This is a genomic window from Nocardia otitidiscaviarum (assembly GCF_007362295.1).
Taxonomy (GTDB): Bacteria; Actinomycetota; Actinomycetes; order Mycobacteriales; family Mycobacteriaceae; genus Nocardia; species Nocardia otitidiscaviarum.
Genome location: NZ_CP041695.1, coordinates 4,978,178 through 5,034,867, shown reverse-complemented (window position 1 = coordinate 5,034,867; position 56,690 = coordinate 4,978,178). Strand labels below are relative to the sequence as shown.

The 56,690-nt window shown below is 69.8% G+C and carries 53 protein-coding genes (2 of these 53 running past the window's edge); 27 read left to right on the top strand and 26 right to left on the bottom strand.

Going from position 1 to position 56,690, the window contains the following annotated elements:
* The 6 genes from FOH10_RS22570 to FOH10_RS22545 form a co-directional block, all read left to right on the top strand.
* A protein-coding gene (locus tag FOH10_RS22570; protein ID WP_235204407.1) for an ATP-binding protein crosses the window boundary here: on the top strand, positions 1-1,077 show its 3' portion. It extends 117 nt beyond the left edge of the window; only the last 1,077 of its 1,194 coding nucleotides appear in the window; the start codon falls outside the window, past its left edge; its stop codon occupies positions 1,075-1,077.
* A gap of 35 nt (positions 1,078-1,112) precedes the next feature.
* Positions 1,113-1,541 carry a roadblock/LC7 domain-containing protein gene (locus FOH10_RS22565; RefSeq protein WP_029927209.1) on the top strand — a complete coding sequence of 143 codons (429 nt, stop codon included), beginning with the start codon at positions 1,113-1,115 and terminating at the stop codon, positions 1,539-1,541.
* A complete protein-coding gene (locus tag FOH10_RS22560; protein WP_029927211.1) occupies positions 1,538-1,885 on the top strand; it encodes a DUF742 domain-containing protein in 348 nt (115 codons plus the stop codon). Before FOH10_RS22565 ends, FOH10_RS22560 begins: the two co-directional genes overlap by 4 nt.
* The gene (locus FOH10_RS22555; protein ID WP_029927213.1) at positions 1,860-2,465 is read left to right on the top strand and encodes a GTP-binding protein; all 606 of its coding nucleotides are present in this window, start codon (positions 1,860-1,862) and stop codon (positions 2,463-2,465) included. The genes FOH10_RS22560 and FOH10_RS22555 overlap by 26 nt, the downstream gene beginning before the upstream one ends.
* 77 nt (positions 2,466-2,542) lie before the next feature.
* Positions 2,543-3,712 (top strand): cytochrome P450, encoded by a 1,170-nt coding sequence (locus FOH10_RS22550; RefSeq protein ID WP_228809542.1) that lies wholly within the window; start codon positions 2,543-2,545, stop codon positions 3,710-3,712.
* Positions 3,713-3,721: 9 nt separating this feature from the next.
* A complete protein-coding gene (locus FOH10_RS22545) occupies positions 3,722-4,945 on the top strand; it encodes a cytochrome P450 family protein (protein WP_143982219.1) in 1,224 nt (407 codons plus the stop codon).
* A 26-nt stretch (positions 4,946-4,971) separates the two neighbouring features.
* Here FOH10_RS22545 and FOH10_RS22540 read toward each other — a convergent pair whose 3' ends face one another.
* The 4 genes from FOH10_RS22540 to FOH10_RS22525 all read right to left on the bottom strand — a co-directional run bounded on the left by FOH10_RS22540 (position 4,972) and on the right by FOH10_RS22525 (position 8,705).
* Entirely contained in the window at positions 4,972-5,298 is a 327-nt protein-coding gene (locus FOH10_RS22540) for a GNAT family N-acetyltransferase (protein ID WP_143982218.1), read from the bottom strand.
* Between the two features lie 41 nt (positions 5,299-5,339).
* Positions 5,340-5,885, bottom strand: a complete 546-nt coding sequence (locus FOH10_RS22535) for a YceI family protein (protein ID WP_039811300.1) — start codon at positions 5,883-5,885, stop codon at positions 5,340-5,342.
* 74 nt (positions 5,886-5,959) lie between these two features.
* Complete coding sequence (locus FOH10_RS22530; RefSeq protein ID WP_143982217.1) at positions 5,960-7,045, bottom strand: LLM class flavin-dependent oxidoreductase; 1,086 nt, start codon at positions 7,043-7,045, stop codon at positions 5,960-5,962.
* A gap of 142 nt (positions 7,046-7,187) precedes the next feature.
* Entirely contained in the window at positions 7,188-8,705 is a 1,518-nt protein-coding gene (locus tag FOH10_RS22525; protein WP_143982216.1) for an MFS transporter, read from the bottom strand.
* Positions 8,706-8,816: 111 nt separating this feature from the next.
* Between FOH10_RS22525 and FOH10_RS22520 the strand changes: the two genes are divergently transcribed.
* The 5 genes from FOH10_RS22520 (at position 8,817) to FOH10_RS22500 (ending at position 13,514) form a co-directional block, all read left to right on the top strand.
* Positions 8,817-10,085, top strand: coding sequence for a glutamate-5-semialdehyde dehydrogenase (locus tag FOH10_RS22520; protein WP_143982215.1), 1,269 nt, complete (start codon positions 8,817-8,819; stop codon positions 10,083-10,085).
* A 70-nt stretch (positions 10,086-10,155) separates the two neighbouring features.
* The gene (locus FOH10_RS22515; RefSeq protein WP_029927231.1) at positions 10,156-11,040 is read left to right on the top strand and encodes an AAA family ATPase; all 885 of its coding nucleotides are present in this window, start codon (positions 10,156-10,158) and stop codon (positions 11,038-11,040) included.
* A gap of 4 nt (positions 11,041-11,044) precedes the next feature.
* The gene (locus FOH10_RS22510; protein WP_143982214.1) at positions 11,045-12,559 is read left to right on the top strand and encodes a vWA domain-containing protein; all 1,515 of its coding nucleotides are present in this window, start codon (positions 11,045-11,047) and stop codon (positions 12,557-12,559) included.
* A gap of 65 nt (positions 12,560-12,624) precedes the next feature.
* Positions 12,625-13,008 (top strand): SseB family protein, encoded by a 384-nt coding sequence (locus tag FOH10_RS22505; protein WP_143982213.1) that lies wholly within the window; start codon positions 12,625-12,627, stop codon positions 13,006-13,008.
* A gap of 74 nt (positions 13,009-13,082) precedes the next feature.
* A complete protein-coding gene (locus FOH10_RS22500) occupies positions 13,083-13,514 on the top strand; it encodes an acyl-CoA thioesterase (RefSeq protein ID WP_143982212.1) in 432 nt (143 codons plus the stop codon).
* A gap of 22 nt (positions 13,515-13,536) precedes the next feature.
* Here FOH10_RS22500 and holA read toward each other — a convergent pair whose 3' ends face one another.
* The 9 genes from holA to rpsT all read right to left on the bottom strand — a co-directional run bounded on the left by holA (position 13,537) and on the right by rpsT (position 21,605).
* Positions 13,537-14,511 carry a DNA polymerase III subunit delta gene (gene holA, locus FOH10_RS22495; RefSeq protein WP_039811291.1) on the bottom strand — a complete coding sequence of 325 codons (975 nt, stop codon included), beginning with the start codon at positions 14,509-14,511 and terminating at the stop codon, positions 13,537-13,539.
* Between the two features lie 104 nt (positions 14,512-14,615).
* On the bottom strand, positions 14,616-16,106 hold the full coding sequence (locus tag FOH10_RS22490) for a ComEC/Rec2 family competence protein (RefSeq protein ID WP_244961331.1): 1,491 nt from the start codon (positions 16,104-16,106) through the stop codon (positions 14,616-14,618).
* 440 nt (positions 16,107-16,546) lie between these two features.
* Positions 16,547-17,665, bottom strand: a complete 1,119-nt coding sequence (locus FOH10_RS36085; protein ID WP_280525732.1) for a ComEA family DNA-binding protein — start codon at positions 17,663-17,665, stop codon at positions 16,547-16,549.
* 96 nt (positions 17,666-17,761) lie between these two features.
* Complete coding sequence (locus FOH10_RS22480; RefSeq protein ID WP_143982210.1) at positions 17,762-18,604, bottom strand: DegV family protein; 843 nt, start codon at positions 18,602-18,604, stop codon at positions 17,762-17,764.
* Positions 18,601-19,473 carry a diglucosylglycerate octanoyltransferase gene (gene octT / locus FOH10_RS22475; protein WP_143982209.1) on the bottom strand — a complete coding sequence of 291 codons (873 nt, stop codon included), beginning with the start codon at positions 19,471-19,473 and terminating at the stop codon, positions 18,601-18,603. The genes FOH10_RS22480 and octT overlap by 4 nt, the downstream gene beginning before the upstream one ends.
* On the bottom strand, positions 19,463-20,089 hold the full coding sequence (locus tag FOH10_RS22470; RefSeq protein ID WP_039811415.1) for a histidine phosphatase family protein: 627 nt from the start codon (positions 20,087-20,089) through the stop codon (positions 19,463-19,465). The genes octT and FOH10_RS22470 overlap by 11 nt, the downstream gene beginning before the upstream one ends.
* Before the next feature lie 29 nt (positions 20,090-20,118).
* A complete protein-coding gene (gene rsfS, locus FOH10_RS22465; RefSeq protein ID WP_143982208.1) occupies positions 20,119-20,538 on the bottom strand; it encodes a ribosome silencing factor in 420 nt (139 codons plus the stop codon).
* Positions 20,535-21,140 (bottom strand): nicotinate-nucleotide adenylyltransferase, encoded by a 606-nt coding sequence (gene nadD / locus FOH10_RS22460; protein WP_029927252.1) that lies wholly within the window; start codon positions 21,138-21,140, stop codon positions 20,535-20,537. Before nadD ends, rsfS begins: the two co-directional genes overlap by 4 nt.
* Before the next feature lie 201 nt (positions 21,141-21,341).
* Positions 21,342-21,605, bottom strand: coding sequence for a 30S ribosomal protein S20 (rpsT, locus tag FOH10_RS22455; RefSeq protein WP_029927256.1), 264 nt, complete (start codon positions 21,603-21,605; stop codon positions 21,342-21,344).
* A gap of 232 nt (positions 21,606-21,837) precedes the next feature.
* Between rpsT and FOH10_RS22450 the strand changes: the two genes are divergently transcribed.
* From FOH10_RS22450 to FOH10_RS22435, 4 genes are all read left to right on the top strand, one after another.
* Positions 21,838-23,541 carry a circularly permuted type 2 ATP-grasp protein gene (locus tag FOH10_RS22450; protein ID WP_081592303.1) on the top strand — a complete coding sequence of 568 codons (1,704 nt, stop codon included), beginning with the start codon at positions 21,838-21,840 and terminating at the stop codon, positions 23,539-23,541.
* A gap of 13 nt (positions 23,542-23,554) precedes the next feature.
* Complete coding sequence (locus FOH10_RS22445; RefSeq protein WP_143982207.1) at positions 23,555-24,523, top strand: alpha-E domain-containing protein; 969 nt, start codon at positions 23,555-23,557, stop codon at positions 24,521-24,523.
* 8 nt (positions 24,524-24,531) lie between these two features.
* Positions 24,532-25,362 carry a transglutaminase family protein gene (locus FOH10_RS22440; protein ID WP_039811282.1) on the top strand — a complete coding sequence of 277 codons (831 nt, stop codon included), beginning with the start codon at positions 24,532-24,534 and terminating at the stop codon, positions 25,360-25,362.
* Between the two features lie 80 nt (positions 25,363-25,442).
* Entirely contained in the window at positions 25,443-26,222 is a 780-nt protein-coding gene (locus tag FOH10_RS22435) for an aquaporin (protein WP_143982206.1), read from the top strand.
* A gap of 16 nt (positions 26,223-26,238) precedes the next feature.
* On the opposite strand, the gene FOH10_RS22430 is transcribed toward FOH10_RS22435, so the two are convergent.
* The 5 genes from FOH10_RS22430 to FOH10_RS22410 form a co-directional block, all read right to left on the bottom strand.
* A complete protein-coding gene (locus tag FOH10_RS22430) occupies positions 26,239-27,519 on the bottom strand; it encodes a DUF7373 family lipoprotein (protein ID WP_143982205.1) in 1,281 nt (426 codons plus the stop codon).
* Positions 27,520-27,531: 12 nt separating this feature from the next.
* On the bottom strand, positions 27,532-28,977 hold the full coding sequence (locus FOH10_RS22425; protein WP_143982204.1) for a serine/threonine-protein kinase: 1,446 nt from the start codon (positions 28,975-28,977) through the stop codon (positions 27,532-27,534).
* 8 nt (positions 28,978-28,985) lie between these two features.
* Positions 28,986-30,224: a DUF7373 family lipoprotein gene (locus FOH10_RS22420; RefSeq protein ID WP_143982203.1), complete on the bottom strand. Its 1,239-nt coding sequence runs from the start codon at positions 30,222-30,224 to the stop codon at positions 28,986-28,988.
* A complete protein-coding gene (locus tag FOH10_RS22415) occupies positions 30,211-31,656 on the bottom strand; it encodes a serine/threonine-protein kinase (RefSeq protein ID WP_244961330.1) in 1,446 nt (481 codons plus the stop codon). The genes FOH10_RS22420 and FOH10_RS22415 overlap by 14 nt, the downstream gene beginning before the upstream one ends.
* 105 nt (positions 31,657-31,761) lie before the next feature.
* Positions 31,762-32,343 carry a type II toxin-antitoxin system PemK/MazF family toxin gene (locus FOH10_RS22410; protein ID WP_143982202.1) on the bottom strand — a complete coding sequence of 194 codons (582 nt, stop codon included), beginning with the start codon at positions 32,341-32,343 and terminating at the stop codon, positions 31,762-31,764.
* Positions 32,344-32,387: 44 nt separating this feature from the next.
* Here FOH10_RS22410 and lepA point away from each other — a divergent pair, with 44 nt between their 5' ends.
* From lepA to FOH10_RS22395, 3 genes are all read left to right on the top strand, one after another.
* On the top strand, positions 32,388-34,325 hold the full coding sequence (gene lepA / locus FOH10_RS22405; protein WP_411157830.1) for a translation elongation factor 4: 1,938 nt from the start codon (positions 32,388-32,390) through the stop codon (positions 34,323-34,325).
* 331 nt (positions 34,326-34,656) lie between these two features.
* Entirely contained in the window at positions 34,657-37,005 is a 2,349-nt protein-coding gene (locus FOH10_RS22400; RefSeq protein WP_143982200.1) for a hypothetical protein, read from the top strand.
* Positions 37,006-37,028: 23 nt separating this feature from the next.
* The gene (locus FOH10_RS22395; RefSeq protein ID WP_324193740.1) at positions 37,029-38,801 is read left to right on the top strand and encodes a P-loop NTPase family protein; all 1,773 of its coding nucleotides are present in this window, start codon (positions 37,029-37,031) and stop codon (positions 38,799-38,801) included.
* Between the two features lie 130 nt (positions 38,802-38,931).
* On the opposite strand, the gene FOH10_RS22390 is transcribed toward FOH10_RS22395, so the two are convergent.
* Complete coding sequence (locus tag FOH10_RS22390; protein ID WP_143982199.1) at positions 38,932-40,998, bottom strand: glycoside hydrolase family 15 protein; 2,067 nt, start codon at positions 40,996-40,998, stop codon at positions 38,932-38,934.
* A gap of 65 nt (positions 40,999-41,063) precedes the next feature.
* On the opposite strand from FOH10_RS22390, the gene FOH10_RS22385 reads away from it, so the two are divergent.
* Both FOH10_RS22385 and FOH10_RS22380 read left to right on the top strand, forming a co-directional pair.
* The gene (locus FOH10_RS22385; protein WP_029927274.1) at positions 41,064-41,303 is read left to right on the top strand and encodes a hypothetical protein; all 240 of its coding nucleotides are present in this window, start codon (positions 41,064-41,066) and stop codon (positions 41,301-41,303) included.
* 146 nt (positions 41,304-41,449) lie between these two features.
* Positions 41,450-41,698, top strand: a complete 249-nt coding sequence (locus FOH10_RS22380) for a hypothetical protein (protein ID WP_143982198.1) — start codon at positions 41,450-41,452, stop codon at positions 41,696-41,698.
* Positions 41,699-41,749: 51 nt separating this feature from the next.
* On the opposite strand, the gene FOH10_RS22375 is transcribed toward FOH10_RS22380, so the two are convergent.
* The 3 genes from FOH10_RS22375 to FOH10_RS22365 form a co-directional block, all read right to left on the bottom strand.
* Positions 41,750-42,181: a hypothetical protein gene (locus FOH10_RS22375; RefSeq protein ID WP_143982197.1), complete on the bottom strand. Its 432-nt coding sequence runs from the start codon at positions 42,179-42,181 to the stop codon at positions 41,750-41,752.
* 148 nt (positions 42,182-42,329) lie between these two features.
* Entirely contained in the window at positions 42,330-44,495 is a 2,166-nt protein-coding gene (locus FOH10_RS36080; protein ID WP_280525731.1) for a serine/threonine protein kinase, read from the bottom strand.
* Between the two features lie 85 nt (positions 44,496-44,580).
* Positions 44,581-45,636, bottom strand: coding sequence for a M48 family metallopeptidase (locus FOH10_RS22365; protein ID WP_039816475.1), 1,056 nt, complete (start codon positions 45,634-45,636; stop codon positions 44,581-44,583).
* Positions 45,637-45,680: 44 nt separating this feature from the next.
* On the opposite strand from FOH10_RS22365, the gene FOH10_RS36315 reads away from it, so the two are divergent.
* From FOH10_RS36315 to FOH10_RS22345, 5 genes are all read left to right on the top strand, one after another.
* Positions 45,681-45,794: an Ms4533A family Cys-rich leader peptide gene (locus FOH10_RS36315; protein WP_368857813.1), complete on the top strand. Its 114-nt coding sequence runs from the start codon at positions 45,681-45,683 to the stop codon at positions 45,792-45,794.
* Positions 45,795-45,971: 177 nt separating this feature from the next.
* Positions 45,972-47,006 carry a sulfate ABC transporter substrate-binding protein gene (locus FOH10_RS22360; protein WP_143982196.1) on the top strand — a complete coding sequence of 345 codons (1,035 nt, stop codon included), beginning with the start codon at positions 45,972-45,974 and terminating at the stop codon, positions 47,004-47,006.
* Between the two features lie 128 nt (positions 47,007-47,134).
* Positions 47,135-47,935, top strand: a complete 801-nt coding sequence (cysT, locus tag FOH10_RS22355; RefSeq protein ID WP_039816490.1) for a sulfate ABC transporter permease subunit CysT — start codon at positions 47,135-47,137, stop codon at positions 47,933-47,935.
* Positions 47,932-48,738, top strand: a complete 807-nt coding sequence (cysW, locus tag FOH10_RS22350; protein ID WP_039816473.1) for a sulfate ABC transporter permease subunit CysW — start codon at positions 47,932-47,934, stop codon at positions 48,736-48,738. Before cysT ends, cysW begins: the two co-directional genes overlap by 4 nt.
* Positions 48,735-49,730: a sulfate/molybdate ABC transporter ATP-binding protein gene (locus FOH10_RS22345; protein ID WP_143982195.1), complete on the top strand. Its 996-nt coding sequence runs from the start codon at positions 48,735-48,737 to the stop codon at positions 49,728-49,730. The genes cysW and FOH10_RS22345 overlap by 4 nt, the downstream gene beginning before the upstream one ends.
* Positions 49,731-49,791: 61 nt before the next feature.
* On the opposite strand, the gene FOH10_RS22340 is transcribed toward FOH10_RS22345, so the two are convergent.
* Complete coding sequence (locus FOH10_RS22340; RefSeq protein ID WP_186000921.1) at positions 49,792-50,865, bottom strand: CobW family GTP-binding protein; 1,074 nt, start codon at positions 50,863-50,865, stop codon at positions 49,792-49,794.
* 120 nt (positions 50,866-50,985) lie between these two features.
* On the opposite strand from FOH10_RS22340, the gene FOH10_RS22335 reads away from it, so the two are divergent.
* On the top strand, positions 50,986-52,944 hold the full coding sequence (locus FOH10_RS22335) for a PucR family transcriptional regulator (RefSeq protein ID WP_143982193.1): 1,959 nt from the start codon (positions 50,986-50,988) through the stop codon (positions 52,942-52,944).
* Here the strand turns inward: FOH10_RS22335 and pucL are convergent.
* A complete protein-coding gene (gene pucL, locus FOH10_RS22330) occupies positions 52,926-53,846 on the bottom strand; it encodes a factor-independent urate hydroxylase (RefSeq protein WP_143982192.1) in 921 nt (306 codons plus the stop codon). The two genes, FOH10_RS22335 and pucL, sit on opposite strands and share 19 nt — an antisense overlap.
* A 182-nt stretch (positions 53,847-54,028) precedes the next feature.
* Here pucL and FOH10_RS22325 point away from each other — a divergent pair, with 182 nt between their 5' ends.
* Positions 54,029-55,411: a uracil-xanthine permease family protein gene (locus tag FOH10_RS22325; RefSeq protein WP_143982191.1), complete on the top strand. Its 1,383-nt coding sequence runs from the start codon at positions 54,029-54,031 to the stop codon at positions 55,409-55,411.
* 15 nt (positions 55,412-55,426) lie between these two features.
* On the opposite strand, the gene FOH10_RS22320 is transcribed toward FOH10_RS22325, so the two are convergent.
* Entirely contained in the window at positions 55,427-55,846 is a 420-nt protein-coding gene (locus tag FOH10_RS22320) for a molybdenum cofactor biosynthesis protein MoaE (protein WP_143982190.1), read from the bottom strand.
* A protein-coding gene (moaCB, locus tag FOH10_RS22315) for a bifunctional molybdenum cofactor biosynthesis protein MoaC/MoaB (protein ID WP_143982189.1) crosses the window boundary here: on the bottom strand, positions 55,839-56,690 show its 3' portion. It continues 330 nt past the right edge of the window; only the last 852 of its 1,182 coding nucleotides appear in the window; its start codon lies beyond the right edge, outside the window; its stop codon occupies positions 55,839-55,841. The genes FOH10_RS22320 and moaCB overlap by 8 nt, the downstream gene beginning before the upstream one ends.

The following is a 56,690-nucleotide window of genomic DNA, read 5'->3' as shown; positions in this document are numbered from 1 at the left end:
CGGATGCGCACCGAAGCCTGGGAGCAGAGCCGACTCGAATTCGAAGAGGAAGCGCGCCAAGCCGTCGCCCGTGCCGAGGCATCGGTGCGCGCCGAACTGGAATCCGGTGCGCGCACGGCCACCGGCGCTGCGGTGCGCTCCTTCGGCACCTCCGTGGTGAGCCTCGGCGCGGACGTGGGTCAGGTGGTGAGCAACGCGCTGCGCGAACATCGCGGCGACGAGGTCTACGAAACCCTCACCCGCATCGACCACAGCGTGCAGCAGATGCTGCGCCAAGCCCAGTCGTACGTGATCGTCTCCGGTGGCCTGCCCGGCCGCCGCTGGCCGCAGCAGCCGCTCACCGACATCGTCGGCGGCGCGATCGGCCGCGTGCGCGACTTCACCCGGGTGCGGTTCAACCAGCTCGACCGGGTGGTCATCAGCCGCGCCGTGGAACCGCTGGTGCACACCATCGCGACGCTGCTGGACAACGCCCTGCGCTATTCGCCGCCCACCTCGTACGTGGACGTCGGATTCCAGGAGGGGCACCACGGCGTCACCATCATCATCGACGACGCCGGCGTGCGCATGAACAACGAGCAGATGGAGGAGGCCCGCCAGGTGCTCGCGGGTGAGCGCTCGGTCGACATCCACCAGCTCGGTCCCACCCCCCGCGTCGGTTTCCCCAGCGTCTCCGCGCTGGCCCGCCGCTACGGCTTCACCGTCTACGTGGACGGCCCCAACGCCTACGGCGGCACCAGGGCGATGGTGTTCGTGCCCGAGGCGCTGTTCGTTCCCCGCCGCGCCGGAGTCGACGGCCCCGCCACCGAGGTGGTGCCGGTGCCGCAGGTCGACGCCCCCGCACCCGACCCCGCGCCGGCCCCGGCGCCGACCGAGGAGCCCGCATCGGTGCGCGATATCACCGAAGGTGGTCTGCCCAAACGCCGTCGCCGGTCGCCCGCGCTCGCGGCCGTGGGCACCGCTCGGGAGCCGCGCCCTGAGGCGGAAACGCAGCAGGACACCAGCACCATTGCTCGACCCGATATCGCCGCCGCCTGGCACAGCGGTTCGCAGAGCGGCCGCGCCGCCGCGCGTTGACAGCGCACGTTGACACCGAAGGGATGACGTTTCCGATGGGAACACCCGGCACCGCCGTAACCGAACGCGCCAACAAATTGGCGTGGATGCTCAGCGAATTGGAGATTCCAGGCGTGCGTTTCGCCGTCCTACTCTCCGACGACGGGCTCCGGATCGCGCACACCGGTGGTATCGGCGTGGACGACGCCGAGCGCTTCGCCGCCGCGGCGTCGGGCCTGCGTTCACTGGGCAAGGCGCTCGGCGAATTCTGCGGCAATTCGAACTCGGTGCGCCAGAACATGACCGAGTACGACGGCGGGATGATCTTCATTACCGCCGCCGGCGTGGGTGCGCTGCTAGGGGTGGCCACCACCACCGAGGTGGACGTCAGCCTGGTCGCGCACCGCATGAACGCGCTCGCGGTCCGCGTCGGGCACGAACTGGGTTCGATGTCGAACCAGAGGGTTGGCGGCGACCTGCAATGACCGGGCAGCGGCGGGATCCGGACCTGGTCCGGGCGTACGTGCGCACGGGCGGCCGGAGCCGGCCGACCCGGAATCTGGGCTTGGTCACCCTGGTGATCGCGGCGCGGGAACCCGACCCCGGGGCCACTCCCGACGCGATCCGGGTACTGAGCATCTGCCGTCGTGGTGTCCTGTCGCTCGCCGAGGTCGCGGCATATCTCGACCTGCCGCCGTCCGTCGTGAAGATCGTCGCAGCCGACCTGCTCGACAGCGGACACCTGACCACTCCTACCCCGGCCGAGGAACTGCCGGATGCTGCGTTGCTGGAGGAGGTACTGAATGGGCTCCGCGCTCTCTCGGCCTGAGCTCGTCGTCGATCACGTTCCCGATACCGTCACCCGGTCGGTGAAGCTGTTGGTGGCGGGCAATTTCGGCGTCGGCAAGACCACCTTCGTCGCCAGCGTTTCCGAGATCCGGCCGCTGCACACGGAGGAGACCATTACCGAAGCCAGTGTGGGCGTGGACGATATGGCCGGATTGCCCGGTAAGACGACCACCACCGTGGCCATGGACTTCGGTCGCATCACCCTGAATCCGCGGTTGGCCCTGTACCTGTTCGGCACCCCGGGACAGCATCGCTTCGTCCCGCTGTGGGAGGAGCTGGCCCGCGGCGCGCTGGGCGCGCTGGTCCTGGTCGACACCCGGCGGATCGAACAGTCCGACGAGGTGCTGGCGCTGCTGGAGGAGCGTGAGGTGCCCTACGCCGTCGGCATCAACGAGTTCGACGGCGCGGTCCGGTACCCGCTCGAGGAGGTGCGCGACGCACTCGACCTCACCCCCGACACCCCGCTGATGGCGCTCGACGCCCGCGATCGCGGTACCTGTGTGCGTTCCCTGATCACGCTGGTGGAATACCTGTCCCGCCGTGCGGGGTCCATGCGGTGACCCGCAATGTCATCGAGCCGATCACCGCCCCGGTGCCCTACGGCTCGCCCATCGGCTCCGATGGACCCCGGATCGCCATGTACACCGCCGAATTCGCGGCCGACCCGCACGGCGCCTACGCCGAGATGCGCCGCCGCTTCGGCCCGATGGCCCCGGTCGACCTCGCTCCGGGCATACCCGCCACCCTGGTCATCGGATACCGCACCGCCGTGCGAATCCTCAACGACCCCGAGCACTTTCCCGCCGACCCCCGGTACTGGCAGCGCACCGCACCCGCCGACAGCCCGATCATGCCGATGCTGGAATGGCGGCCGAACGCCCTGCGCAGCGCGGGCAATGAGCACATTCGGTACCGGCAGGCCAATGTGGCGGCCATCCGCGCCGTGGACCTCTACGCCCTGCACGACACCGTGGAGCGCATCGCGATACCGCTGATCAACGCCTTCTGCGCGTCCGGAAGCGCGGATCTGATGGCCCAGTACGCGTTTCCGCTCGCCTTCGAGGCGGTCAACGCCCTGCTGGGCTGCCCGGCGGAGATCGGCCAGCGCATCGCCGCCGGTATGGCCGCCATCTTCGACGGCGTCGACGCCGAACAGGGCAACCGCGTCCTCACCGAGGCCATTCTGGAACTGGTGCTCGGCAAGCGATCCCGGCCCGGTGACGACATCGTCTCCCGTCTGGCGGCCGATCCGGCCGAACTGTCCGACGAGGAGATGATCCACCAGATCGTCACCCTCTACGGCGCGGGCATCGAACCGGCGCAGAACCTCATCGTGAACGCGCTGCGGCACATGCTCGTCGACAGCACCCTGGCCGACGGTCTGCACGCGGGCAGCCTCACCACCCGCGATGCCCTGGACCGGGTGCTCTACACCGATCCGCCGATGGCCAACTACTGCGTGAGCTATCCGCGCCAGCCCATGCTCATCGACGGGGTGTGGCTGCCCGCGCATCAGCCGGTGGTGATCAGCATGGCCGCCTGCAACAACGATCCGGACATCGGTGCGGGGCGGACGCTGCACAATCGCGCGCATCTGTCCTGGGGCGTCGGACCGCACGCCTGCCCGGCCCGCCCGACGGCGTACCTGATCGCCGAGGACGCCATCGACCAACTGCTCGACGCACTGCCCGACCTGCGGCTCGGCGTCGCCGTGGACGAATTGGCCTGGCGGCCGGGACCTTTCCACCGGTCCCTCACCGCGCTGCCGGTCGTCTTCCCCCCGACTGCCCCGTTGACCGTGCCGTAAGGAGAAAGCGTGACCACCGACCCCATCGTCCTGGATCCCACGGGCACCGACATCCAAGGCGAGATCGATCGACTACGCGAGCGTGGACCGGCGAGCCTGGTGGAACTGCCCGGCGGCGTGACCGCGTGGTCGGTCACCGACACCGCGCTGCTGGAGAGCCTGCTCACCGATTCGCGCGTCTCGAAGGATCCGCGTCAGCACTGGCCCGCCTTCATCAACGGTGAGATCCCGCAGGACTGGCCGTTGTTCCTGTGGGTGGCGGTCAACAATATGTTCACCGCCTACGGGTCCGATCATCGGCGGCTGCGCCGGCTCGTCGCGCCCGCCTTCACCGCGCGCCGCACCGCCGCCCTGCAACCGCGCATCGAGGCCATCACCGCGGAACTGCTCGACGCCATCGCCGCCACTCCGGCCGGGGAGCCGGTCGATCTGCGGGAGGCGTTCTGCTACCCGCTGCCGATCCGGGTGATCTCCGAACTCATGGGTGTGCCCGACGAATTGGTGCCCGGCCTGCGCAAGTGCGCCGACGGCGTCTTCGACACCACCCTCGGCCCCGAGGAGTCGCAGGCGAACTACCTGGAGCTCTATCGGATTCTGGGTGAGCTCATCGCCTACAAGCGCGAGACCCCGGGCGACGATATGACCAGTGTGCTCATCACCGCCCGCGACGAGGACGGGTCGACGCTGGGGGAGCAGGAACTCGTCGACACCCTGCTGCTGGTCATCACCGCCGGGCACGAGACCACCATCAACCTGTTGGACCAGGCCATTTTCGCCACCCTCACCCATCCGGAGGCGCGCGCCGACCTGATGGCGGGCCGGGCGGCCTGGCCGGATCTGGTGGAGGAATCGCTGCGGCTGGAGGGTGCGGTCGTGCACGTGCCGCTGCGCTACGCGGTGGACGACATCGAACTCGACGGCGTGCGCATCGCCAAGGGCGATCCTATCCTGGCCTGCTACGCCGGACCCGGCCGCGACCCGAAGGTGCACGGGGATACCGCCGACCAGCTCGACCTGGCGCGGGCGGACAAGAGCCATATGGCCTTCGGGTACGGCGCGCACCACTGCCTGGGTGCGCCGCTGGCCCGGCTGGAGGCCAATTCCGCGCTGCCCGCGCTGTTCCGGCGCTTCCCGGACATGCGGCTCGCGGTCGCGCCGGACCAGCTGACACCTCTGGCCAGCTTCATCTCCAACGGGCACACCGCCCTGCCGGTGTATCTGGAGGCGGCGTAGCCGGGAGACCTGTCGCGGTGGCCGCGCTACTCGGCCGTGGCCGCCGCCTTGGCCTCCGGGGTCACCGGATCCAGGAGGTCGTCGAAGTCGTGGTGTTTCTCCACGAAGTGCGCGACAAAGGGGCAGACGGGGACGACACGTTTGCCCTGTTTCCGGGTCTCGGTGAGCGCCGCGTGGATCAGGACGCTGCCCAGGCCCCGGCCGGAGAACCGATCATCGAGTTCGGTGTGGTAGAAGATGCGCTGGTCACCGGTATCCACATAAGCGGCCAGTCCGGCGCGTTCACCATCCACCTCGATATCGAACTGTTCCGGGGTGGCGTCGTCCCGCTGGATGACGGTCGGGTCGCTCATACTTCCTCGCTTTCGATCGGTTCGCCGCGCGGCGAAGTGGTTCAGCCCTGCTGGACGACCTCGATGCCGAGGGTGAGGGTGATCTTGTCGCCGATCACCGCGCCACCGTCGGCCAGAGGCATATCGATAGTGATTCCCCAATCTCGGCGATTGATGACCGTCTTGGCCTCGAAACCGGCCACCGGGCCCTGACCCATGCCCGGATTCACGCCCAGGAACTCCACCTCGAGGGTGATCGGCTTGGTGACTCCGGCGATGCTGAACTCGCCGTCGACCTCGAAGTCCTCGCCGTTGACCCGGAAACCGGTGGACTTGAAGGTGGCCAGCGGGAAGTTCTCGGCGTTGAAGAAGTCGGCGGTGCGCAGGTGGGCGTCGCGCTGCGGATTGTCGGTGGTCACCGAGTCCACGCGGATCTCGGCCTCGGCGCTGGCGGTGCCGTCCTCGCCGATGACGAGTTGGCCGGAGAAGTCGGTGAAGCGGCCGCGGACCTTGGACACCATCAGATGGCGTACCGCGAAGCCGAGCGTGGAATGCGCGGCGTCGATGGTCCAGGTTCCGGCGGTCAGGGCGGTGGTGCTGGCGGTCATGATTACTCCTCGTTGTGGTTGTGCGGGTGTCGCGGTTGTGCGGTGTCGTGGTCGTGCGATGGGGGTCGAACCGGCTACTTGGCGGCGGCGGTGCGCTGTGCCAGTAGCGAGGCGTGGGTGGGCGCGTCCGGGACGTGTGCCGGGCGCGCGGCGGCGAATTCCCGGCGCAGTACCGGAATCACCTCCTCGCCCAGCAGATCCAGCTGCTCCAGCACGGTTGGCAGCGGCAGTCCGGCGTGGTCGATCAGGAACAGCTGCCGCTGGTAGTCGCCGAAGGATTCGCGGAAGGTCAGCGTCTTGTCGATGACCTGCTGCGGGCTGCCCACGGTGAGCGGTGTCTGATCCATGAAGTCCTCGAGCGAGGGTCCGTGGCCGTAGACGGGCGCGTTGTCGAAGTAGGGGCGGAACTCGCGGATGGCGTCCTGGGAGTTCTTGCGCATGAACACCTGTCCGCCCAGACCGACGATGGCCTGATCGGCCGAACCGTGTCCGTAGTGTTCGTAGCGCTGACGGTACAGCCCGATCAGCCGCTGGAAGTGCTCCTTGGGCCAGAAGATGTTGTTGGCGAAGAAGCCGTCGCCGTAGTAGGCGGCCTGCTCGGCGATCTCGGGGCTGCGGATGGAACCGTGCCAGACGAACGGCGCGACGCCGTCGAGCGGGCGCGGCGTGGCGGTGAAGCCCTGGAGGGGAGTGCGGAAGCGGCCCTGCCAGTCCACCACGTCCTCGCGCCAGAGCCGGTGCAGCAGTTGGTAGTTCTCGATGGCCAGCGGGATGCCCTCGCGGATGTCCTGTCCGAACCAGGGGTAGACCGGTGCGGTGTTGCCGCGTCCGAGCATGAGGTCGACGCGACCGTCGGCCAGGTGCTGCAGCATGGCGAAGTCCTCGGCGATCTTCACCGGGTCGTTGGTGGTGATGAGCGTGGTCGCGGTGGACAGGATGAGCTTCTCGGTGCGCGCCGCGATATAGCCGAGCATGGTGGTCGGCGACGACGGCACGAACGGGGGATTGTGGTGCTCGCCGGTCGCGAATACGTCCAGGCCCACCTCTTCGGCCTTCCGCGCGATGGCGACCATCGCCTTGATGCGCTCGGCCTCGCTGGGGGTGCGGCCGGTGGTCGGGTCGGCGGTGACGTCACCGACCGTGAAGATTCCGAACTGCACGCGTCCTCCTCGTCGTGGCATCCACTTGGTGGATGTGGCAACCATATCGACAATTTGTGGACATGGCAACCAAGTGAACGACACGCAGGTGCGCGGATATTCCGACCGGCGCACGGTGACACCGGTTACGGGTGGGACGGGCTCAGCCGCGCGGGTGCGGATGCGCGCCGTGCTCGGTCGGCTCGAGCGGCGGCCCGGTCACGGCGCAGTGCACCTTGCACTCCGGTTCGGCGTCCGGCGCGGCGGTGCTCAGTGTGTCGTCACGGACGGTGGTGAAGGTGAGGACGGCGGCCCCGAGCATGAGCGCCACGCAGATGAGCAGCGCCACGCGGAAGCCGCTCGCGAAGACCGACGGATCGGTGTACGCGTCGCCGGTGAGCCCCGCCAGCGGTGGAATGGCGGCCACCGCGAGCAGACCGGCCGCGCGGGCCACGGCATTGTTCACTCCGCTGGCGATGCCCGCGTGGCGTTCGGAGGCCGCGGCCAGCACGGTCGCGGTGAGCGGAGCCACCGCCAGGGACAACCCGAGGCCGAAGACTAGGGCGGCGGGCACCACATCCCACAGATACGAGGTATCCGGTCCGATCCGGGTCATGAGCAGCATGCCGACCGCCGCGAGCAGCACGCCGACCGTGATCGGAATGCGCGGCCCGATCCGCTGGGCGAGAGCCCCGGCCCGGGCCGACAGCAGCAGCATGAGCACGGTGACCGGCAGCATGGCCGTGCCCGCCGCGATCGGATCGAAGCCCGCCACCACCTGCAAGGTCAGCACCAGTAGGAAGAACACCACGCCCATGGCCCCGTACATGACGAAGGTGACCAGGTTGATGGAGGTGAACTGCCGGGACTTGAAGATGTCCACCGGCAGCATGGCGCGCGGGTGCGTGCCGCGTCCGGTGCGGCGGCGCTCCACCACGATGAAGGCGATGGCGGCGGCGACACCGGCCACGCCACCGGCGATCACCAGCGCCGTGTTCCCGGCCGCGTCGGGAGCCTCGGTGAGCGCGTAGGTGATTCCGGCCAGGCTCAGCGCCGCCAGCACCGCGCCGAGAATGTCGAACCTGCCGGTGGCCTCCTCGTCGAAGGTCTCGGGAACGTGCCGCAGCGTCACCGCGATCACCACGGCGGCCAGCGGCAGATTCAGCAGGAACACCCACCGCCAGCCCGCGACGTCCACCAGCCAGCCGCCCAGGAACGGTCCGATGGCACCGGCCACGCCGCCCAGTCCGGACCACGCGCCGACCGCCTTGGCCCGGTCCTCCCGCGCGAACGACGCCTGGATGATGGCGAGCGATCCGGGCGTCAGCAGCGCCCCGCCCACGCCCTGCAGCGCCCGCGCCGCGATGAGCATCGAAATATCCTGCGCCGCACCGCACAGCGCCGACGCGATGGCGAACCACACCACGCCGATGAGGAACACCTTCTTGCGCCCGAACCGGTCCCCGAGCGATCCGCCCAACAGGATCAGGCCCGCCAGCGTCAGCGTGTAGGCGTTGACCGTCCACTGTAATCCGGCCATGGAGGAGCCGAACTCCGCGGCGATCTTGGGCAGTGCCACGTTCACGACCGTGGCGTCGAGCATGGCCATTCCCGACCCGAGCACCGTCGCCAGCAGTGTCCAGCGTCCCGCCCCCGACGACATCTGAATGCTCGCGGCCATGAGCACACCGTAACCGCAGCCACCGACGACTGCCGGGCGGCGGCCGCGGGTGACAGGCGCTCGGGGCGCAGCCGCGGAAACCGCTCGAACGCGTGCGCCTAGGCTGTACCCATGACAGCAGGAACTGCCGCCGACCTGGACAACGTCCGCGAGGTGGTGCACGAGGCGGCGCGCCGGGCCCGGGTCGCCTCGCGCACGCTCGCACAGCTCACCACCGCGCGCAAGAACGAGGCGCTGCACGCCGCCGCCGACGCGCTGCTCGCCGCGAAGGATCGGCTGCTCGCCGCCAATGCCGAGGATATCGAGATCGCCGCGGCGGGCGGCACCGCCGAGGCGCAACTGGACCGGCTGCGGCTGACCGCGGCCCGCATCGACGGCATCGCCTCCGGACTGCGGCAGGTCGCGGGCCTGCCGGATCCGATCGGCGACGTGGTGCGCGGGTCCACCTTGCCCAACGGCCTGGAGCTGCGGCAGGTGCGGGTGCCGCTCGGCGTGGTCGGCATGGTGTACGAGGCGCGGCCCAATGTCACGGTGGACGCCTTCGGGCTCACCCTCAAGTCGGGCAACGCCGCCCTGCTGCGCGGTTCCTCCTCCGCCGTGCGGTCCAATACCGCGCTGGTCGAGGTGTTGCGCGAAGCCCTTGCCGCACAGGGTCTCCCGTCGGATGCCGTGCAGCTGCTGCCCGCCGAGGACCGCTCCAGCGTCACGCACCTGATCCAGGCGCGCGGCCTGGTGGACGTGGTGATCCCCCGCGGCGGTGCCGGACTCATCAGCGCCGTGGTGCGCGACGCGCTGGTGCCGACCATCGAGACGGGCACCGGCAACTGCCACGTCTACGTGCACCGGGACGCGGATCTCGCGATGGCGGAATCGATTCTGCTCAATGCCAAGACCCGCCGCCCGAGCGTGTGCAATACCGCCGAAACGGTGCTCATCGACGCCACCATCGCCGATACGGCGGTGCCGCGGCTGATCGCCGCGCTGGAGGGTGCGGGCGTCACCATCCACGGTGACCTGCCCGGTCTGGTGCCCGCCACCGATACCGACTGGGCCGACGAATACCTCTCCCTGGATATCGCCCTGAAGGTGGTCGACGATCTCGACGCGGCCGTCGAGCACATCAACCACTGGGGTACCGGGCACACCGAGGCCATCGTGACCGGCGATCTGCGGGCCGCCCGCGAATTCGCCAACCGGGTGGACGCCGCCGCCGTCATGGTGAACGCCTCCACCGCCTTCACCGACGGTGAGCAGTTCGGCTTCGGCGCGGAGATCGGCATCTCCACCCAGAAGTTGCACGCTCGCGGCCCCATGGGCCTGCCGGAACTGACCTCCACCAAGTGGATCGTGTGGGGTGACGGGCAGATTCGGCCCGTGTAGTACAACTGGTGCGGATGGGTTTATACACCGTACGGTGTACCCATCCGCCCCTCCAGGAAGGACAGCACCCTTGGCTCCGACATCCACTCCCATCCAGGAGCCGATCTTCTCGTCGGTCGACGATGTGATCGAGCGTCTCGCCCGCACCGGCTACCTGGCCGACAAGGGCACCGCCACGTCGGTATTCCTCGCCGACCGGCTCGGCAAGCCGCTGCTCATCGAGGGACCGGCCGGTGTCGGCAAAACCGAGCTGTCCAAGGCCGTGGCCGAGGTCGCCGGGGCCGAACTGGTGCGGTTGCAGTGCTACGAGGGTGTCGACGAATCGCGGGCGCTGTACGAGTGGAACCACGCCAAGCAGATCCTGCGCATCCAGGCGTCCTCGGAGAACGATTGGGCCGAAACCAAAGCCGACGTCTTCACCGAGGAGTTCCTGCTCTCCCGGCCGCTGCTGACCGCCATCCGGCGCGCCGATCCGACGGTGCTGCTCATCGACGAGACCGACAAGGCCGATGTCGAGATCGAGGGTCTGCTGCTGGAGGTGCTGAGCGACTTCTCGGTCACCGTCCCGGAACTGGGCACCATCACCGCCTCGCGCCGCCCGTTCGTGGTGCTCACCTCCAACGCCACCCGCGAACTGTCCGAGGCGCTGAAACGGCGCTGCCTGTACCTGCACATCGACTTCCCCGACGAGGAATTGGAGCGACGCATCCTGGCCAGCCGGGTGCCCGAGCTGAAGCCCGCGGTGGCGGCGCAGCTGGTGCGGATCGTGCACGTGCTGCGCGGCATGCAGTTGAAGAAGCTGCCGTCGGTGGCCGAATCCATCGACTGGGCGCGCACCCTGCTCGCCCTCGGAGCCAAGGATCTGGACGAGAAGACGGTGCGCGCCACCCTCGGCGTGGTGCTCAAACACCAGGCCGACCACCTACGCGCGCTCAATGAGCTGAAGTTGGCGTGACGTCATGGTCGGCGGCGTACCCAACACTCCGCGGGCGCTGGTCTCTGCCGCCAAGCGCGCGGTGAGCGGCGGTTCGGCCCCCGGCGCGCGCGGGCCGGCCGAACTCGGGCCGACCGCGCCGCACGGTCTGTCCGGCCATCTGGTCGGCTTCGTGGAAGCCTTGCGCGCCAGGGGGATTCCGGTCGGACCGTCCGAGACCGTGGATGCCGGGCGGGTTGTCACCGTCCTGGATCTCATGGACCGCGAGGTGCTGCGCGAGGGGTTGGCGTGCGCGCTGCTGCGGCGCACCAGCCAGCGCACCACCTTCGACGGGCTGTTCGATCTGTGGTTCCCGGCAGCGCTGGGGGAGCGGGTCGGAGCCGAGGACATCGAGATCCCGCACCGGCCCGATGGTTCGGTGGACATCATCGCGCTGCGGAAGATGTTGGGCGAGTTGCTGGCTCAGGACCCGTCCGGGGAGCGGGCGCGGCAGTTGCAGCTGCTGGCCGCGCAGCTGGTCGAGGAGATGGGGCAGTACCAGTCCGCCTCCGGGCCGTCCTTCTCCGCCTATCAGGCCCTCAAGGATCTGCAGCCGGAACTGCTGGTGAGCAAGCTGCTGGCGGGACTGGCCGCGGGCATGGACACCGATGCCGCACCGTCGGAGTTCGACAACGAGGTCGCGCGCCGCGCGGCCCGCCAGCGGGTCAAGGCGTTTCGCGGCACCGTGGAGGCCGAGACCCGCCGCCGCGTCGCCGAACGGCTGGGCCGGGAGCGGGTCGCCACCTACGGCGTGCAGCGCCAGGCCGAGGACGCCGACTTCCTGCGTCTGTCCGAGAACGAACTGGCCGAACTGCGCCGCAGTTCGCAGCGGTTGGCGCGAGTGCTGGCCTCCCGCTTGGCTTCCCGCCGTCGTCGGGCGCGGCGCGGGGAGATCGACCTGCGCAAGACGCTGCGCAAATCCATGTCCACCGGCGGGGTGCCGGTCAACCTGGTCACCCGCAAACCGCGTCCCGGCCGCCCCGATCTCGTACTGCTGTGCGATATCTCGGGTTCGGTGGCCGGATTCTCCAGCTTCACCATGGTGCTGGTGAACGCGCTGCGCGAACAGTTCTCGCGGGTGCGGATTTTCGCCTTCGTCGACCGCGTGGACGAGGTCACCGGCCTGTTCGACCAGGTCACCCCGCTCGACCAGGTGACCAAGCGCATCTTCACCGAAACCCGGGTGGTCGGCATCGAGGGCCACTCCGACTACGGTTCGGCCCTGCGCGGTTTCGCCGACGACTTCCCCGACGCCGTCACCAGTCGCACCTCCCTGCTCATCCTCGGCGACGCCCGCACCAACTACCGCGATCCGGAACTGGCGGTGCTGAGCGGTCTCGCCGCCACCGCCAAACACTCCTACTGGCTCAACCCCGAGGCCGAGAAGATGTGGGGCACCGGCGATTCCGCCGCCCGCAAGTACGCCGAGATCGTCGAGATGCACGAATGCCGCAACGCCCGCCAGCTGACCGCCGTGGTCGGCCGCCTACTGCCGATCTGAGGAGACGCGATGGACGAATGGCTCGCCTACTGCCTCGCCAAACCCCGTGCCTGGCAGGACGAACCATGATCGACTTCGGCCCGACCACCCCCGCCTTCCGCGCGGAAGTGGCCGCCTTCTACGCCGGTTTCGGCAACCCGACCGCCCTCCGCCACACCTTCCACGACGCCGTCCTCCTCATCCCCCTCACTCCCGACCGCCGCATCACCACCTCGACCTACGGCGGCATCGACTGGATCTGCGCCTTCACCGACGCCGAAGAATACGCACGCTGGCTGGCAGCGCGAGACGCCCTGACCCCCGAACACCCGTACCCCTACCAAACCCTCACCGGCGCGCACCTCACCGACTTCGCCGCCACCCGCCCCAACCCGACCGGCATCGCGGTGGATATACAGGGCACATCACCCATGGCCTTCCCCCCGACCGTGCGCGAAACGGACGCCTGAGCGGTATCGGCACCATCGCCGTCGGCTTCATCGCGGGAGCGAGTCTGTCGGTGGTCTCTGCCAGTGTGTAGCAGGTGACGACTCTGTCTGATGAATTCCGTATTCGCATCGACGTCCGGATCTCCGATATCGACCCGCAGCTGCACGTCACCAGCGCGGCGTATCAGCAGTACGCGGATCACTCGCGCTTCGAATGTGTTCAGGCCGCTGGAGTTTCCGTGTCCGAACTGCTCCGTGACGGACTCGGCCCGGTGAATCTCGAAGCCGTGATCAAATTCCATCGGGAGCTGAGGGTCGGTGATTGTGTCGACGTGACCTGCGCCTGGGTCTGGGGCGGGGGCAAGACCTATCGCGTGGAAAACACCTTGCGCCGTCCGGACGGCGAGCTGGTCGCCACCCTCAGCTACGTGTGCGGTCTGCTGGATCTGGAACGGCGCACCCTGGTCGCCGATCCGGCCGCCGTCTGGGCGGCTCGGGCGAAGGATCCCACCATCCTGGGTCTGTAGGGGTGGGCCGAGGGCTATCTGGTCAGGCGTGGTCGCGGAGGTCGAGGATGCGGGCGAGGGCGTGTTCGAGGGCGTAGTTGGTGTCGGCGGCGCCGCCTTTGACGTCGGCGTTGAGGGTGGCGACCACCTGGAGGGCGTCGCCGATGGTGGCGGGGGTCCAGCCGCGGGCCTGGGCTTGGGCCTTTTTGACCTTCCAGGGGGGCATGCCGAGTTCGGGGGCGATTTTGAACGGGTCGGCGCGGAGGCCGGCGGAGCCGACCCGGGCGATGGTGTGGACCGAGTCCGCGAGGGCGTCGGCGAGCAGGACCGCGGGGACGCCGCGGTCGGTGGCCCAGCGCAGCGCCTCCATGGCGGCCGGGCGGTCACCGGAGACCGCGAGTTCGGCGACGTCGAAGCCGGAGACCTCCGCCTTGCCGGAGTAGTAGCGGCGCACCGCCGCGATGTCGATCTTGCCGCCGGTGTCGGCGGCCAGCTGTGAGCAGGCGGCGGACAGTTCGCGCAGATCCGATCCCACGGCCTCCAGCAGTGTCTGCACCACGTCCGCGGAGGCCCGCACCCCGGCGGCGCGGAATTCGTTGCGCACGAACTCGGCTCGTTCATTGGCCTTGGTGAGCTTGGCGCAGTTGTGCACCACCGCGCCCGCCTTCTGCAGCGCGGGCGCGAGCGCCTTGGCCCGCCCGCCGCCGGTGTGCAGCACCACCAGCACCACGCCGTCCGGCGGCGCGGCGGCGGCCGACTGGATCACCCCGACCGCGTCCTTACCCGCCTCGGCCGCGGACTCCAGAATGATCACCCGGTCCTCGGCGAACAGCGACGGACTCAGCATTTCCGCCAGTTCGGCCGTACTGGCGTCCCCCGCCCGCATCCGATCCACCGGCATGGCATCCGGATCCTCCGTCACCGCCCGCGCCTGCGCGGTGATCGCGCTGACGGCCCGCTCGATGAGCAGCTCTTCTTCACCGAGCACGAGATGCAGAGGCGCGGGGCGTTCGGTCACGCAGCCGATCCTACGAGGCCACACCGACAGGCCGCCGGGCGGTACGACGGTGGCGGCGTGCGGTGGACGCGGGCGAATTGGCCGCACCCGCCATCGGGTGTCGGCTATCGCGCCCGGGCGATACGCCGCCCCACGATATAGATGAGCACGCACAGCCCAGCGGCGACCAAACCCGATCCGGTGCCCGCTGGCACGGTGAACGAGGTGCCGAGAGCGGCCGCGTGCTCGGAAGCGGTGAGCAGCCACCAGAGCGGCGGCGCGGTGCCGTACAGCACCAGATGGGCCAGCGGGGCCCACAGCGATGCGAAGACCGCGCCCAGCGCGCCGAGGACGGTGATCGGGGCGACCACCGGGGCCACCAGTACATTGACCGCGATGGCCAGCGGGTTGAGGTGGCCGGTGAGGGCGATGATGACGGGGGTGGTGACGACGAAGGCGGCGGCGGATACCGCGAGAGCGTCGGCGGGGGCGCGCCAGCAGCGATGGGCCTGAAGCCATTCCGACCAGCCCGGGGCGAGCAGGACGAGGCCCGCCGTGGCGAGTACCGAGAGGGTGAAGCCCGCGTCGACGGCCAGTTCGGGGGACCACGCGAGCAGGCCGATGACGGCCGTGCACAGGGCGGGTAGCGCCTGTTTGCGTCGGCCGGTGCACAGGGCCAGCAGTGCGACCGCGCCCATGACGGCCGCGCGCAGCACACTCGGCGTCGGGCGGGCCAGGATCACGAACATGACGAGGGCGGCACCGGCCACGACGGCGGCCACCCGGGGATCGACGGTGAGTGCGCGCAGGGACAGCAGCACCGCGCCGAGCAGGATCGTGACGTTCGCTCCGCTGACGGCGGTCAGGTGGGTGAGATGGGTTTCGCGGAAATTCGTGCGGACGTGGTCGGGTAGACGCGAGGTGTCGCCGATGACCAGACCCGGTAGCAGGCCCGCCGCATCGGGTGACAGTGCGCGAGCGGCGGATTCGGCGAAATCCGCGCGCACCGCGCCCGCGATCCGCTGCCATCCGGGCGGCGGGCCGATGCCCGCCGGCGGTCCCTGCGCCCGCAGCACCGCCACCGTGAGATCCGACCGCCACGGCGGGTACACCTTGGCGCGGAACGTCACCCGCTGACCGGGCAGCAGGCGGGTCCAGGCGTCCCCGTGCGCCAGAACCAGCACCCGCCCACCCACGCGCACGGTGTCCGCGCCGTACCGGTATTCGGCGAGCCGCGCCCGCACCAGCCACTGCTTGCCGCGCACCGCCTTGGCGGACAACGCCTTCGGATCGTCCACCGGGATCACCGTCGCCCACACGTGCGCTCCCCGATCCAGGTCGCGCAGCGGATGCGCCGCCGCCCGGCCGTCGTGCCAGGCCGCGGCCGCCGCGAACCCCGCACCGATCAGCACGGTGGCCAGAGCGGCCGACAACCCCTGCCGACCACATCGCGCGCCACGCGCCACCCGAAGCCACAGCAGGACTGCCACCCCCAGCAGCACCGCCGCGAGCACCGCCCCGACCCGCCACCCCGCCACCACCCCGACAATGGTTGCCGCCCAACAACACAGCGCAGGACCAACCAGCCGCGCATCCACCACCTGCTCGGGTTCCACCGCCCACCGGTCCGATGCGGCCGCCCCCGCACCTCGACCCGCACCCCCACCCCTCCGAGCCGCTGCTTCCGGAACTTCCGCTGTTCCCGCTGCTCCCACAGTCCCCGCTGCCGCGGCAACCCCCGCAGCCGTGGCAGCCGGGGCCGGAGTCCTGGGTGTCGCAGCCGTCGCCGCCGGTGCCGAGGTCGTCGTTGCTTCAGCCGCTGGAGTCAGAATCGTTGTGGCCGTGTCCGCTTGCGTTGTACCCGCCGGAATCGTGGTAACCGGAGCCGCATCGGTTGCCGCCGTGGCCGCCGTTGCCGGAACCGTGGCCTCCGGTGTCACCACAGCCGCAGGCGTGGCTGTCGAAGCCTCGGCTGTCGGGGTCGTGGCCGCTCTGGACGCGGTTGACGGGGTTGTGTCTGCCCCCGGCGGTCCCGCCCCGTCGTCGGGCGGGCCGCTCATACCGTCACCAACCCGCGCAGCCGCTCGAGGCGGGACGGTCCGATGCCCTGGACGTCGGCGAGTTGGTCGACGGAGCCGAAACGGCCGTGTTCGGTGCGCCAGGCGATGATCGCCTTGGCGGTCACCGGTCCGATGCCGGGGAGGGCGTCGAGTTCGGCCTCGGTGGCGGTGTTGAGGTTCACGATGGTGGTCGTGGCGGTGGGGCGGGGTGCGCCGGAGGGAGTGCGGGGCGTGTCGGGGTGTTGCGCCTGCGCGCCGACGATGCTGCTGCCCGCTTGCGGGGCAGTGGGATTCGGTCCGGTGCGGCCGATGACGATCTGGTCGCCGTCGGACAGATACTGGGCGAGGTTCAGGCCGGACAGGTCCGCGTCCCGGCGGGGTGCGGCCGCGGCCAGGGCGTCGGCCACGCGCGCACCGGTCGGAAAGCGCAGCAGCCCACCGCGTTCGACGAGGCCGATGACGCTTACGACGACCACTCCACTGGCCGAGTGGCCGTTGCTGCCGGTCGGGTCGTCCGCGCCGGGCGGTGCGGCCAGTCCGGGATCGACGGGTCCGTGCGCGCCACTGCCCACCGGCCCGACACCCGCCGCTCCGGACCCGACCCCCATCGCTCCCGGTGCGGCACCGGCCGCATTCGGCCCGGCCCCCGCTGTGCCCCGCCCGGTATTCGAGGCATCCGGACCGGCCCCCGTCGAACCTGGCTCAGCCCCGAGCGCTCCGGGCCCGCCGTTCGAGGCGTCCGGTCCAGCACTCTGAGCCCCGCTCGCAGCGCCCGTCACACCGTGCGGCGCGCCCGGTACCCCACTCGCCACCACCTCGGTCCGCACCGCCGCGACCGGCGGCACCGCCCGCGTCACCGGCCCGTCGCGCAGCGCCATCGCCCCCGCGATCAATACCGCGAGCAACCCCACCCCGGCCAGCGCCAGCACCCCGCGCTGTCCCGGGTCCCACCGCGTCCCGCGCAGGCGTTCGGGCAGCAGCCGCTCGTGCCAGACCCCCGCGCGCCCGTCGGATTCCAGTTCGTTCTCGTCCCAGCGCCCGGAGCGGGGTGGTTCGGGTCCGCTCAGCGTGTCGAGTCGTCTGCGGACCTGCGTACTCTCATCGATGTGCGACATGCGGCCACGGTATGGCCGCCGCATCTCGGTCCAACCGATCCGACCTGGGCTTTCGAAAAGTCTGTGGATAGCTCAGGGGCTGTGGAGAACCGCGGTTCAGCCGCACCCGCCGGGGACGACCAGGGCACCCACGGCCCCCATGCCGAGATGTACCCCGAGCGTGGGCCCGAATTCGGTCACGATCATTTCCCGAATGCCGGGAATGAGTTCGCGCAGTTGCTCGACCACCGTGGTGGCGGCCTCCTCGGCTCCCAGATGCTGCACGGCCACCGCGGCTCCGTCCTCGCCCGCCGCGTCCACCGCCGCCGCCACCAGTTTGGTGATCGCCTTGGAGCGGGTCCGCGCCTTCTCCCGCAGTTCGATCCGACCGTCGACGATCTGCAGGATCGGCTTGGTCACCAGTTCGGTCCCGAAAAATGCCGCCGCACTGGACAATCGGCCGCCGCGGCGCAGTTGTTCGGTGCGATTGACCACGATGAACGCCCGTCCCCGCACCGAGGCCGCCACCGCCGCGTCGTACACCACGTCCAGCGATCCACCGTCGCGGGCCCGCCGCGCCGCGGCCAGCACCGTCAGCCCGGTGCCCAGTCCGGCGCTGAGCGAATCCACCAACCGCACCCGGTTCGCGGCATTCATATCCCGGATCGCCTGCCGCCCGGCCTCGCAGGTCCCCGACAGCTGCCGCGAAAGATGCACGGCCACAACGCCGTCGCCCGCACTGAGTTCCAGCGCCCGCTCGTACGCCTCGCGCAGTTCCCCCGGCGACGCCGCCGAGGTGGTCACCGCCGACGAACCGTAGTCGATATCGAATTCGTCCACCCCGTCCCGGAACTGGCGCTCATCCACCAGCACGTGCAGCGGGACGGTCAGCACGCCGAGGTCGGCGACGAGGTCGGCGGGCAGACTGGCCGACGAGTCGGTCACAACCACCACGGTCATGCAGTGCGAACCTCGCTGGACCGCAGCTCCGACAGCACCTTCACCATGGCCCGCGCCACGGCGTCGTGCCCCGCCCAACCCCAGTGGATGCCATCGGGATTGGCGTCGCCGGAGAAGATGTTGTCGCGCACCGCCTCCCCGAGGTCGACCAGCGGCACATCGTTTTTCGCGGCCCAGGCCCGGGTGGCGCGCACCTGCGGATCGCGCCCGCGGTGCACCCGTCCGTACGCCTCGCAATCGTGCACCGACGGCAGCGTTCCCACCACCGGTAGATCGGGCCGCAACTGCGCCAACGCGTTTCGCGCCTGCTCCAGGTAGTCCACGCTCACCGACGGCGGCAGCGCCACCGGGTAGCCGAGGTGCGACAGCTTGGGCTGCAACCAGTTGTATCCGGTGCGCACCTGCCGTCGCAGGAACGGCGGCCGGATGTAGCGGATCAGCTCGCGTGCCGCGGTCGGCAGCGGGGAGGGCAGCGAATCCATGCCGCCGGTGGCGAACACCACCGCGGCGGCCCGTGGCACGGCGGCCCACACCCGCGGATCGCCGATCAGCGCCCAGTAGGCGTCGCGGCAGGTCCAGCCGATGCGCGCCACCAGCTCCACATCCCAATCCAGTTCGGCTCCAACCAGATTGGGCCAGATCCGGGGATGGTCGGCGGGCAGTCCGCCCTGCGGGCCGAAGTAGGCCAGCGAGTCGGCGATGACGAGCAGCACCGGCCGCTCGCCGCCGGTATCGGGCTCCGGCGCGGGCGCGGGTGCGCCGAGCAGCGCGTCCGGCAGATGCCGGACCTGCTTCACCTCCGACGCCCGCCGCAGCAGTTCGTCGGATACCTGCCGTTCGCCGGAAACACCGTCCAACTCAGAGGACATCAGGAGCTACCTTCGCCGCCGCGTTCCACACATCGAGTCGCCACCCGGGCTGCTCGAGGCTCGGACCGTGGCTGCTCAGCTGCACCCAACTGGTATTGGCGAGCCCGCCGAGGGCAGGCCAGTTCTGGGGCGGCAGGTCGAGTACAGCCGCGGTCAGCGCCGCGATGAGCCCGCCGTGCGCGACCAGGATGATGGTACGACCCGGCCAATCCGCCCGCTCGGTGAACAGCTCGTGCACCACGGGCAGGGCGCGGCGGCCGACCTCGAGTTTGGATTCGCCGCCGGGCGGGGTCCAGGTGGCGTCCATGCGCCAGGCGACGCGCGCACCCGGAGCCATGGCGTCGACCTCGATATGGGTCAGGCCCTCCCATTCGCCGAGGCTGGTCTCGCGCAGCCGCGGGTCGGTGGTCACCGGCAGGCCGATGCTGTCGCCGACCGCGAGGGCGGTGTCGTGGGCGCGTTTGAGGTCCGAGGAGACGATGCGAATGGCACCGCAGTCGGATAGGTCGCGGGCGATGTCCTTGGCCTGGCGGCGGCCGAGCTCACTGAGTTCGGTGTCGATCTGGCCCTGCATGCGATCGGAGGCGTTCCATTCGGTCTGCCCGTGCCGCAACATGATCAACCGGCGTACCCCGGCAAGTTTGCTCACTCGTCGTCCCCGGCCTCGTTCTCATCGGCCGAGCGCTCGGATCGGGCCGCGCCGTCGCCGATACCCGCCACCGGCACCTGCGGGCAGTCCTTCCACAGCCGGTCGAGGCCGTAGAAGTCGCGTTCGTCATTGTGCTGGATGTGGATCACCACATCGGAGTAGTCGAGCAGCGCCCAACGCCCCTCGCGGGTGCCTTCGCGACGCACCGGCTTGCGCCCGGCCTCCCGCAGCTTCTCCTCGACATTGTCGACGATCGCGTTGACCTGCCGCTCGTTCGGCGCGGACGCGATCACGAAGCAGTCGGTGATCACCAGCTGCTCGGAAACATCCAGCACCAACACATCGGACGCCAGCTTCTCGTCCGCCGCCCGCGCGGCGACCTGCGCCATCTCCAGTGCCTCGACCGATGCGCTCACCCTGCAACCTTCCCGTTCTCCGGCACGTACAGATGCCGTTTGGATATGTACTGCACAACCCCGTCCGGCACCAGGTACCACACCGGACGCCCCTCTCCAGCCCGCTTCCGGCACTCACTCGACGAGATCGCCAGGGCCGGGATCTCGATCATGGTGACCGCGTCGGCGGGGTAGTCGCGAAGGTGTTCGGCCAGATGATCGACATTCAATTCGTACCCCGGCCGGCTCACGCCCACGAATCGCGCCAACTCGAACAACTCCGCCCAATCCTGCCACGTCAGGATGTTCGCCAGCGCGTCAGCACCGGTGATGAAGTAGATATCCGCGTCCGGATGTTGTTCCCGCAGGTCGCGCAGGGTATCCACGGTATACGTCATCTTGCCGCGATCGATATCGGCCCGACTCACGGAGAACCGCGGATTGGACGCCGTGGCGATCACCGTCATCAGATACCGGTCCTCGGCCGGACTGACCTTCTTGCCCGCCTTCTGCCACGGCTGCCCGGTCGGCACGAAGACGACCTCGTCCAGCTCGAACCGATGCGCGACCTCACTCGCGGCAACCAGATGCCCATGGTGGATGGGGTCGAAGGTGCCGCCCATCACCCCCAACTTGCGGCGACCCGTCGTATGCACGAATGCCGAGCTTACCGATGGGCGTTTCGAGACCGGCACACCGGCGGCGAATCCGCGTCGACGGCCTGCGGCGGTGCGGGCACGACAAAAGCCGCCGTGGTCGTCGTGGCCACGGCGGCTATGCGTAAGCTTCCGGCGGTACGCCGGGGTGTATCAGCCGGGGGTGAATCAGCCGAGCTTGTTGAACGCCAGCGACAGCGCCGACTTCTTGTTGGCGGCCTGGTTGGCGTGGATGACGCCCTTCGAGGCGGCCTTGTCGAGGCTCTTGCTGGCCGAGCGCAGCAGGGTCAGGGCCTGGTCCTTGTCGCCCTGCGCGGCGGCCTCGCGGAACTTGCGGATCGAAGTGCGCAGCGCGGACTTGACCGACTGGTTGCGCTGCCGCGCCAACTCGTTGGTGCGGATCCGCTTCATCTGGGACTTGATGTTGGCCACGCCTGTTTCCTCGTGTTCCTTCGCTTGGTGGTTTACGCGGGATGCAAAGTCTGCGGGGCGCGCACTACTTCCTGTAGCGCAGCACCGACGGTCGAGGTTACCAGGCGGCGTACCGCCGGACGAAATCGGCCCGGTCGCCGATCACGGTTCGAAACCGACCGGATCGCGGAAGATGCAAGAAATTTACCTGTGTCCACCTGCGTGTTGCTCCCGCGTGATGGACTATTTTTGCATGACTCCCGCCGCTGCCGCGCGTTCGGCCGCGGCCGCTCCACCGATCGGCCGCGCCGAAGTCGGCGACGCCGTGGGAGTGTTCGAGGGCTACCGGCCGGGCAAATACGACCGTGCCTACGACGAGATGTTCGACGGCGACCGCGCTCGCGCCGCCTACCGGGGGATCTTCGCGGCACTCTCGGAGATCGACGTGGCCGATCTGGCCGGGCGGGCCGAGGCGCTGGCCCGCGCCTTCGTCGACCAGGGCATCACCTTCTCGCTGTCCGGACAGGAGCGGCCGTTCCCGCTCGACCTGGTGCCGAGGGTGATAGCCGCCACCGAATGGACCAAACTCGAGCGCGGCATCAAACAGCGGGTACGGGCGCTGGAGGCATTCCTCGCCGACGTCTACGGCGAACAGATGGTTTTGCGCGACCGAGTGGTGCCCAAACGCCTCGTCACCTCCTGTCGGCACTTCCACCGCGAGGCGGCCGGGCTGGTGCCGCCCAACGGTGTCCGCATCCACGTCGCCGGCATCGATCTGGTCCGCGACGAACGCGGTGACTTCCGGGTGCTCGAGGACAATCTGCGTTCCCCGTCCGGGGTCTCGTACGTGATGGAGAACCGCCGCACCATGGCGCGAGTCTTCCCCGACCTGTTCGCCTCGCACCGGGTGCGCGCGGTCGGCGACTATCCGACGCATCTGCTGCGCGCCCTGCGCGCCGCCGCCGCGCCGAACGAGGCCGACCCGACCGTGGTCGTGCTCACCCCCGGCGTCTACAACTCCGCCTATTTCGAACATTCGCTGCTGGCTCGGCAGATGGGCGTGGAACTGGTCGAGGGCCGCGACCTGTTCTGCCGCGACAATGTGGTCTACATGCGCACCACGGCGGGGGAGCGGCAGGTGGACGTCGTCTACCGCCGCATCGACGACCCCTTCCTCGACCCCATGCAGTTCCGGCCCGACTCCATGCTCGGGGTGGCGGGCATTCTCAATGCCGCCCGCGCCGGAACCGTGGTGCTGGCCAATGCGGTCGGCAACGGCGTCGGCGACGACAAACTCATCTACACCTACGTGCCCGACCTCATCGAGTACTACCTGGGCGAGCGGCCGGTGCTGCCGAATGTGGACTCCTACCGCTGCTGGGAGGAATCCGAATGCGACGAGGTGCTCGACCGCATCGCGGAACTGGTGGTGAAACCGGTCGAGGGTTCCGGCGGCTACGGCATCGTCATCGGGCCCGACGCCACCGCCAAGGAGCTGGAGGGCGCGCGCCGCAAGATCCGCGCCGATCCGCGCGGCTGGATCGCGCAGCCGGTGGTGCAGCTGTCCACGGTCCCCGCCAAGATCGGCGACCAGTTGCTGCCGCGGCACGTGGACCTGCGCCCCTTCGCGGTCAACGACGGTGACGACATCTGGGTGCTGCCGGGCGGATTGACGCGGGTGGCGCTGCCGGACGGCTCCCTGGTGGTGAACTCCAGCCAGGGCGGCGGCAGCAAGGACACCTGGGTGCTGGCCCCGCGCACCTCCGGGGAACAACGCGAGCTCGCGGGCACCGAGCTGGTGGGTGAGCTGGCCATCGACCGCGAGCGCGACCAGTCCCCCGAGACCGCGCCGGTGCGCAATCAGCAACAGCAGCAACAACAGCAGGCACAGCGGATGCGCCCGTCCCCAGCGCCGCGGGCGGCGCACCGAAACGAAGGGCGACTACCGAATACGTGAGGTGATTCGGAACATGTTGGCGCGCAATGCCGAATCCCTGTACTGGATCGGCCGCTACGTCGAGCGCGCGGATTACACCGCGCGCATTCTCGACGTCACGGTCCACCAACTGCTCGAGGACGCGACCGTGGACCCGGACCGCACCTCGCGAGTTCTCCTGCGGGTCTTGGGGATCGAGTTGCCCGAGAACGAACTCGACGTGTGGTCGGTGACCGAGTTGGTCGCGTTCGACCGCGACAACGACGGGTCGATCGTCGACTCGATCGCACGGGCTCGCGCGAATGCCCGTGGGGCGCGGGAGGTCACCTCCACCGAGATGTGGGAGTGCCTCAACGCCACCTACAACGGCCTGGCGACGGCCGAACGCGCCGCCCGGTCGCTGGGGCCGCACGAGTTCTGCCGCTACATCACCGACCGCGCCGCCATGTTCGGCGGGCTGTCGGATTCCACCCTCAGCCGCGACGACGGCTACCGGTTCCTGCTGCTCGGCCGTTCCATCGAGCGCGTGGATATGACGGTGCGGCTGTTGCTCTCCCGCGCCGGTGACCGCACCTCCTCTCCGGCCTGGGTGACGGTGCTGCGTTCGGTCGGCGCGCACGACCCGTATCTGCGCACCCACCGCGGCGTCATCGACGCCACCCTCATCGCCGAATTCATCCTGCTGGACCGGCTCTTCCCGCGCTCGGTCTTCCATTCGCTGCGGGTGGCCGAAACCTGTCTGAAGGAACTGGATCAGCGCCCGGGCAGTCGTTTCGCCGCGCGCTACGAGGCACACCGGCTGCTCGGCCGGGCGCGCAGCGAACTGGAATTCCTGCCCTCGGGCGTGCTGCTGGAGGATCTGCACCACCGGCTGCTGTGGTTGCAGCAGTCCTGCCGGGACGTGGGGGAGGCGGTGGCGCTGCAGTACTTCCACGCCGAATCGTGGGTGGCGTGGACGGGGCTGCACGGGCATCGCGACCGGGTGATCGAGGAGGCGCTGTGAGTTGGCGGATGCGGGTGGTGCACACCACCGGATACGTGTACGACGCCCCGGTCATGCGGTCGTTCAACGAGGCGCGGCTGACCCCGCGCGCCGACAGCCGGCAGAACGTCATCCTCAATCGCGTGGAGACGGTGCCCTCCACCCGCTCCTACCGCTATGTCGACTACTGGGGCACCACCGTCACGGCCTTCGATCTGCATGCCCCGCATACGGAATTGGAGGTCACCGGTTCCTCGGTGGTGGAGACCGAACCGTTCGCGAGCCCGGAGGAGGAACTGCCCTGGGAGCGGTTGCGGTCCGAACCCGTCGTCGACCGCTACGACGAACTGCTCACCGCCACCGGCTATGTGCCGCGCGACCGGCGGCTCGGCACGGTGGCGCGGCAGCTCACCCGCGGCGTCGCGCCCGCCAAAGCCGTTGTGCGCGCGGCTGAATGGGTGCACCGCGAAATGTCCTACCTGGCCGGGACCACCTCCGTGCACACCAGTGCGGTGGAGGCGTTCGCCGAACGTCGCGGCGTCTGCCAGGACTACGCGCATCTGACCCTGCTGCTGTTGCGCGGCATGGGCATTCCCAGCCGCTACGTGTCGGGCTATCTGCATCCCGATCCGGCCGGTGCGGTGGGGCGGACGGTCGCCGGGCAGATGCACGCCTGGGTGGAGGCGTGGACCGGGCAGTGGTGGGGCTACGACCCGACCAACAACATTCCGGTCACCGAGCAACACGTCGCGATCGGGGTGGGCCGTGATTACGCCGATGTGCCGCCGCTCAAAGGTATCTTCTCCGGTAGTGGTTCGACCGATCTCGAGGTCGTGGTGGAGATCACCCGCCTCGCCTGATGCCTGATGTACGTGATGCCTGATGTAGCGGAACACAGGAGTTCTCCGCGACCGGCGGGGACGATCCGGGAAGGTGGCTGATGTCTCCCACAGCGCAGGAAGTCGTCGAGGATCTCACGGAATTCGAGGAAGTGTCGCTCGGGCGCAAGCTGTTCGCCGAGGCGTTCGGCACCTTCGTCCTGGTTTTGGGCGGTGTCGGCACCGCGGTCTTCGCGGGCAGCCGGGTCGGCGCGCTCGGGGTGGCGCTGGCGTTCGGATTCACCCTGCTGTTCCTGGTCTACGCCATCGGACCCATCTCCGGGTGCCATGTGAATCCGGCGGTCACCGTCGGGCAGTTCCTGCTCGGCCGGGTCACCGCCCTGGTCGCGAGCGCGTACATGCTGGTGCAGGTCATCGGCGGTCTCATCGCCGGTGCGGTCATCTACGCCATCGCCCAGAACCTACCCTCCTACGATCGCGCCGAGGACGGTCTCGGGGCGAACGGCTGGGGCGCGCACAGCCCCTCGGCCACGGAGCTGGCGGGCATCACCCTCAACGGCTACGGCTTGGCGGCCGCCATCACCGTCGAGGTCATCCTGACCGCCCTGCTGGTCTTCGTCGTGCTGGCCTCCACCGACCAGATCTCCGATGTCCCGCTGGCGGGCCTGTCGATCGGCATCACCCTCGCGGTCATCCACCTCATCTCGATCCCCATCGACAACACCTCGGTCAACCCGGCCCGCAGCCTCGCGGTGGCCTTCTACCAGGACGGCGCGGCCGCCCAGGTCTGGGTGTTCATCGTCTTCCCGCTGGTCGGTGGCGTACTCGGCGCACTGGTCTACGGCCTGATCTTCGGCCGCTCCCGCAATCCGCTGAGCTGAGACCGCCCGTACCGTCCTAGGTGATCGAGCGGGCGTTCACCAGCAGCGCGTACTGCGCGGCGGCGCGCTGCTTGACCGTTGGTTCGTCGGCTGCCGAGACGATGGCCCAGTAGCGCCCGTCCAGAACGAAGCAGTAGTAGCGGCTCTCGCGCTGGGCGTCGGTCACGGCGGGATTGCGAAAGCACGCGCTGTCGGGCACCCCGCTCGGCGGCGTCACCGCCTCGTGCTGGCTGGTGTTCGTCAGGCGCACGTTCATTGCGCGCGCCCGTGCCGGATCGGACAGCCGAAGCAGCCACCGGCTGCCGATGAACGCGGCCCGCTCGACCCCGGCGCCCGGATTGTCGCGGCCTTCGGGACTGCGTCCGAGCAGGTGGCTCACCCCGCGCGGCCCGTAGACGACGCCACTGCCCCAGCCCTCGTCCGGCCAGGACGAGTCGTCCTGCGCGGTGCCGTTCGCGTCGGCGAGAGGATACGGCCAACGGTCTTCGTCCGGGTGCAGCATGCGACGCAGCATGGCGTCGTCGTCGAACGGCATGGTGGACAGTTTGTCCGGCGGGGTCGGTTCGAAGGCGTCCAGCAGGGGCAGTTCAGCGGTGAGCGCATTCGCGGTGAGCGTGGTCAGCGCCGCCTCGTCGCGCGTCCGATCCGCCGCCAAGACCACGATGACAAAGGACCGGTACGCGAGTGTGGTGAACAGGATCGGGGATCGATCCCGCCAATGCGCGTACGCCCCGGGGTGTCCCGGCACGTGGACGCGCACGGCATCGGGGGTGCGCGCGATATCGGCCTCGTCTATTCGCCCCGCGACCATCCGCGCGATGTCGTCGTCGCGGAAGCTCAGCACCGTGAACCGCATGGCCTTTGCTTCGCCCACCCGTGGTTCCTGGCCGGTGACATCACTGCCGGTCACGGTGTATCCGGCGATCATTCCGAAGTTCGCGATCGGCTCGATGGCTACCTCGGGGGCCAGCACCGAGACGCGCCCGGGCGTCGGCAACAGCGTGGACGTGCCGTAGATCAGCGCCGGATCGATATCAGGCGGGTTGATCACGGCCTCCGACAGACGGGCGGATTCGAGCACGCGCCCGTGGGTGTCGTTGTCATTGGACGGCACCCTGACCGGATGGGTGCGCAGTTCGCCCACATCGAGCGTGCTCAGATCCGGCGTGGCGATCCGTTCGGTGCCGGTGACGGTCTCCGCGCAGCCGCCGAGCAGCCCGGATAGCAGCACGGCCGCCGTGACCGCCATCCGCGCGCACAGCCGCGTGCGCCCACCGGGCTCACTGACCTCGTTCATCCACCGTCCTCGCTAGATCGGGGCCGTCGGCCACCATCGGTCGTACAGCTCGCGTCCCGAGCCCGCCCCGGTTGTCCACAGCTTGCAGAATTCGCGGTCGTCGTCGTCGAACCAGATGTCGAGACGACCGCGTTCGACTCCGTCGGTGGTGAGGTCCGACCAGATGAGGTGCCCGGATCCGGACGCCCGCGACCAGGATTCGCGGCCGATCACCCGGGCCGGCGGATCCTCGATGGGCATGGGCGAGCGGTCGCGCCGGCAGCTCACCCACAGGGCGGACACGCGCCCGATGCAGACGATCCGCGGCTGCTCCAGCACGACGTCGGCGGCTACCGCCTCGTTGGCGTTGTCGGCGGCGGTACAGCGCAAGTCGTCGTGGCCGCGATCGGATGGGGTTGCGGGCAGTAGACCGGGGAAGGCGTCGACGATGAACCCGGCCGTACCCCATGGGGAGACGGCGGAGGTGATTGGGGGCGTGGCCACGGGTTTCTCATGGGAACCACCGACGCGCTGGGCGACCACGACCGCGCCGGATATCACGATCAGCGCGGCGGCACCGACGGCGGCGATCGCGAACGCGCGCCGGTTGCGTCGGCGGGTTAGGGGTGACGCCACGAGTTCGCCGCGCAACGCGGCCGCCGCGGCGGCCGCCAGTTCGCCGCAACTGCCGTAGCGCTCCTGAGGATTCGTCGCCATCGCCCGTGCGATGACGATGTCCAGGCCGCTCGGCAGATCAGGGACGATATCGGTCGGTCGTGGACGGGGCGCGGTGAGATGCGCGTTCATCACCGCCGCCGCCGTCTCTCGCGGAAACGGCACCGAGCCGGTGAGCAACTGGTACAGCGTGCAGCCCAGGGCGTAGACATCGGTGCGCGGGTCGAGGTCACCGCCGTTGATTTGTTCCGGCGCGGCGAAAGCCAGTGTGGCCAGTAGTCTGCCTGCGGCCGTGCGAGCATCCGTTTCCGTTGTCGCCCTGGCGATTCCGAAATCGGTGACCAATACCCGCTCCGCCCCGGGTGCTCCGCGCTCGACCAGGATGTTGGCGGGCTTCACGTCCCGGTGCAACAGTCCGGCACGATGCGCGTGATCGAGGCCGCGTGCGGCGCCGGTCACGATGGCGACCGCCCGCTCCGCGGGCAGGCCGCCGCGATGACGGCGTACCAATTCCGCGGCATCCGAGCCGTCGACGTATTGCATGGCGATCCAGAGCATGTCGCCCTCGCCGCCACAATCGTAGATGGCCACGATATTGGGATGGTCGAGGCGACCCGCCAGATCGGCCTCGCGCAGGAAGCGGGCACGGAATTCCGGATCCGCGCCCCGCGACAGCACTTTCACCGCGTCGTGGCGCGGGAGCCGGGGATGCCGGGCCAGATGGACGCTGCCGGTTCCGCCGGTACCGAGGCGTCGCTCGATGCGATACCCGGCCACCACCGCCCCCGGAGTCACTGCGCGCATCGGGGCTCCTACCGGTTCCGAACCAATAGCGCGTACTGGGCGGCGGCCATCTGATGCACGGACTTCTCGTCCATGGCGCGCACCATCGCGAGATAGCGGCCGTCCCGAACGACGCAGTAGTAGGTGGGTACGATGCCCTCCGCTCGCAAACAGGCCGTGTCGGGAATGCGAGGCGGCGCCATCGGGGTCTGGCGGGCGGAGGGCTCGGACTCCCGCGCGGCGGCTCGGCGCGCGGCGGCAGCATCCCGGAAGCGGATCAGCCAGCGTCGATCCACCACCGCCAGACTCTCGATCTCGGTGCGTTGGACGCCGTAGGTCCGTGGATCCACCGACATCCAGTGGTTGGCTCCGGTACCGGCGTAGACCACGCCACTGGACTCGCGATACGCGCCCGCCCCCGCCTCTCGATCGCCGTGCATCCGAGTGGTGTAGGGATAGGGCCACTCGCCGGGTTCGGTGGGCACCATGCGCCGCAGCATCCCGTCGGTGTCGAGCGCGAGGTCGGACAGCGCGGCCGCCGGAGTGGGCTGGAACCGGTCCAGCACCGGCAGTTCCGCCTTCAGCGTGGCGGTGGCCAGGCCGGTCAGCGCGGCCAGGTCCGGGGTCGGGTGGGTGACGAACAGCGCGACGAGGAAGCTGGCGTGCGGTACGACGATGCCGAGCGTGGGTACCGTCGGTCGCCAGTGTCCTTGGGCAGCCGGGTATTCCGGCAGTGTGACCGCGGTGTTCTCGGGGTTGACGGCGAAGTCGGCCGCTTCGATCGCGGTCGCCGCGGCGCGGGCAGCCGACTCGTCCGGCATCCGCAGGACCGTCACCCGCACCGATCGACTCGCATCGCGGCAGTGCTCGCCTTGGCAGTCGGGGCGCCCCATCACCGTGTAACCGGCCAGCATGCCGTGCTCGACCAGGATCGGGCGGGCGACGTCGGCGAGAAAGCCGATGGTGTCCTTCGGCTTCGGCAGCAGGCTCGGCTGATAGGGATACAGGTCGGCATCGATGTCGCGAGGATCGACGACGGCTTCGGCCATGCGTGCCGATTCGATGATGCGGCCGTATCGGTCGTTGTCGTTGCCGGGCTCGGTCAGGGATTCGCCGCGCAGATCGCCGAAATCCAGTGTGGCCAGATCGATGTCGGCGGTGGTCGGCGTTCCCTCGACGGTACGCGCGCCCCACAGCAGTCCGGCCGCCAGCACGGCGACCGCGCACAGCGCCGCCACACCGGCGAGGCGATGGTCAGAGCGGAGCATTCGCCCACCAGCCATCGCGCAGTTGCCGCCCCGACGCGCCCGCGGCGAAGAGCGTTATCGCGCAGAAGGTTCGATCGGAGTCGTCGAAGCTGATGCGCAGCTGTCCCTGGGATGCTTCGCCGGGTGCCGGAACCGCGTCGCCCCACTCGATGCGGCCGGTGCCGGAGGGGCGCGTCCAGGCTTCTTCGCCGGCTTTGGTGGCCCTGTCCCAGGGGCGTTCGGGCCAGGGCAGGCGGTTGGCCAGGCAGCTCACCCACACTGTGTCGAGGGGATCACCATCGCCGGTGCACATCAGGTTGACCTGGGGTGTTCGTACGTCCAAGGGTATTTGCCGGAAGTCCGTACTCAGCACGTCGCACCACAGTCCTCGATAACCGCTGCCGACGGGGGAGCGCGGCAGTAGGTCGGGAAAGGCGGCGACCACGAATCCCGCTGTGCCCCAGGGGTTGGAGCCGTCGACCGGAGGTGCCCCGGAAGCCGTGGTCACGGAGTCTGTCTGGTCTCGTCCCGCGCCGTCGGTGCCCAGCACGAAGGCGGTGGTGCCGATCAGGAGTGCCAGCACGGCCGCGACGACCGCGGCGACGGTGCGCCCGGCGGGCCGACGTGCGCGGGTGACGCTCAGCACGGGCTCGCCGCGCAGTACCGCATTGGCAGCGGCGGCCAGATCGCCGCAGCTCTGGTATCGCTGCGCCGGATCCTTCGCCATGGCCCGGGCGATCACGCGATCCAACCGGTGCGGCACGGTCGAATTCACGGTGCTGGGGCGCGGCGGGGGTTCCGTCAGATGCGCGTGCATGACCGCGGCAGCGGTGCCTCGTGGGAACGGCTTGGTGCCGGTGAGCAGTTCGCACAGTGTCGCGCCCAGCGCATAGACATCGACACGGTGGTCGAGGGGTTCGCCGCGCAACTGTTCCGGCGCCGCGTAGGCCACGGTCGCCAGCACATCACCGGCGGCGGTGAGGATGGTGTTCTCGTCCAGCGCCCGCGCGATGCCGAAGTCGGTGACCAGCACGCGGTCCGGGCCTTCGGTGGACGGGGAGACGAGGATATTGGCGGGCTTCACATCGCGGTGTAGCAGACCCGCGTCGTGGGCCGCGTCGAGACCGCGCGCCGCCTCGGTGACGATGTGGACCGCGCGCTGCGGTGGCATACCGCCCGGGAATCCGCGCAGCAGGCGGGCGGCGTCCGTGCCGTCGACGTACTGCATGGCGATCCACAACGACTCCCCGAAGACTCCGCGGTCGAGGATCGCCACGACATTGGGATGTGCCAGGCGCGAGGCCAGTTCCGCCTCCCGCAGGAAGCGGGCCCGGAACTCGTCGTCGGAGCCGGTGTTGTCGGAGAGGATCTTGAGCGCGGTCAGGCGCGTCAGGCGGGGATGTCGGGCCAGGTAGACCGATCCCATTCCCCCCGCGCCCAGCTTGCGTTCCACGCGATAGCCCGCAAACACCTCTCCCGCCCGCACTCAGTGAGTGTCGGCGGCGATGCGGGAACCGTCAAGACCATTCGGCCTGAGCCGTGGTTGCCGCGACCGGCCTCAGTGCCAATGGAATTCGGCGCAGAGGCGGTGTGCCACCCGGTCGAAGGTCTTGCGGGGCAGGATCGCGCCCTCGCGGCGGATGCCCGCCTCGGGGACGTCGAGGACGCGGTCGAGGCGGACCCAGCTGTCGCGGCCGGCGTGGTCCCAGGGTCCGGATCCGATGCCCACCCAGTTGTGGTGGCGGTCGTGGTCGGCGTTGGAGGAGAGCATGAGGCCCAGCAGGGTGTCGCGTTCGCGGCCGACCACCAGGACGGGGCGGTCCTTGCCGTTGTCGGGGTCCTCCTCGTAGGGGACCCAGGTCCAGACGATCTCGCCGGGGTCGGCGCGGCCGTCCAGCTGGGGGCTGTAGACGATGCGCCGCGCGCGTTCGGTGCTCGGCACCCCCACCGAGGCCGTCGGCCGCACCGCCACGCCCGGGGCCTTGCGGGTGCCGCCGAGGGACTGGATCGTCCGCGACAGCACCGACGACCGCTGTACCCGTCCGATGAGCTTCGGCGCCTGCCGCTTGACGATCTGAGAGCCCTGCTCTTTCGCGATCAGACCCAGCTGCTTTCCGAGAGCGTTCCACGTGCCCGCCATGTCGGCAGCTTAACGGGGGCGGGCCGGGTTCTCATCCGGGCAGGATGCGGCGGTGGACCGGCCGGACCGGACCGGGGCACGGTCACATCGGCCGACCATGGGACGATGGACGGCAGTTCACCGATCACCTGAGGAGTGGAGTGCCAAGCTTCGCGGACACGACGTTCACCGATCCCGCGCGGATCCGGAACTTCTGCATCATCGCGCATATCGACCACGGCAAGTCCACGCTGGCCGACCGCATGCTGCAACTCACCGGGGTGGTCGAGGAGCGGCAGATGCGCGCCCAGTACCTGGACCGGATGGATATCGAGCGTGAGCGCGGTATCACCATCAAGGCCCAGAACGTGCGCCTGCCCTGGCAGGTCGACGGGGAGGACTACGTCCTGCACCTCATCGACACGCCGGGACACGTGGACTTCACCTACGAGGTGTCGCGGGCGCTGGAAGCCTGTGAGGGCGCGATCCTGCTCGTCGACGCCGCGCAGGGCATCGAGGCGCAGACCCTCGCCAATCTCTATCTGGCGCTGGACAAGGACCTGACCATCATCCCGGTCCTGAACAAGATCGACCTCCCGGCCGCCGATCCGGACCGCTACGCCGCCGAGCTCGCCCATATCGTGGGCTGCGAGCCGGAGGAGGTGCTGCGCGTCTCGGGCAAGACCGGGGTGGGCGTGACCGAGCTGTTGAACAAGGTGATCGCGGAGGTGCCGCCGCCGGTGGGCGTGGCCGACGCGCCCGCGCGGGCGCTCATCTTCGACTCCGTGTACGACACCTATCGCGGCGTCGTCACCTATGTGCGTGTGGTGGACGGCAAGCTCACCCCGCGCACCAAGATCAAGATGATGTCCACCGGCGCGACCCACGAATTGCTGGAGATCGGCATCGTGTCGCCCGAACCCAAACCGACCCAGGGGCTGGGTGTCGGCGAGGTGGGCTACCTCATCACCGGCGTGAAGGACGTCCGCCAGTCGAAGGTCGGCGATACCGTCACCACCGCGCGCGACGGGGCCGCCGAGGCGCTCACCGGCTATCGCGAACCGCGGCCGATGGTGTACTCCGGCCTCTACCCGCTCGACGGCTCCGACTATCCGGATCTGCGTGACGCACTGGACAAGTTGCAGCTCAACGATGCCGCGCTGACCTACGTCCCGGAGACCTCGGTGGCGCTGGGCTTCGGCTTCCGCTGCGGCTTCCTGGGCCTGCTGCACATGGAGATCACCCGCGAGCGGTTGCAGCGCGAGTTCGGGCTCGACCTCATCTCCACCGCGCCCAACGTGATCTACCGCGTGATCATGGAGGACGGCACCGAGCACGTCGTCACCAACCCGTCCTTCTGGCCGGAGGGCAAGGTGCGCGAGATCTACGAGCCGGTCACCAAGGTCACCATCATCGCGCCCAGCGAGTTCATCGGCACCATCATGGAGCTGTGCCAGAGTCGGCGCGGTGAGCTGCTCGGCATGGACTACCTGTCCGAGACCCGTGTGGAGATGCGGTACACGCTGCCCATGGCCGAGATCATCTTCGACTTCTTCGATTCGCTGAAGTCGCGCACTCGCGGCTACGCCTCGCTCGACTACGAGGAGGCCGGTGAGCAGCAGGCCGCGCTGGTGAAGGTCGACATCCTGCTCCAGGGCGAGGCGGTGGACGCCTTCTCCGCCATCGTGCACAAGGACGCCGCCCAGGCGTACGGGCACAAGATGACCACCAAACTGCGCGAACTCATTCCGCGCCAGCAGTTCGAGGTGCCCATCCAGGCCGCCATCGGCTCCAAGGTCATCGCCCGCGAGAACATCCGCGCCATCCGCAAGGACGTGCTGGCCAAGTGCTACGGCGGCGACATCTCGCGCAAGCGCAAACTGCTCGAGAAGCAGAAGGAGGGCAAGAAGCGCATGAAGACCATCGGCCGGGTCGACGTGCCGCAGGAAGCCTTCGTGGCGGCGCTGTCCACCGAGTCGACCTCGGACAAGCCGAAGAAGTAGCGCGTCCGACGCGGTAGTGCGAACTCGCGGTGCCCCGCTGCCCATGGGTGGCGGGGCACCGGCGTTTCCGGGGGTTGCGTGTTCCGCCGCCGGGGTACAGGGTGTGGGCAGCCCGCGCCCCTGTCTTAAACCTTCGTAAGGTTCGAAAGCAGGCGAAAACTGGGGCTTGGCGTCCGTATAGGGCGGATGACAAGCTATCCGGTGCATCGGTGTGCACACCTCACATGACCTGGAGGATGTGACAGGCCGGTTTGCGAGAAATAAGGTGTGAAACGATCCGATTTTCGGCGGGCGCTCCGGAGCCGCCGGAACACCCGAGAGCGGAGCCTGTATGACGCGTGACCAGTCCTTCGACGACGAGGCCGGTCCGGGCGAGGACGCGGACACCGCGTATCGCTTGGCCACCGGGATCTCGCGCGTGGCTAGGGCCGGAGCGTACGTCACCGGCGGCGCGCTCATCGCCGCCAACGGCAGCCCCGACCGCACCGGCGATTCCCACGACAGCCGCAATGTCGGCTGGGCCCAACCCGACGATCCGGAACCCGACGCACCCAGTCCCGTCATCACCTTCCCCGAACTGGACCCGGAGTCCGTGCCCCCGCTGCTCGGCGGTATCGAGCCGGTCGCCGAACAGCTCGGCACCGACGCGGGCCTGTTCCCGACCGATTTCGGCCAGCACGGCGTGCCGGGATACGGGCACAACCCCACCGCCGACTGGGATCCCTCGGCGACACTGCGGCAGCCGACCGGATTCGATCCGTCCGCCGGGCTCGGGCAATCGGCCTACGACCCGTCCGTGGGGATCGGGCAGCCGCCGAGCGCCTTCGACCCCGCCACCGGGCCGGGCCGGCCCGCCGAGGCCTTCGACCCGTCCGCGGGTCTCCAGCGTCCCGCCGGATTCGACCCGTCGGCCGGACTCGGACGGCCGGACGGCGACCACGGCTTCGGGATGCCCGGTCTCGACGAACCGCAGCAGCTGTGGAACCAGTTCGGGCAGGGGTTGAAGCTGCCCGGCACCGAGGGACTCAACCTGCCCGGGATGAACGGCGGCGGCTTCGGCCCCGTGAATTCCGGAAACGGTGTGGACAGCGGCGTTTTCGATGGCATCGGCGAGAACTTCGGTGTGGTCGTCACGACCGATACCGGCTTCTCGATGCACGTCGGCCTCGACGGGGTGTGGGTCGACTCGCATATGAACATCGAGATCGGCGTCGGTGATGTCGGCGATCAGCTCGACCGGTTCAACCAGTCGGTCGAGGATGCGCTGTCCGATCCGTCCAAGATCAACCCGGCGGCCACGCAGGGCTCCGGGGCGGTCGACCAGTCCGTCGGCGGGCTGTCCGGGCTGCGCGGACAGGGCGCGAATTCGCCTGGCACGGGCGCCAATCCGGTACCCGGCACGGCGCCGAGCGCGACCGGACCGACTCCGGTCGGTACTCCGGCCGCCCCCGCACCCGTGGCTCCGGCGGTCGCGCCCGCCGTCGCCCCGGTGTCGGTGGCTCCGGTGGCTCCGGCCGCCCCCATCGCGCCGGTCGCTCCGGCCCCGGTCGCCGCGGCCCCGGTCGCGCCCGCCGCGCCCATCCCGGTGCCGGTCGCGCCCGCGCCGGTCGCTCCGGCGATCGTCGCCCAGCCGGTGACCGCCACCCCGTGGCAGACCACCATCCAGCCCGATGCCGCCACCAAGCCGATCGCCAATGTGCTGGCCGCGCCCGAGGGGCCGTCGCCGCTGACCGCGCCCGCCATCGCCGCACCCGCGCTGCTCGACACCACCCGGCCCACGGAGACCACCACCCCGCAGCAGCCGACGGCCACCGTGATCGCCCAGCCGACCACGCCCACCGGCGGCGCGTCGACGCCGACGACCGGACCGCAGGTCAGCACCCCGAACACCACCGACGCGGGTGGGCTGCTCACCCCCACCCCGGGCGCGCCCACCACACTGCCGGGCCGCACCGACACCGCGACCACCGAACTCCCCGGCGTCACCGACGGTGCGTCCACCACCGTGCCGGGCACCGGCGGCGCGGCCACGACCAAACCGGGTGTCGATGGCGGCACGACCACCGTGCCGGGCACCGACGGCGGCACCACCACCGCACCGGGCGCCGACGGCGGCACCACCACCGCGCCCGGTACCGACGGCGGCACCACCGCGCCGGGAACCGACGGCGGCTCCGGCACCCCGACCGGGAACGTGCCGACCACCACGCCTCCGGTCCCGTCTCCCGGCACCGGGATCGACGTCGCCCCGACCCAGCCGGACGATATCGATACGGGCCCGACGCAGGTGCCGTCCATCAGTGCCCCGCAGCCGAGCGTCGACCTGCCCGACGGCAACACCCCGGATCTGGACGTGCCGACCGTAGCGCCCACGCCCGCACCGGATCTCGGCACGGATGGCGGTCTCGGCACCGGACCCGGCGTGGTCACCCCCGAGCCCATGCCGCAGCCCGCGCCGACATTGGTCAAACCGTCCATCGCACCGCAGCCCGCGAAGCCCATCGCGGACGTACAGGACGGCGGGTACCACGCCGCGCTGTACGGCGGCCACGACGATTTCGCCTACGGCAGTTCGCTCGCCTACCCCGGCGGCGCGCTGTCCACGCAGCTCATGCCCGACGCCACCCTCGCGGAGAGCCACCACCCGGTATCCGGCTCCCACGACATCACGCTGTTGTGATCGACGGCGATAGTCTCGCCGTCGTGAAGCATCCGGATGCGATGGCCCCGTTGCTCGAGCTGCTCGACGAGCTGCTCGAGCTGACCCGCGCCGCCGCCCGCGCCGACCTCACCGGGCGGCTGAATCTGGCCCGGGCACGGGTCGCCGATTCCCGGGTCCGGCTGGTCGTGGTCGGCGAACCGGGCAGTGGGGCGACCACTCTGGTCAACGGCTTGGTCGGGGCGGAGGTCAGCGCGGTCGGCGGCCGAGTGCCGGTGATCGTGGAATACGGACCGCTGTCCCGGGTGACCGTGGTGCGCCAGGGTGCGGGCGGTCGGGTCGAGCGGCGGGTGATCGATCCCGCCGAGCGGGTGCAGGCACTGGCCGCCGACGGCGTCGTCCGCGCCGAGCTGGCCGAACCCAGCCCGCTGCTGGCCGAGGGGTTCGTGGTGCTGGAGGCTCCCGGATCGCTGGCCGACACCCCGGCGTCCTGGTCGCTGCTGGCCGCCGCCGACGCGGTGCTGTACGTGGCCGACGCCGGTGCGCCGTTCACGCCCGAGCAGATCACCCTGCTGGGCCGCATCCAGCAGGTCTGCCCCATGGTGGTCTGCGTACTCAACAAGATCGACCGGTACTCGCACTGGCCGCAGGTGCAGCAGCAGGACCGGCAGCTGCTCGACGCCGCCGGACTCGGCTTCGCCGTCGCGCCCGCCTCGGCGCAACTGCACGAACATGCCGCCGCCACCGGGGATCAGCAGCGCGATCTGGAATCCGGTGTGCCGCAACTGCTCGACCACCTGCGCGGGTATGTGCTCGGGCGCGCCGACGCCGTGGCCCAGGAGGCCGCGGTGCGCGATATCCGGCTCATCACCGACCATTTGGCGCTGGCGCTGCGCAGCGAGGCCGAAACCCTGCGTGACCCAAGGCGTTTCGGTGAGATCACCGAACAGCTGCGCCGGGTCCGCGAAGAGGCCGACCAGTTGCGTCAGCGCACCGCCAACTGGCAGGTCGCGCTGGCCGACGGCGCGGCCGAGCTGATGGCCGATATCGAACACGATCTGCGGCATCGGCTGCGCAGCCTGATCCGCGACGCTGAGGCCGAGATCGGCAAGCGGGATCCGGCCAAGCACTGGAAGGACTTCGGCGCCGACCTGGACGCCAAGATCTGCGAGGCGGTGGAGGAGAACTTCGTCATCGCCCACTACCGGTCGGTGGAACTGGCCGAGCAGGTGGCGGAGAAGTTCCCGGACGGCTCCCTGCCCAAGGCCGACCTGCGGTTGGAGAGCCCGAGCGAGGTACTGGAACCGGTCGCCGCGCTCGAACCCCTCGACAGCGCCAAAGCCGGTGTGACCCAGCAGGTCCTGAGCGCGCTGCGCGGCTCCTACGGCGGCATCCTGATGGTCGGCCTGGCCACCAGCCTGCTCGGCATGTCGCTGGTGAACTGGTACTCGGCGGGCGCGGGCGTGCTGCTGGGCGTGAACGCGCTGTGGGACGACCGCAAGACGCGCAGCCAGCGGCGGCAGGCCGAGGCCAAGGTGGCGGTGGCGCGGCTGATGGACGACGTGATCTTCCAGGTGAGCAAGGAATCCCGCAACCGGCTGCGCGGCATGCAGCGCACCCTGCGCGATCATTTCACCGAGATCGCCAGCGCCACCCTGCGTTCGGCCGACGAATCGCTGCGCGCGGCGGAGGAGGCGGTGGCGGTGCACTCGGGGGAGCGCCGGGAGCGCCGTCTCACCGAGATCGAGTCGGCGCTGGTGCGGCTGCGCGAACTACGCGAGTACGCCGACGCACTGGGCGAGGCCCAGGAGAGCTGAGCGTGACAGCGCCTGCCGCGCACGGAGCGAAGTCGTGCGCGGCAGGCGCGATCACCACGCGTCCCAGCGCCCCGGGTGCCCCGGGGGTTGGGCATAGAAGCGCCGCCCCGGCAGCGCTCCACACCGCCGCTCAGCGTCCCGGATGGGCCGGGTTGAACTGTCCCGCGCCGTGCGACTCCTCCGCGCGGATCACGTGCATGACCGCGTTGATGAGCGCCAGATGCGTGAACGCCTGCGGGAAATTGCCCAGATGCCGTCCGGTGCGGGTGTCGATCTCCTCGGCGTAGAGCTTGAGCGGGCTGGCGTAGCCGAGCAGCCGCTCGCACAGGTGCCGGGCCCGCTGTAGTTCGCCGATCTCCACCAGCGCCGACACCAGCCAGAACGAGCAGATGGTGAAGGAGCCCTCCGCGCCGGACAGTCCGTCGTCGGTGGTCTCGGTGCGGTAGCGCAGCACCAGGCCGTTCTCGGTGAGTTCGTCGGCGATGGCCAGCACGGTGGCGCGCACCCGATGGTCGTCCGGCGGCAGGAAGCGGTTGAGCACCACCAGCAGCAGGGAGGCGTCCAGGGCGTCGTTGCCGTAGGTCTGGGTGAACACGCCGCGCGAGTCGACACCGTGCTCCAGCACGTCGGCGTGGATCTCGTCGGCGATATCACGCCACTTCTTGGCGTAGTCGTACTCTCCGTGCAGTTCGGCGAGTTTCGCGCCGCGATCCAACGCCACCCAGCACATCACCTTGGACGAGGTGAAATGCTGCGGCTCGCCGCGCACCTCCCAGATACCGCGATCGGGCTTGCGCCAGTTCTCGATCGCCGCCTGCACCTGCCGTTCCAGCATGGGCCACAACGTCTCCGGCACCTGCTGGCGCGACTTCACGTGCAGGTACACCGAATCCAGCAGCGTGCCCCAGATATCGTGCTGGTCCTGCTGATAGGCGGCATTGCCGATGCGCACCGGCCGCGCGCCGTCGTAGCCGGACAGGTTCGGCAGTTCGTACTCGCGGATCTCACGCTCCCCGCCGATGCCGTAGAGCACTTGCAGCGCAACCGGATCCCCGTTGTCGTCGCGGCACACATCGTGCAGGAAGGCGAAGAAGTCGTCGGCCTCGCGGTCCAGGCCCAGCGTGTACAAGCCCCACAGGGCGAAGGTGGAGTCCCGGACCCAGGTGTAGCGGTAGTCCCAATTGCGTTCCCCGCCCGGGGTTTCCGGCAGGGACGTGGTGGCCGCCGCGAGCAGCGCGCCGGTCGGCGCGTAGGTGAGGCCCTTCAGCGTGAGCGCGCTGCGTTGCAGATATCCGCGCCACGGATGATCCGGGAAGCGTCCCAGGGTGATCCACTGCCGCCAGCACTCGGTGGTCTGCCACATCTTCTCCGCCGCGTCGGCGAAGGTGCGCGGCGGCGGCAGCTCCGACCAGGACAGGGCGACGAACACCTGATCGCCCTCCTGCATCCGGGTGCGGGCGCGGGCCTCCCGGCCCTCGAGCCCCAGCCGCAGGTCGGTGGTGAGGGTCAGCGCGGGGCAGTCGTCACCGCCGCGTGCGGTGGCCTGCTCGTACACCTCGCCGGTGTACTCCCATCGGGCCGGGGCGCCGTGGTACTCGAAGGCCGGTTCGCAGCTCATCTCCAGTTCGACTACGCCGTTCACGCACTTCACGGTGCGCAGCAGCATATGCTCGGCGTCCCAGTCCATCGGGGTGCGGCGGTGGGTGCGGCTGCGCTGGGTGGTGTTGTGCCAGGGGCCGAGCACCAGCGCGTCGCGCACGATGAGCCAGCCGGTCTCGGTTTGCCAGGTGGTCTCCACGATCAGGCCGCCGGGCAGGTAGCGGCGGGCGGCGGGCACATTGCGGCCGTACGGGCCGATGCGGAAGTGTCCGGCGCTGCGGTCCAGCATGGCGCCGAACACGCTGGGGGAGTCCGGTCGCGGCAGGCACAGCCACTCCACCGAGCCATTGCGGGCGATCAGGCAGTTGGTCTCGCAGTCGGAGAGGAATGCGTAGTCGTCGATGGGCGGGAAGATGGAGCGGTGGCTCGGGCCCGACGAGGAGGGGAGATAGTCGTCGGGGACGTCGGGCGGGTCGCCGAGGCCGTCGCGGGGCGGGACCGCCGGACCGCCGTTCGATTCGTCGCCGGGCGGGTCCGGAAGGTCGCCGTACCCGGCGCGTAGGTTGCCGTCGGGCTCCGGTTCGTCGTAGGACGCCATACCCTCATCATGGGTCCATCCGGCCCAGCTCGTCCACCGTCACGCCTTCGGCCTAGGCTGGAGCCGTGCATCGGATCGCAGATTGGTGGGACGGCGTAGAGCTCTGGGTGGCCGGACTGCCATTCGTACCCCAGTTCGCCGTCGTGCTGGCCGCCATGGTGCCGGTCTGCTTCGGCATCGCCTACCTGCTCGACCGGGCGCTGCGCATCGCCATGCGCGTACTGGGCCGCGACCGCGCCGCCGCGCGGGAAGCCGCCGTCACCACCCCCGCGCCGCGTCGCGTCTCGTCCAAGGAAGCAGCCTGATGCCTCGCTCTCGTGTCCAGCTCGCCCTGATCGCCCTGCTGGTCCTGGTCGTCATCGCCTGGTTCTTCACCCGCTGAGCGAATGTCACACGGTCGCCACCGGGTTCCCGCGCGGAGTGTCACCTGGTTCGCGTACGCTCCGGCCCCATGACAACCGATGAGGGTGTGGAACTGGAACAGCTCCTCGAAGTGGAGTACGAAGACGAGCCGCGGCTCCTCGCCACCCATTACTGCGGCCCCGACGAGGCCATCGAGATGGTGAAGGCCGCTCAACTGCTCGGCCTGGGCGTCCGCCTGTCCAACCGGATCCGGCCCGACGAGGACGACGCCGAATCCGCCACCGAGGAGTGGATGCTCGACATTCTCGAGACTCCGCCGGTGGTGGAGGAGGACTAGCCGGCCGTTCGCCCGACCGTGGTGCGCCGCCGCGGCGCACCACCCGGGTGGTCACCAGGTCTCGAAGACGCCGTCGACGAAACAGGAACTGCCGGTGTCGATCCCGGCCCGCCGCACCTCGATGTCCAGGTAGCCGACCGAGACGGGGCGGTCCGGCTGGGTCTGCACCACCTTGATGGTGTGCCAGCCCATCCGGGTGGGCGTCCAGCGCACCCGAGCACCGTCGGCGGGCGTGTACGGGGTGACCGGTCCGATCGCGACGTCGTCGACGTAGAACTCCGGGGTCGGGTTCAGCACCGGACTCGTCAACCCCACGGCGATGGTGTGCGCGCACCCCATCGCCGGACCGCGACTGCCGGTGTTCATGACCGCGATACCGACGACATCCGCGTCGGCTGGCGGAGCCGTGAGTGTGGTCTGTATGCCGCAGAGCAGGGCGGCCGCCGCGGCCACCGAGCCGACTCGAGCTGCGAGAACCTGCATGATCGTCGCTCCCTACCTGCTGTGGTGGATGGTCGGGATGAAGCCGTCTCCGCTACAGAATCGCATGATCGGCCAGCTCGCCAGGCGTCGGCCCACACCGCGCGGGGCCGGAGCGATCTGCCGCCGTGAGCGATCTGCCGCCGTGTGGCTAGCGGCGGATGGCGAGCGCGCGGATCAGGGCACCCAGGGCCAGCAGAAAGCCGATGCCGCTGGCCGCCACTCCCACGGGTTCCTGCAACGGGTAGTACATGGTGAGCGCGTGGATATTGCGGCCCACGTAGTGCACGTACAGCTGGCTGCCCGCCGCCCCGGCCATGAAGCCGAGACTGCCGAGCACGATCCAACGCCGCCCGATCCGCCTGGACAGCGGCAGCAGCAGCGCACCCCCGGCCAGCAGGGCGGCGACGACCCCGGCGAACCCCAACCCCACGGCGAGGTAGGGGTAGCCCGGATAGCGGACATCGCGGAACGCGTCGGGGATATAGCGCAACCCGCCGATCTGCGCGGCGAGCCGCACCACGCACAGCAGCGCGAGGAACGAACACATCAGCGCCAGACCCGCGGCCGTCACCGCGGCCGTGCTCCGCCGCCCCGCCCCGGATCCCTCCGGTCCACGCCGCCCGCTCGCCGCCCGCCCTGCGGCATGTCCGCTCCGCCCGCTCGCCCGCGATCCGGCCACCTCGTCCTGCCGCGCCCGTGGCGTCGCCGCCGACGGATTCCCGCCTCCGGCCCACGACCCCGCAGCAGCCCCGGTATCCGATGCGAACGGCCGCGTCCCAGGCGCGGGTACCGCCCCCGACGCCCGAATCGCCTCCGACCCGCTCCGCCCCGCCGCCGATCCGGACCACGCCGCCGCACCACCGCCCGCTCCGCCACCACCGCGCGGACTCGCCTCGCCCGAGCCGGGACGCCCCGCCGCAACCGGACCGATACCGGCCGCTCCGCGCTCCGCCGCGCCCGGACCGAAACCGGCTGCCCCGCGCTCCGCCGCGCCCGGACCGAAACCAGCAGCCCCGCGCTCCGCCGCCACACCCGGGCTACCCGCTGCCGCCCCACGGCTCATCGCTCCCGCACCCGGGGTGCTCGGCGTACGCGATCCCGCCGCCGTACCGGGTGCAGCCGTCCAACCTGGAACGGCTGTCGCCGAATCGCGGTGCGCCGCCCCGTCCAGACCACTGGCGGCCGGGCCGCGATCGGCACCCGCGCCGGAACCGGCCGCTGCCGCGAAGGGATCGGCTCCGGCCGCGTGGTGGCCACCGGCCGTTGCGGGGTTGGCCGACCAGCCGGGCCGGGCTGGCGCTGCCGGACCGGGGGTGGCCGTCCGGTGTCCATCCGCATCACCCGGGTGGGACGAGCCCGGATCGAAGTTTGACGGCTTCGAACCGTGCGGGCTCGGATGTGGTCCTGCCGCAGTGGTTTTCGGTGGGTGGGCGTTGGGGTTGGGGATGGTCGCGGGTGGGCGGACGGGGGTGCTGGAACGGGTGGTGAGGGCTGCGCGGGCGGCGGCGGCGAAGGTGGAGCAGTCGGGGTAGCGGGCGGCGGGGGATTTGGCGGCCGCGCGGGCGAGGACCTCGTCCAGGGCCGGGGGGACGTCGGGGCGCTGCGGGTGCAGGTGGGGGAGGGGTTTGTTGAGGTGGCCGGCCACCACCTGGCCGGGGTTGGTGGCGGGGAAGGGGCCGTGGCCGGTGAGCAGGGCGTAGCAGGTGCAGGCCAGCGAGTACTGGTCGCCGCGGTGGTCCAGGCGTTCCCCGGAGAGCTGTTCGGGTGAGGCGAAAGCCAGTGTGGCGGAGAACATTCCGGTGGCGGTGAGCTGGGTGTTGGAGTCGGCGAGGGCGGCGATGCCGAAATCGGTGAGCACGGCCCGTTCATCGCGTCCGGTCGCGGCGGCCCACAGCAGGATATTGGCGGGCTTCACATCCCGGTGCAGGATGCCGTGGCTGTGCGCGTAGTCGAGCGCGGCGGCGGTCTCGCTGATGATCCGCACCGCCCGCTCGACCGACACGGCGCGCGGATCCAGCCGGGCGGCGTCGGTGCCGGGCACGTACTGCACGGCGATCCACAGGTGTCCGTCCTGCACCCCGCGGTCGTGGATCCCGACGATGCTCGGATGGTCCAGCCGGGCAATCACATTCGCCTCGCGCTCGAACCGCCGCCGCACCTCCTGGTCCGCCGACACCTCCCGGTTCAGCAGTTTGAGCGCCACCTTGCGCGGCAGCCGCGGATGCCGCGCGAGATAGACCGTGCCCATGCCGCCGTTGCCCAGTACGCCTTCGATCTCGTAACCGGCGAACGACTCGTTCACACCGAGCTGCACGACAGGTCACTCCATCTCGTTCGATCGACAGGGCATCCGGGCCGAGCGCGCACGCTCCCCACGGTGAGTATTCCGCACTCCGCGACTAGGAGCCGTCTCGATTCCGCCACTCGTCGAACCGCTTGCCGATCTTGGCGACGGTCTCGCCCACCTCCTGGCCCACCGTATTCACCGCCGAGGCGGCATCGCGCCCGAGATTGCGCACCACCTTGACCAGCGGATCCTCCGACTGGTCGAAGGATTCGCGATAGCTGCGGGCGGCCTGGCGGATCTCCTCGCCGAACCGCGCGTCCCGGTCGGTGTGGCGGCGCGGGTACTGCCCGTCCAGCACCCGCCCGTATTCCCCGCTGGCGATCCATCGCCGCAGTTCGGCGGCGCGCAGCACCGAGAACGGGTGGCTCTGCAACTCCAGGTTGAGCAGTTTGAGCACCCCGTCGCGCAGATCCCCGGAGCGGTCGTAGTCGTCGGCCTGGGCCAGGAAGGCTGCATGGCTCATCTGGTCCACCCGCGAGCCGCCCGCCAGTTTCATATGCACCCGCACCGACGCCTCCACGTCCTGGCCCGCCAGCAGCCCGGCGCGGTCGCCGGACAGTTCGGATTTGCGGCTCCACTCCATGAGCGCGGCGATGATGGCCCGCAGTGCCCACCCGCCGACCGGAATCCAGCCGATCCCACCGGCCAGCCGCATGAGATGCATGAGCATGGTGCGGTACACGGCGTGTCCGGAGAGCGCGTGCCCGAGTTCGTGGCCGACGACGAACCGCAGCTCCTCCTGATCGAGCAGATCCAGCAGTCCGGTGGTCAGCACGATGAACGGCTGGTCCATGCCGATGGTGAAGGCGTTGGCGCGCGGGTCCTGGAGTACGAACATCTCGGGAGTGGTTGGGGCGTCCAGGATTTCGACGCAGTCCTGACGCAGCTGATGCACCGTCTTGAACTGCCGTTCGTCCACGCGCACCGCGGTGGCCAGGTAGAGCAGCCGGTGCTGGCGTTCGGCGAGCAGCCCGCTCAGGGTGCGCAGCACCGTGTCGAATCCGGCGAGGCTGCGCAGCGCCACCAGGGCGGTGCGGTCGGCGGGATGCTCCCAGGCGCGGGTGCTGATCTCCGGGAATCGGGTCCGGAGTCGGTCAGGGCTCGTCATGAATCTCCCCCGTGTGGGCGTTTCGCGGTAATTCGCGGCGTCGAATGCCGCTCTGCTACAGTCTGCCCGTGTCGTCGAGTGCTCCACCCCGGGTCCGCCATGAATTGGCGTTGATCGCGGTGGGCTGCCTTGCGGTAGCGGACATTCACTGTCGCTGACCGCCGACCGAACCGCTGCACCTCTCATCAGTAGACTGGCGCGCGTCCTTTCGCAGCTGAAGTTCGTTCCCGGCGGCCCCCGGGCCGATCGCGCCATGGCCGTGCCCGCACGCGGGCCGACGGCAGTCCCCAGATTTCCGCCGACGTGATCGGCGGGCGGTAGGAAAGGTCCTCTCGATGCCTCGCAGCTCCCGGCTCCGACGTCCGGCACTGGTGACCGCGCTGGTCGCCGCCCTCGCCCTCACCGGATGCAGCGGCGGCTCCAGTGACGAGATCGGCGGCGGCGATACCGACAACAGCCGCGGCACCCTGCACCTGTACGCCTACGCGGTGCCGAAGCCCGGTTTCGACAAGGTGGTGCCCGCGTTCAACGAGACCGAGGCCGGGGAGGGCGTCGAGGTGGTGCCCTCCTACGGCGCGTCCGGGGATCAGTCCCGCAAGGTGGCCAAGGGTGCGGACGCCGATGTGGTGAATTTCTCGGTGGAGCCCGACATCACCCGCCTGGTCGACGCCGGGCTGGTCGATCCGGACTGGAATGCCGACGCCAACAAGGGAATTCCCTTCGGATCCGTGGTCACGCTGGTGGTGCGCGAGGGCAACCCCAAGAACATCCGGGACTGGGACGACCTGCTGCGGCCGGGCGTGGAGGTGGTGACCCCCAACCCGTTCAGCTCCGGCTCGGCCAAGTGGAATCTGCTCGCCCCGTACGCGGCCAAGAGCGAGGGCGGCAAGAACCCGCAGGCGGGCCTGGACTACCTGTCGGAACTGCTCTCGCCCGAGCACGTGAAGGTGCAGCCGAGTTCCGGTCGCATGGCCACCGACACCTTCCTCCAGGGCGTCGGTGACGTGCTGATCAGCTATGAGAACGAGGCCATCTTCTCCGAGCGCCAAGGCGATCCCATCGAGCATGTGGTGCCGCCGATCACCTTCAAGATCGAGAACCCGGTGGCGGTGCTGAAGAGTTCGCGCCACCCCGAGCGGGCCGCGGCGTTCCGGGACTTCCTCTACACGCCCGCCGCGCAGCGCGCCTGGGCCGAGGCCGGGTTCCGCCCGGTGGACCCGCAGGTGCGCGCCGACTTCGCCGCCGAGTTCCAGCAGCCGCGGACCCTGTGGACGATCGCCGACCTGGGCGGCTGGCAGACCGTCGACCAGGAACTGTTCACCCAGGGCAGCGGCGGTATCGCCGTCATCTACGAGCGGACCACCGGATAGTCGGGTGACGTGAAGCACACAGGATACTGGCTACCGTGAAAGACAGCAGCGGAAGCGTCGAGCTCGGGCGGGACTCGCACGCATCCACCGATACCGCCGGCGTCCCGCGCCCGGACCGCTGGTCCTGGTTGCGGGTGACCGGATCGGTCGGCCCCCTCGGCATCGCGATCTCGGTGCTGTGGCTCAGCATCATCGTGCTGCTGCCGCTGGCGGCATTGACCTTCAACTCGTTCAGCGACGGCTGGGCGGGCTTCTGGGACGCGGTCACCGCACCCGCCGCCCTCGACGCGCTGCGGGTGACGGTCGCCGTCTCGGTGATCGTGGCCGTGCTCAATGTCGTCATGGGCACCCTCATCGCCTGGGTGCTGGTGCGCGACGACTTCCCCGGTAAGGGCGTCGTGAACGCGCTCATCGACCTGCCGTTCGCCCTGCCGACCATCGTGGCCAGCATCGTGCTGCTGTCGCTGTACGGTCCGCAGAGCCCGATCGACATCCAGCTCAATGCCACCCAGCCCGGTCTGGTGGTGGCGCTGGCCTTCGTGACGCTGCCGTTCGTGGTGCGTTCGGTGCAGCCGGTGCTCATCGAGGTCGATATCGAGGTGGAGCAGGCGGCGGCGTCGCTGGGCGCGGACAACTGGACCACCTTCCGGCGCATCGTGCTGCCGACCCTGGCCCCGGCCATCATCAGCGGCGGCGGGCTCGCCTTCGCCCGCGCCATCGGCGAATTCGGGTCGGTGGTGCTGATCGGCGGCAATATCCCGGGGGAGACCCAGGTGGCCTCGCAGTACATCCAGCAGCAGATCGAGGTGGACCGCCCGGTCAGCGCGGCGGCGGTCTCGGTGGCGCTGCTGGTGATCGCCTTCCTGACGCTGCTGGTGCTGCGGCTGTTCGCGGAGCGGGCGACCCGGAAGGAGCAGGACGCGCAGTGAAACTCTCGGCGATGACCCGCATTTCGCTGCGCACGGTGGCGCTCGGGTATCTGTTCGTGCTGCTGGTGCTGCCGTTGGGCATCATCCTGTACCGCAGTTTCGAGCAGGGGATCGGGACGTTCATCGACTGGATCTCCACGCCCGCGGCGATTTCCGCGTTCAACCTCTCGATGATCATCGTAGCCATCGTGGTTCCGGTGAACGTGGTCTTCGGTGTGATGACCGCTATCGCACTGGTGCGCGGGCGGTTTCCGGGCCGCAGTCTGGTTCAGGGCCTGGTCGATCTGCCCTTCGCGACATCGCCGGTGGTGGTCGGTGTCTCGCTCATCCTGCTGTGGGGTGCGGGCGGCTGGTTCGGCGGTCTCGAGGACTACGGCCTGAAGATCATCTTCAGTCTGCCCGGCATGGTGCTCGCCACCATCTTCGTGACGCTGCCGTTCGTGGTGCGCGAGGTGGAACCGGTGCTGCACGAGATCGGCGACGATCAGGAGCAGGCCGCGGCGACGCTGGGCGCGAACCGCTGGCAGACGTTCTGGCGCATCACCCTGCCCGCCATCCGCTGGGGCCTCACCTACGGCGTGGTGCTCACGGTGGCGCGGGCGCTGGGGGAATTCGGCGCGGTGCTCATGGTGTCCACGGCGCTGCCCGGCCAATCGCAGACGCTCACGCTGCTCGTGCACGACCGGTACAACGACCACAATGTCTTCGGCGCGTACTGCGCGGCGACCCTGCTCATGGGCATCGCCTTCGTCGTCCTTCTCCTGATGACTCTCCTCGAACGTAAGCGGGACTCTGCCTCATGATCACCGTGACCGGTGCGAACAAGCGCTACGGCTCGTTCGCCGCACTCGACAATGTCAGCATCGACATCCCCTCCGGGGAGTTGACCGCGCTGCTGGGGCCGTCCGGATCGGGCAAGTCCACCCTGCTGCGGTCCATCGCGGGACTGGAATCCCTGGACACCGGGGTGGTCACCATCGCCGGACGCGACGTCACGCGCGTGCCGCCGCAGAAGCGCGATATCGGGTTCGTCTTCCAGCACTACGCGGCGTTCAAACACATGACCGTGCGCGACAATGTGGCGTTCGGACTCCAGATCCGCAAGCGGCCCAAGGGCGAGATCGCCAAGCGGGTCGACGAACTGCTCGAGATCGTCGGACTGGACGGTTTCCAGCACCGCTATCCGGCGCAGCTGTCCGGTGGTCAACGCCAGCGCATGGCCCTGGCGCGGGCGCTGGCGGTGGAGCCGCAGGTGCTGCTGCTCGACGAGCCGTTCGGCGCGCTCGACGCGAAAGTCCGTACCGATTTGCGCAAATGGCTGCGGCGACTGCACGACGAGGTGCACGTCACCACGGTGCTGGTCACCCACGACCAGGAGGAAGCCCTCGATGTGGCGGACAAGATCGCGGTCATGAACCGCGGCCGCATCGAGCAGATCGGCACCCCCGAGGATGTCTACGACCGTCCCACCAGTGAATTCGTCATGTCCTTCCTCGGCGATGTGGCCAAGTTGAACGGACATCTGGTGCGGCCGCACGATATCCGGGTCGGGCGGGATCCCAGTATGGCGCTGGCCAGCCACGAGGGCACGGCGGTCTCGGCCGGAGTCACCCGCGCCAGTGTCGAACGTGTCGTCCATCTCGGCTTCGAGGTGCGGGTGGAGTTGAAGAACGCGGCCACCGGGGACCTGTTCACCGCCCAGGTGACGCGCGGCGACGCCGAGGCGCTGCACCTGGCCGCCGGGGAGACGGTCTACGTCCGCGCCACCCGCATCCCGGACCTGCCCGCGGAGTGAGCTCGCCGCCCTACGGTGTCGAATCCGCGAGCGGGCGCACCGAATTCGAGGTGACGCCGGATCAGCTCACGGTGTGAGCCGCCGGTTCCACGTAGCGCCACACCGGTAGCAGCTCCTGCTCGTCGAGCGGGGTGGCGTCGGTGTGCACGGTGGCGCGCAGGCGGTCCAGGGCGGCGGCGGTGTCCAGGCCCGCGCCGATCAGGACCAGATGGGTGGTGCGGGGTTCGTGGCGCGGCCAGGGGGTGGGTTCCACGACGATATGGCGGCCGACCATGTGCAGGACGAACTTGCGCTGATCCTCGGGGACGGCGAAGGCGATGGTGCCCTTGGCGCGGAACAGGCCCGCGGGCGGGTTCTCGAAGAAGTCGACGAGGGCGCGCGGATGCAGGTCGGTGGTGCTGGTGAAGGAGACCGTGTCGTAGCCGTCGTGCAGGTGGCGGTGATCGTGGTCGTCGCAGTCGTGCTGGTCGTCGTGCGCGTCGGCGAACAGTTCGTCGAAGCTGAGCTGCTCACCGACCCGAGGGCGGCGCGCCTCGCGGTCCGGGGTGTCGACCAGTAGGCCCGGATCGATGCGGCCGTGCGCGGTGGAGTAGACCGGGGCCGGGTCGGCAAGCGCGCGAATCTCGGCGAGCAGTCCGTCGAGCGTCGCCGCCGGGATCCGGTCGGCCTTGTTCACCACCACCAGGTCCGCCATGCGCAGGTGGGTGGCGAGTTCCGGGTGCTGGGCGCGGGCCTGCGGAAAATGCTCGGCGTCCACCAGCTCCACCAGTCCGCCGTAGCCGATGCGCGGGTTCTCACTGTTGACGATCATGCGGATCAGATTGCGCGGCTCGGCCAGCCCGCTGGCCTCCACGACGATCACATCGATCCGCGCGCGCGGCTGCGCCAAGCGGTCGAAGAGCCCGTCCAGCTCGCTCACATCCACCGCGCAGCACACGCAGCCGTTGCCCAGCGACACCATGGCATCCACCTGGCCCGCCACCAGCATGGCGTCGATGTTCACCGCGCCGAAATCGTTGACCACCACCCCGATTCGCAACCCGCGATTGTTGCGCAGCAGGTGGTTGAGCAGCGTCGTCTTACCGGCCCCCAGAAATCCGGCCACCACGAGAACAGGAATACGCCGAGCCACCAGCACACCCTACCGGGGGCGCGGAGCGGGCCGCCGTGAAGTGGTCGCAGCACTGGCGAAACGTGGCGGCAACACCGGGCTCCTACGGTGTGCGGCAGTAGGAGCGAAGGACGGAGGTGTGCCGTGCGCTTACGGGATCTGCTCGGCGCGCCGCAATTGCGGATGGACCTGCTGCACGGTGACGCGGCGGCGCTGGAGCGTGCGGTGGACCGGGTGTGCGTGACCGATATGCCGGACCCGCGGCCCTTCGTGACGGCCGGAGCCCTGGTGTGCACCGGCCTGGTGTGGCGGAGTTCCCCGGCGGACGCGGACCGCTATATCGGCCTGCTGGCCCGTGCCGGAGCGGTCGGCGTGGTCGCCGGGCAGGCGCTGCACGGCTACGTACCCGACGATGTGCTGGCGGCGTGCGCCCACCACGAGCTAGCGCTGCTGTCGGCCCCGCAGAGCGTGCCGTTCAGCCGGATCATCGAGTACATGGCGGAGCGAGCCGCCGAAACCCGATGGCAGCGTGAGCGATTCGGGCTGCGTCGGCTGATGTCCGAAGCCGCCGGGGGTACCGACATCGGTGATCTCCTGGCGGATGTCGCGGCGGAGCACGGGTTCTCGACCTGGCTGCTCACCGCGACCGGCGCGGTCGTGGCGGGTACCGCACCGCTGCGCGACGACGAGATCGATCGCATCCTGTCCACCGCTCTGACCGCGCCTCGACTGCCCGCCATCGCCCCCGGTGGGATCACGGTGCACCCGGTGGGCAGTCGCGACGGTGACCGGATCGCGGCCTGGTACCTCATGGTCCGCGCCGCCGCCGCCGACCCGCACGGCATCCAGACCGTGGGTGCCGACTTGGCCGCCGTCGCGGAACTCTATCGGGCGCGCCAGGCCGAACACCTGCGCGCCGCCTGGGATGTCGCCGACCGCACCGTCGACCTCACCGCCGCACCGATGACCGGCCCGCGGGTCGCCCTGGTATGCGACCTGTATGTCACCTCCCGGGCCGACCACGCCGACATCACCCCCGGTATCGGCGAACGACGGTCACCTGCCGCCGCGCGGGTCAACCGGAGTGCGATCGGTGCCGCGACCGAGACCGCGGCGAGATCTGCGGCGGACGGGAATGCCGCCGACGCCGCGGCCGCGACCGTCGCTCCCGATCATGTCGCGATCGCGGTCGAGGGGGCGGTTGTACGAGGGTCGTCCGCATCAGCGACCACACCCTCGGATTCGGAGGGCGCGGTGCCCGCCGCGAGGGCGGTGGTCGCAACCGCGGCGGCGCGCCGGGCGACCGGGCCTGGCGGTGTGGCCGCAGCGGGGACCACGCCCCCGGATCCGTGTGGGGCAGTGGCCGTCGCGAAGGCAGCGACTGGTGCCGCCGGTGGGACAGCGGCGGTCGCGGGGTCTTCGGCGGGAACCGTGCACACGGCCGCGCGCGGGATGATCGGGGCCGCTGCTCCCACTCGGCCGGGGCAGGCCACCGTGCCGCCACCGACTCGCGATGCACTGCGCGCCGCACTGCATGATGTACTGCCCGGAATCGTCACCGGTATCGACAGGGACGGTCGCGTCATCGGGTACGCGCCGGGGAGTGAGGCGGAGGTGGCGGGGCTGCTGCGCCGTGGACTCGGTCGGCTGCGGCCGGTGCTGGGTGGTGCCGGGATCGCGGTCGGGGTCAGTGCGCCGCAGGGTGCGGAGGCGCTGTCCGGGGCATTCGCGGCGGCCGCCGCCGTCGCATCGGCGGAGGCGGGGGAGGCCAGCGTGCGCATTGCCGATATTGACAGCGCGGCAGGGCTTTTCACCGCGATACCGAACGAGTTGCAGCGCCGGTTCGCCGAACGGGTGCTGGGGCCGGTGGTCGAGTACGACCGGAAGACCGGTGCGGGACTGGTGCGCACCCTGGAGGTGTTTCTCGGATGCGAGGGTTCCTGGCGGCAGGCGGCGGAGCGCATGCATCTGCATCTGAATACGGTGCGCTACCGCATCGGCCGGGTCGAGGAGCTGACCGGGCGGGACCTCGGGCGGCTCGACGACCGGCTCGACCTGTACCTGGCGGTGCGGACGCTCGGCGGTCACACCGCCCCGGTGTAGGCGTCCCAGGCGATTCCGGCATACGGCGCACCCTCCCGCAGCACGCTGGCCTGGATCAGCCCGTACGGCCGATCGTCGGCGTGGAACACCTCACCGGCGTTCTCCACCCCGAATCGCTCCAGGTCGTAGGCGAAATGGTGTTTGTTCGGCGCGGACATGCGGATCTCCGCCAGGCACGGATACGCCTCCAGCGCCGCCTTCCCCATCTCGAACAGCGTCTGCTGCAACGCCTTCGAATGCAGGGTGGCGAACGTCTCGATCATGACCGCGCGGATGCCGTCGTAGGCGGCGTCCCAGTCCTCGGGCGCGGTGGCGAAGCGCCAGCGCGCCACCAGACTGGTCGCCAGAATCCGGTCGGCGGCGGGCTCGAGCACCGTGTACGGATCGGTCAGGAAGCCCGCGAACTCCGATCCGGTGGATTTGAGGATGACCAGATCCTTCACCCCGCCGATCACCCACTCCCGCCGCTCGGAGCCGCTGCCGCGCACCGTGATCGCGGCGATCCGCACCTCCGGCCCCACCCGCGTCCAGGTGTGGTCGTGCCCGCGGCCGCCGACCGGGACCCGCTGCCACGCGTACTCCTCGATCTCGATACGCGCCGAATCCACCGGTTCGATGTCGTCCACGAAATGCCGGGCCAGCGCCAGACCGTAGTCCTCGATACTGCCGTCGCCGTGCTCCTTGGCGTAGGCGTAGACGGTCTGCTTCTGCGTGTCGGTGGGCAGCACCGCACCCTGATCGCCGACGGTGTGCGCCGGATCGAACGCACCGCGCAGACACGACGACACGTTCAGGTCGCGGATCTCGTGCCGGGCGGTGTCACGGTAGATGCGCACCACCCGGTTCTCCGCCTTGCCGTACTGGTGCGGGCCGAGCACGATCTTTCCGGACGATGCGGTCACGGGCGGCTCCCTCGGTCGATGGACATCCTGATCCCACTCTGGCGCATGTCGCGTCCCGCGAGCACTGGTTGCCGAGACAAAATGCGGCGTGTCCGCCGCGGCCGATTAGGCATATCGGACAAACCCGCGAACGCCGCCGAATGTCTAGCGTGATCTCACCTGCCGTATCGCAAGGAGTACCGATGACCTCGCCCCATCCCGTCGACATCCGGCTGCCGTGGACACGGCTGCTGGCCTTCGGCATCCAGCACGTCCTGATCATGTACACCGGATGTGTCACCGTCCCACTGGTATTCGGCGCGGCGGCCGGACTCGACCAGGCCACCATCGGACTGCTGATCAGCGCCGACCTGCTGGTAGCCGGCTTCATCACCATGGTGCAGAGCCTCGGGGCCGGACGGTTCGTGGGCGCGCGGCTGCCCATCATCTGCGGCGCCACCTTCGTGGCCATGTCGCCGATGATCCTCATCGCCAAGGAGTACGGCCTACCCGCCGTCTACGGCTCCATGCTCATCGGCGGTCTCATCGGGCTGGCGCTGGCCTGGCCGTTCGCCATGATCGTGCGATTCTTCCCGCCGCTGGTGACCGGCACCGTGCTCACCGTGGTCGGCATCTCGCTCATCGGCGTGGCGGGCGGACTGATCGTCGGCACCGATCCGGGCGACGCGGCCTTCGGCGATCCCGCCCGCATCGGACTGGCCGCCGTGGTGCTGGTGATCGCGCTGGTCTTCACCTGTCTGGGGCGCGGCGTGTGGTCGCAGCTCGGCATTCTCATCGCGCTCGCCGTCGGCGTGCTCATGGCCGTACCCATGGGCCTGGTGACGCTGGACGGCGTCGGGGCGGCGGACTGGCTCGGCATCCCGCGGCCGTTCCACTTCGGCGCGCCGGAGTTCCCGCTCGCCGCGGTGGTGGCCATGACCATCGTGATCGCGGTGGTGTTCGCCGAGTCCACGGCGAGCATGCTCGCCATCGGCGAGATCACCGGGAAGAAGGTCGGGCGTGCGGAACTGGGACGCGGGCTGGCCGGTGACGGACTGTCGGCGGTGCTGGCCGGTGTGTTCAGTTCCTTCATCGACACCGTCTTCAACCAGAATGTCGGCGCGGTCGCAGCCACCCGGGTGTACAGCCGCTACGTGACGGCGGTCAGCGGTGCGCTGCTCATGATCCTCGGCATCGTGCCCCGCTTCGGCGCGGTGGTGGCGGCGGTGCCGAAACCGGTGGTCGGCGGCGTGGGCCTGGTGCTGTTCGCGACCATCGCCGTGATCGGCGTCAACACCCTGCGCAAGGCCGACCTGACCGACCGCGTCAACCTGACCATCGCCGCGACCGCCATCGGCGTCGGCCTGATCCCCGTCCTCACCGACGGCATGTTCGACCGCTTCCCGTCCTCCGCGCAGATCCTCCTCGACAGCGGCATCTCCCTGGCGGCGGCCACCGTCTTCACCCTGAACCTGCTCTTCAACCACACGCCGCTAGGCGACCTCGCGCGTGGGGCGGCCGACACGGGGCGAGGGGGAACTGGTGGCGGAACGCTCTCGGGCGATGCCGCCACCAGTTCCCCCTGATCGGTTGTCCAGCGGTCAGCCGCAGGCGTTCACCCATTCGGAGAGGCCGTCGGCGAAGCGCTGCCGCTTCCAGATGGGGACCTCGTGTTTGATGCGGTCCACCAGGTCGGCGCAGACGGTGAAGGCTTCGGCGCGGTGCGGGGCCGCCACCGCGACCGTGATGGCGAGGTCGCCGATGGTGAGGGCGCCGATGCGGTGCACGGCCGCCACCGGCAGGCCGCTGGCCGCGGCCACCTCGGCGCAGACCTGGTGCAGGAAGCGTTCGGCCTCGGGATGGGCGGAGTACTCCAGGGCCGAGACCGATTGGCCGCCATCGTGATCGCGGACCTTGCCGGTGAACACCACGACCGCGCCGTGCTCGGGACCGGATACCGCCCGCTCCACCTCGTCGGGGTTCAGCGGCTGCTCGCTGATCCGGGCCAGCAGGTCACTCATGGCTGCCTCCTCCGGCCACCTGGGCCAGCAAGTGTTCGAGCAGTGGTTCCAGTACGGCGATGCCGTCCTTCACTCCACCCGGCGACCCGGGCAGGTTGACGATCACCGTGCGCCCCGCCAGCCCCGCGACGCCTCGGCTCAGCGAGGCCAGCGGGAATTTCGCGGTACCCCGCTGCCGGATCGCCTCCGCCACCCCCGGCAGTTCACGATCCAGCACCTGCAGCGTCGCCTCCGGGGTGGCATCGGTGGGCGAGGCTCCCGTCCCGCCGGTGCTGATCACCAGCGCGGGCTCTTCCGACAACGCGTCCGACAGGCCGTAGGCAATATCGGTGTCGGCGTACACCAGCGGTCCCCGCACCGAGAAGCCCAGTCCGGCAAGCCATTCCACCAGCCGAGGCCCCGTGGTGTCGGTCCGCGTCCCCGCCGCGGCCCCGGTCGAGGCAACCAGTACCGCCGCCGCGCGGCCCGCGCCGAACGCATCGGGCCCGGGGCGGTCGGCGGAGTCTCCGGATGGCCGTTGCGCCGTGGGGTGCGCGTGCCCGCCCGTATCGCGCGGTGGCTCCCCGGCGTGAGGTGGGCGTGGTGTGCCGGTGTCGTTCGGATGCGTGGGCGACTCGGCAGGCACGTGCCGGTGGCCTGCGCCGCGCGGGTGCGCTGAAGCGTCCGCGGTGGTCCGCTCGGTGCCGGTATCCGCCGGGGTGTCCGCTGGCCGCTCCCAATGCCCGTGCTTCCCACCGTCTTTGGTGAGCAGGCGGACATCGTTCAGAGTGGCGGCCGGGTCCACGGCCTTGACCATGTCGTGCAGGGTGAGCCCGGCCACCGCCACGGCGGTGAGGGCCTCCAT

What these genes read in the sequence shown, in the direction of transcription:
- FOH10_RS22565 (WP_029927209.1), top strand. Translation starts at nt 1,113, where the DNA reads ATGGGAACACCCGGCACCGCCGTAACCGAACGCGCCAACAAATTGGCG.
- FOH10_RS22560 (WP_029927211.1), top strand. Translation starts at nt 1,538, where the DNA reads ATGACCGGGCAGCGGCGGGATCCGGACCTGGTCCGGGCGTACGTGCGC.
- FOH10_RS22555 (WP_029927213.1), top strand. Translation starts at nt 1,860, where the DNA reads ATGGGCTCCGCGCTCTCTCGGCCTGAGCTCGTCGTCGATCACGTTCCC.
- FOH10_RS22550 (WP_228809542.1), top strand. Translation starts at nt 2,543, where the DNA reads ATGTACACCGCCGAATTCGCGGCCGACCCGCACGGCGCCTACGCCGAG.
- FOH10_RS22540 (WP_143982218.1), bottom strand. Translation starts at nt 5,298, where the DNA reads ATGAGCGACCCGACCGTCATCCAGCGGGACGACGCCACCCCGGAACAG.
- FOH10_RS22535 (WP_039811300.1), bottom strand. Translation starts at nt 5,885, where the DNA reads ATGACCGCCAGCACCACCGCCCTGACCGCCGGAACCTGGACCATCGAC.
- FOH10_RS22525 (WP_143982216.1), bottom strand. Translation starts at nt 8,705, where the DNA reads ATGGCCGCGAGCATTCAGATGTCGTCGGGGGCGGGACGCTGGACACTG.
- FOH10_RS22520 (WP_143982215.1), top strand. Translation starts at nt 8,817, where the DNA reads ATGACAGCAGGAACTGCCGCCGACCTGGACAACGTCCGCGAGGTGGTG.
- FOH10_RS22510 (WP_143982214.1), top strand. Translation starts at nt 11,045, where the DNA reads ATGGTCGGCGGCGTACCCAACACTCCGCGGGCGCTGGTCTCTGCCGCC.
- FOH10_RS22505 (WP_143982213.1), top strand. Translation starts at nt 12,625, where the DNA reads ATGATCGACTTCGGCCCGACCACCCCCGCCTTCCGCGCGGAAGTGGCC.
- FOH10_RS36085 (WP_280525732.1), bottom strand. Translation starts at nt 17,665, where the DNA reads ATGTCGCACATCGATGAGAGTACGCAGGTCCGCAGACGACTCGACACG.
- FOH10_RS22480 (WP_143982210.1), bottom strand. Translation starts at nt 18,604, where the DNA reads ATGACCGTGGTGGTTGTGACCGACTCGTCGGCCAGTCTGCCCGCCGAC.
- octT (WP_143982209.1), bottom strand. Translation starts at nt 19,473, where the DNA reads ATGTCCTCTGAGTTGGACGGTGTTTCCGGCGAACGGCAGGTATCCGAC.
- FOH10_RS22470 (WP_039811415.1), bottom strand. Translation starts at nt 20,089, where the DNA reads ATGTTGCGGCACGGGCAGACCGAATGGAACGCCTCCGATCGCATGCAG.
- nadD (WP_029927252.1), bottom strand. Translation starts at nt 21,140, where the DNA reads ATGGGCGGCACCTTCGACCCCATCCACCATGGGCATCTGGTTGCCGCG.
- FOH10_RS22450 (WP_081592303.1), top strand. Translation starts at nt 21,838, where the DNA reads ATGACTCCCGCCGCTGCCGCGCGTTCGGCCGCGGCCGCTCCACCGATC.
- FOH10_RS22445 (WP_143982207.1), top strand. Translation starts at nt 23,555, where the DNA reads ATGTTGGCGCGCAATGCCGAATCCCTGTACTGGATCGGCCGCTACGTC.
- FOH10_RS22440 (WP_039811282.1), top strand. Translation starts at nt 24,532, where the DNA reads ATGCGGGTGGTGCACACCACCGGATACGTGTACGACGCCCCGGTCATG.
- FOH10_RS22435 (WP_143982206.1), top strand. Translation starts at nt 25,443, where the DNA reads ATGTCTCCCACAGCGCAGGAAGTCGTCGAGGATCTCACGGAATTCGAG.
- FOH10_RS22430 (WP_143982205.1), bottom strand. Translation starts at nt 27,519, where the DNA reads ATGAACGAGGTCAGTGAGCCCGGTGGGCGCACGCGGCTGTGCGCGCGG.
- FOH10_RS22425 (WP_143982204.1), bottom strand. Translation starts at nt 28,977, where the DNA reads ATGCGCGCAGTGACTCCGGGGGCGGTGGTGGCCGGGTATCGCATCGAG.
- FOH10_RS22420 (WP_143982203.1), bottom strand. Translation starts at nt 30,224, where the DNA reads ATGCTCCGCTCTGACCATCGCCTCGCCGGTGTGGCGGCGCTGTGCGCG.
- FOH10_RS22410 (WP_143982202.1), bottom strand. Translation starts at nt 32,343, where the DNA reads ATGGCGGGCACGTGGAACGCTCTCGGAAAGCAGCTGGGTCTGATCGCG.
- lepA (WP_411157830.1), top strand. Translation starts at nt 32,388, where the DNA reads ATGCGGCGGTGGACCGGCCGGACCGGACCGGGGCACGGTCACATCGGC.
- FOH10_RS22400 (WP_143982200.1), top strand. Translation starts at nt 34,657, where the DNA reads ATGACGCGTGACCAGTCCTTCGACGACGAGGCCGGTCCGGGCGAGGAC.
- FOH10_RS22390 (WP_143982199.1), bottom strand. Translation starts at nt 40,998, where the DNA reads ATGGCGTCCTACGACGAACCGGAGCCCGACGGCAACCTACGCGCCGGG.
- FOH10_RS22380 (WP_143982198.1), top strand. Translation starts at nt 41,450, where the DNA reads ATGACAACCGATGAGGGTGTGGAACTGGAACAGCTCCTCGAAGTGGAG.
- FOH10_RS22375 (WP_143982197.1), bottom strand. Translation starts at nt 42,181, where the DNA reads ATGCAGGTTCTCGCAGCTCGAGTCGGCTCGGTGGCCGCGGCGGCCGCC.
- FOH10_RS22365 (WP_039816475.1), bottom strand. Translation starts at nt 45,636, where the DNA reads ATGACGAGCCCTGACCGACTCCGGACCCGATTCCCGGAGATCAGCACC.
- FOH10_RS36315 (WP_368857813.1), top strand. Translation starts at nt 45,681, where the DNA reads ATGCCGCTCTGCTACAGTCTGCCCGTGTCGTCGAGTGCTCCACCCCGG.
- FOH10_RS22360 (WP_143982196.1), top strand. Translation starts at nt 45,972, where the DNA reads ATGCCTCGCAGCTCCCGGCTCCGACGTCCGGCACTGGTGACCGCGCTG.
- FOH10_RS22345 (WP_143982195.1), top strand. Translation starts at nt 48,735, where the DNA reads ATGATCACCGTGACCGGTGCGAACAAGCGCTACGGCTCGTTCGCCGCA.
- FOH10_RS22325 (WP_143982191.1), top strand. Translation starts at nt 54,029, where the DNA reads ATGACCTCGCCCCATCCCGTCGACATCCGGCTGCCGTGGACACGGCTG.
- FOH10_RS22320 (WP_143982190.1), bottom strand. Translation starts at nt 55,846, where the DNA reads ATGAGTGACCTGCTGGCCCGGATCAGCGAGCAGCCGCTGAACCCCGAC.